The organism is Actinoplanes sp. NPDC021490 (assembly GCF_055562135.1).
Genome location: NZ_JBVHFW010000010.1, coordinates 265,731 through 323,401 on the forward strand (window position 1 = coordinate 265,731; position 57,671 = coordinate 323,401).

Annotated in this window: 47 protein-coding genes and 1 pseudogene (1 of these 48 only partly in view); 25 read left to right on the plus strand and 23 right to left on the minus strand. The window is 70.1% G+C overall.

Going from position 1 to position 57,671, the window contains the following annotated elements:
- Nucleotides 1-1,504: 1,504 nt before the first annotated feature.
- Nucleotides 1,505-2,086: a hypothetical protein gene (locus ACZ3I4_RS26220; protein ID WP_465384660.1), complete on the plus strand. Its 582-nt coding sequence runs from the start codon at nt 1,505-1,507 to the stop codon at nt 2,084-2,086.
- Between the two features lie 182 nt (nt 2,087-2,268).
- Nucleotides 2,269-3,006: a hypothetical protein gene (locus ACZ3I4_RS26225; RefSeq protein WP_465384661.1), complete on the plus strand. Its 738-nt coding sequence runs from the start codon at nt 2,269-2,271 to the stop codon at nt 3,004-3,006.
- Between the two features lie 6 nt (nt 3,007-3,012).
- Here ACZ3I4_RS26225 and ACZ3I4_RS26230 read toward each other — a convergent pair whose 3' ends face one another.
- The 6 genes from ACZ3I4_RS26230 to ACZ3I4_RS26255 all read right to left on the minus strand — a co-directional run bounded on the left by ACZ3I4_RS26230 (nt 3,013) and on the right by ACZ3I4_RS26255 (nt 8,937).
- Entirely contained in the window at nt 3,013-4,170 is a 1,158-nt protein-coding gene (locus ACZ3I4_RS26230; protein ID WP_465384745.1) for an ROK family protein, read from the minus strand.
- Between the two features lie 98 nt (nt 4,171-4,268).
- Nucleotides 4,269-5,765, minus strand: a complete 1,497-nt coding sequence (locus ACZ3I4_RS26235) for a glycoside hydrolase family 36 protein (protein ID WP_465384662.1) — start codon at nt 5,763-5,765, stop codon at nt 4,269-4,271.
- Nucleotides 5,766-5,796: 31 nt separating this feature from the next.
- A complete protein-coding gene (locus ACZ3I4_RS26240) occupies nt 5,797-6,459 on the minus strand; it encodes an extracellular solute-binding protein (protein ID WP_465384746.1) in 663 nt (220 codons plus the stop codon).
- A complete protein-coding gene (locus ACZ3I4_RS26245; RefSeq protein ID WP_465384663.1) occupies nt 6,351-7,148 on the minus strand; it encodes an ABC transporter substrate-binding protein in 798 nt (265 codons plus the stop codon). The genes ACZ3I4_RS26240 and ACZ3I4_RS26245 overlap by 109 nt, the downstream gene beginning before the upstream one ends.
- 284 nt (nt 7,149-7,432) lie before the next feature.
- Nucleotides 7,433-8,044: a carbohydrate ABC transporter permease gene (locus ACZ3I4_RS26250; RefSeq protein WP_465384664.1), complete on the minus strand. Its 612-nt coding sequence runs from the start codon at nt 8,042-8,044 to the stop codon at nt 7,433-7,435.
- An 11-nt stretch (nt 8,045-8,055) separates the two neighbouring features.
- Nucleotides 8,056-8,937, minus strand: a complete 882-nt coding sequence (locus tag ACZ3I4_RS26255; RefSeq protein ID WP_465384665.1) for a carbohydrate ABC transporter permease — start codon at nt 8,935-8,937, stop codon at nt 8,056-8,058.
- A gap of 143 nt (nt 8,938-9,080) precedes the next feature.
- Here ACZ3I4_RS26255 and ACZ3I4_RS26260 point away from each other — a divergent pair, with 143 nt between their 5' ends.
- The 5 genes from ACZ3I4_RS26260 to ACZ3I4_RS26280 all read left to right on the plus strand — a co-directional run bounded on the left by ACZ3I4_RS26260 (nt 9,081) and on the right by ACZ3I4_RS26280 (nt 15,059).
- Entirely contained in the window at nt 9,081-10,976 is a 1,896-nt protein-coding gene (locus ACZ3I4_RS26260; RefSeq protein WP_465384666.1) for a DUF4832 domain-containing protein, read from the plus strand.
- A gap of 4 nt (nt 10,977-10,980) precedes the next feature.
- The gene (locus ACZ3I4_RS26265; RefSeq protein ID WP_465384667.1) at nt 10,981-12,030 is read left to right on the plus strand and encodes an amidohydrolase family protein; all 1,050 of its coding nucleotides are present in this window, start codon (nt 10,981-10,983) and stop codon (nt 12,028-12,030) included.
- Between the two features lie 73 nt (nt 12,031-12,103).
- Nucleotides 12,104-13,042 carry a hypothetical protein gene (locus tag ACZ3I4_RS26270; protein WP_465384668.1) on the plus strand — a complete coding sequence of 313 codons (939 nt, stop codon included), beginning with the start codon at nt 12,104-12,106 and terminating at the stop codon, nt 13,040-13,042.
- A 128-nt stretch (nt 13,043-13,170) separates the two neighbouring features.
- Nucleotides 13,171-14,514: a ricin-type beta-trefoil lectin domain protein gene (locus tag ACZ3I4_RS26275; protein WP_465384669.1), complete on the plus strand. Its 1,344-nt coding sequence runs from the start codon at nt 13,171-13,173 to the stop codon at nt 14,512-14,514.
- Between the two features lie 92 nt (nt 14,515-14,606).
- Complete coding sequence (locus ACZ3I4_RS26280; RefSeq protein WP_465384670.1) at nt 14,607-15,059, plus strand: cupin domain-containing protein; 453 nt, start codon at nt 14,607-14,609, stop codon at nt 15,057-15,059.
- A 14-nt stretch (nt 15,060-15,073) separates the two neighbouring features.
- Here ACZ3I4_RS26280 and ACZ3I4_RS26285 read toward each other — a convergent pair whose 3' ends face one another.
- On the minus strand, nt 15,074-16,708 hold the full coding sequence (locus ACZ3I4_RS26285; RefSeq protein ID WP_465384671.1) for a methyl-accepting chemotaxis protein: 1,635 nt from the start codon (nt 16,706-16,708) through the stop codon (nt 15,074-15,076).
- Nucleotides 16,709-16,962: 254 nt separating this feature from the next.
- Between ACZ3I4_RS26285 and ACZ3I4_RS26290 the strand changes: the two genes are divergently transcribed.
- On the plus strand, nt 16,963-19,170 hold the full coding sequence (locus ACZ3I4_RS26290) for an MMPL family transporter (RefSeq protein WP_465384672.1): 2,208 nt from the start codon (nt 16,963-16,965) through the stop codon (nt 19,168-19,170).
- 78 nt (nt 19,171-19,248) lie between these two features.
- Here ACZ3I4_RS26290 and ACZ3I4_RS26295 read toward each other — a convergent pair whose 3' ends face one another.
- Complete coding sequence (locus ACZ3I4_RS26295) at nt 19,249-19,887, minus strand: TetR/AcrR family transcriptional regulator (protein ID WP_465384673.1); 639 nt, start codon at nt 19,885-19,887, stop codon at nt 19,249-19,251.
- Nucleotides 19,888-20,034: 147 nt separating this feature from the next.
- On the opposite strand from ACZ3I4_RS26295, the gene ACZ3I4_RS26300 reads away from it, so the two are divergent.
- On the plus strand, nt 20,035-22,359 hold the full coding sequence (locus tag ACZ3I4_RS26300) for a hypothetical protein (RefSeq protein ID WP_465384674.1): 2,325 nt from the start codon (nt 20,035-20,037) through the stop codon (nt 22,357-22,359).
- Here the strand turns inward: ACZ3I4_RS26300 and ACZ3I4_RS26305 are convergent.
- Both ACZ3I4_RS26305 and ACZ3I4_RS26310 read right to left on the minus strand, forming a co-directional pair.
- On the minus strand, nt 22,337-24,871 hold the full coding sequence (locus tag ACZ3I4_RS26305) for a tetratricopeptide repeat protein (protein ID WP_465384675.1): 2,535 nt from the start codon (nt 24,869-24,871) through the stop codon (nt 22,337-22,339). The two genes, ACZ3I4_RS26300 and ACZ3I4_RS26305, sit on opposite strands and share 23 nt — an antisense overlap.
- 97 nt (nt 24,872-24,968) lie before the next feature.
- Nucleotides 24,969-27,494, minus strand: a complete 2,526-nt coding sequence (locus ACZ3I4_RS26310; protein ID WP_465384676.1) for a tetratricopeptide repeat protein — start codon at nt 27,492-27,494, stop codon at nt 24,969-24,971.
- A gap of 263 nt (nt 27,495-27,757) precedes the next feature.
- Between ACZ3I4_RS26310 and ACZ3I4_RS26315 the strand changes: the two genes are divergently transcribed.
- Nucleotides 27,758-29,521 (plus strand): AfsR/SARP family transcriptional regulator, encoded by a 1,764-nt coding sequence (locus ACZ3I4_RS26315; RefSeq protein WP_465384677.1) that lies wholly within the window; start codon nt 27,758-27,760, stop codon nt 29,519-29,521.
- A 6-nt stretch (nt 29,522-29,527) separates the two neighbouring features.
- On the opposite strand, the gene ACZ3I4_RS26320 is transcribed toward ACZ3I4_RS26315, so the two are convergent.
- On the minus strand, nt 29,528-30,124 hold the full coding sequence (locus ACZ3I4_RS26320) for a TetR/AcrR family transcriptional regulator (protein ID WP_465384678.1): 597 nt from the start codon (nt 30,122-30,124) through the stop codon (nt 29,528-29,530).
- An 89-nt stretch (nt 30,125-30,213) separates the two neighbouring features.
- Between ACZ3I4_RS26320 and ACZ3I4_RS26325 the strand changes: the two genes are divergently transcribed.
- The 4 genes from ACZ3I4_RS26325 (at nt 30,214) to ACZ3I4_RS26340 (ending at nt 35,016) form a co-directional block, all read left to right on the plus strand.
- The gene (locus tag ACZ3I4_RS26325; protein ID WP_465384679.1) at nt 30,214-31,260 is read left to right on the plus strand and encodes an aldo/keto reductase; all 1,047 of its coding nucleotides are present in this window, start codon (nt 30,214-30,216) and stop codon (nt 31,258-31,260) included.
- A 184-nt stretch (nt 31,261-31,444) separates the two neighbouring features.
- Nucleotides 31,445-32,305 carry a phytanoyl-CoA dioxygenase family protein gene (locus ACZ3I4_RS26330; RefSeq protein ID WP_465384680.1) on the plus strand — a complete coding sequence of 287 codons (861 nt, stop codon included), beginning with the start codon at nt 31,445-31,447 and terminating at the stop codon, nt 32,303-32,305.
- Between the two features lie 169 nt (nt 32,306-32,474).
- Nucleotides 32,475-33,440: a carboxypeptidase-like regulatory domain-containing protein gene (locus ACZ3I4_RS26335; RefSeq protein ID WP_465384681.1), complete on the plus strand. Its 966-nt coding sequence runs from the start codon at nt 32,475-32,477 to the stop codon at nt 33,438-33,440.
- 187 nt (nt 33,441-33,627) lie between these two features.
- Nucleotides 33,628-35,016, plus strand: a complete 1,389-nt coding sequence (locus ACZ3I4_RS26340; RefSeq protein WP_465384682.1) for a carbohydrate-binding protein — start codon at nt 33,628-33,630, stop codon at nt 35,014-35,016.
- Between the two features lie 62 nt (nt 35,017-35,078).
- Here the strand turns inward: ACZ3I4_RS26340 and ACZ3I4_RS26345 are convergent, their stop codons facing one another.
- Complete coding sequence (locus ACZ3I4_RS26345; protein WP_465384747.1) at nt 35,079-37,442, minus strand: EAL domain-containing protein; 2,364 nt, start codon at nt 37,440-37,442, stop codon at nt 35,079-35,081.
- Nucleotides 37,443-37,478: 36 nt separating this feature from the next.
- A pseudogene (locus ACZ3I4_RS26350) lies at nt 37,479-37,736 on the minus strand (ribbon-helix-helix protein, CopG family); the annotation flags it as partial.
- A 53-nt stretch (nt 37,737-37,789) separates the two neighbouring features.
- On the opposite strand from ACZ3I4_RS26350, the gene ACZ3I4_RS26355 reads away from it, so the two are divergent.
- Nucleotides 37,790-37,978, plus strand: a complete 189-nt coding sequence (locus ACZ3I4_RS26355; protein ID WP_465384683.1) for a hypothetical protein — start codon at nt 37,790-37,792, stop codon at nt 37,976-37,978.
- A gap of 181 nt (nt 37,979-38,159) precedes the next feature.
- Here the strand turns inward: ACZ3I4_RS26355 and ACZ3I4_RS26360 are convergent, their stop codons facing one another.
- A complete protein-coding gene (locus ACZ3I4_RS26360; protein WP_465384684.1) occupies nt 38,160-38,459 on the minus strand; it encodes a hypothetical protein in 300 nt (99 codons plus the stop codon).
- Between the two features lie 124 nt (nt 38,460-38,583).
- Here ACZ3I4_RS26360 and ACZ3I4_RS26365 point away from each other — a divergent pair, with 124 nt between their 5' ends.
- Nucleotides 38,584-39,921 carry a tetratricopeptide repeat protein gene (locus ACZ3I4_RS26365; RefSeq protein WP_465384685.1) on the plus strand — a complete coding sequence of 446 codons (1,338 nt, stop codon included), beginning with the start codon at nt 38,584-38,586 and terminating at the stop codon, nt 39,919-39,921.
- 161 nt (nt 39,922-40,082) lie between these two features.
- Complete coding sequence (locus ACZ3I4_RS26370) at nt 40,083-41,483, plus strand: serine/threonine-protein kinase (protein WP_465384686.1); 1,401 nt, start codon at nt 40,083-40,085, stop codon at nt 41,481-41,483.
- 81 nt (nt 41,484-41,564) lie between these two features.
- Here the strand turns inward: ACZ3I4_RS26370 and ACZ3I4_RS26375 are convergent, their stop codons facing one another.
- Complete coding sequence (locus ACZ3I4_RS26375; RefSeq protein WP_465384687.1) at nt 41,565-42,629, minus strand: DUF1989 domain-containing protein; 1,065 nt, start codon at nt 42,627-42,629, stop codon at nt 41,565-41,567.
- A complete protein-coding gene (locus ACZ3I4_RS26380; protein WP_465384688.1) occupies nt 42,626-43,960 on the minus strand; it encodes a uracil-xanthine permease family protein in 1,335 nt (444 codons plus the stop codon). Before ACZ3I4_RS26380 ends, ACZ3I4_RS26375 begins: the two co-directional genes overlap by 4 nt.
- 48 nt (nt 43,961-44,008) lie before the next feature.
- On the opposite strand from ACZ3I4_RS26380, the gene ACZ3I4_RS26385 reads away from it, so the two are divergent.
- Entirely contained in the window at nt 44,009-44,428 is a 420-nt protein-coding gene (locus tag ACZ3I4_RS26385) for a hypothetical protein (RefSeq protein ID WP_465384689.1), read from the plus strand.
- 166 nt (nt 44,429-44,594) lie between these two features.
- On the opposite strand, the gene ACZ3I4_RS26390 is transcribed toward ACZ3I4_RS26385, so the two are convergent.
- On the minus strand, nt 44,595-44,996 hold the full coding sequence (locus ACZ3I4_RS26390) for a nuclear transport factor 2 family protein (RefSeq protein WP_465384690.1): 402 nt from the start codon (nt 44,994-44,996) through the stop codon (nt 44,595-44,597).
- Nucleotides 44,993-45,991, minus strand: coding sequence for an NADP-dependent oxidoreductase (locus tag ACZ3I4_RS26395; RefSeq protein WP_465384691.1), 999 nt, complete (start codon nt 45,989-45,991; stop codon nt 44,993-44,995). Before ACZ3I4_RS26395 ends, ACZ3I4_RS26390 begins: the two co-directional genes overlap by 4 nt.
- Before the next feature lie 121 nt (nt 45,992-46,112).
- On the opposite strand from ACZ3I4_RS26395, the gene ACZ3I4_RS26400 reads away from it, so the two are divergent.
- On the plus strand, nt 46,113-46,988 hold the full coding sequence (locus ACZ3I4_RS26400) for a LysR family transcriptional regulator (protein ID WP_465384692.1): 876 nt from the start codon (nt 46,113-46,115) through the stop codon (nt 46,986-46,988).
- Between the two features lie 168 nt (nt 46,989-47,156).
- On the opposite strand, the gene ACZ3I4_RS26405 is transcribed toward ACZ3I4_RS26400, so the two are convergent.
- The 3 genes from ACZ3I4_RS26405 to ACZ3I4_RS26415 form a co-directional block, all read right to left on the minus strand.
- Nucleotides 47,157-48,119, minus strand: coding sequence for an alpha/beta fold hydrolase (locus tag ACZ3I4_RS26405; protein ID WP_465384693.1), 963 nt, complete (start codon nt 48,117-48,119; stop codon nt 47,157-47,159).
- Nucleotides 48,120-48,576: 457 nt separating this feature from the next.
- Nucleotides 48,577-49,491 carry an IS3 family transposase gene (locus tag ACZ3I4_RS26410; RefSeq protein WP_465384694.1) on the minus strand — a complete coding sequence of 305 codons (915 nt, stop codon included), beginning with the start codon at nt 49,489-49,491 and terminating at the stop codon, nt 48,577-48,579.
- Nucleotides 49,488-49,799 carry a transposase gene (locus ACZ3I4_RS26415; protein WP_465384695.1) on the minus strand — a complete coding sequence of 104 codons (312 nt, stop codon included), beginning with the start codon at nt 49,797-49,799 and terminating at the stop codon, nt 49,488-49,490. Before ACZ3I4_RS26415 ends, ACZ3I4_RS26410 begins: the two co-directional genes overlap by 4 nt.
- 430 nt (nt 49,800-50,229) lie before the next feature.
- Here ACZ3I4_RS26415 and ACZ3I4_RS26420 point away from each other — a divergent pair, with 430 nt between their 5' ends.
- Together ACZ3I4_RS26420 and ACZ3I4_RS26425 are read left to right on the plus strand one after the other, a co-directional pair.
- Nucleotides 50,230-50,385, plus strand: coding sequence for a hypothetical protein (locus ACZ3I4_RS26420; protein ID WP_215788393.1), 156 nt, complete (start codon nt 50,230-50,232; stop codon nt 50,383-50,385).
- 580 nt (nt 50,386-50,965) lie between these two features.
- Nucleotides 50,966-52,006: an outer membrane protein assembly factor BamB family protein gene (locus ACZ3I4_RS26425; protein WP_465384696.1), complete on the plus strand. Its 1,041-nt coding sequence runs from the start codon at nt 50,966-50,968 to the stop codon at nt 52,004-52,006.
- A gap of 234 nt (nt 52,007-52,240) precedes the next feature.
- Here ACZ3I4_RS26425 and ACZ3I4_RS26430 read toward each other — a convergent pair whose 3' ends face one another.
- Nucleotides 52,241-52,618: a hypothetical protein gene (locus ACZ3I4_RS26430; RefSeq protein ID WP_465384697.1), complete on the minus strand. Its 378-nt coding sequence runs from the start codon at nt 52,616-52,618 to the stop codon at nt 52,241-52,243.
- Nucleotides 52,619-52,623: 5 nt separating this feature from the next.
- Nucleotides 52,624-53,772, minus strand: a complete 1,149-nt coding sequence (locus ACZ3I4_RS26435; RefSeq protein ID WP_465384698.1) for an ROK family protein — start codon at nt 53,770-53,772, stop codon at nt 52,624-52,626.
- A gap of 90 nt (nt 53,773-53,862) precedes the next feature.
- Here ACZ3I4_RS26435 and ACZ3I4_RS26440 point away from each other — a divergent pair, with 90 nt between their 5' ends.
- The 4 genes in view from ACZ3I4_RS26440 to ACZ3I4_RS26455 are tightly spaced (at most 1 nt apart) and all read left to right on the plus strand, a layout consistent with a single transcriptional unit that may run on beyond the window.
- Nucleotides 53,863-55,134, plus strand: coding sequence for an ABC transporter substrate-binding protein (locus ACZ3I4_RS26440; RefSeq protein WP_465384699.1), 1,272 nt, complete (start codon nt 53,863-53,865; stop codon nt 55,132-55,134).
- Nucleotides 55,131-56,060, plus strand: coding sequence for a carbohydrate ABC transporter permease (locus ACZ3I4_RS26445; protein ID WP_465384700.1), 930 nt, complete (start codon nt 55,131-55,133; stop codon nt 56,058-56,060). The genes ACZ3I4_RS26440 and ACZ3I4_RS26445 overlap by 4 nt, the downstream gene beginning before the upstream one ends.
- On the plus strand, nt 56,060-56,953 hold the full coding sequence (locus ACZ3I4_RS26450) for a carbohydrate ABC transporter permease (RefSeq protein ID WP_465384701.1): 894 nt from the start codon (nt 56,060-56,062) through the stop codon (nt 56,951-56,953). Before ACZ3I4_RS26445 ends, ACZ3I4_RS26450 begins: the two co-directional genes overlap by 1 nt.
- A gap of 1 nt (nt 56,954) precedes the next feature.
- Nucleotides 56,955-57,671: the 5' portion of an alpha-galactosidase gene (locus tag ACZ3I4_RS26455; protein WP_465384702.1), read on the plus strand. It continues 1,353 nt past the right edge of the window; 717 of the gene's 2,070 nt are visible here — the first part of the coding sequence; it begins with the start codon at nt 56,955-56,957; the stop codon falls past the right edge of the window.

The window sequence follows — 57,671 nt, forward strand, 5'->3', positions numbered from 1 at the left end:
TTTTTTTGGTGCCCGGCCGCTGCGGCCGGGGCGGGCGGCGGGGGTCCCACCCGGGTTGCGGACGCCGGCCCTTGCTCATTGACGAAGGCTCCGGCGCCTCAGGTCGATCTCCCGCCAGTTGTCGGGGATATGAGCGATGAACAGAGTCTGCACCGGGGAAAGGTGGCCGGCCGCCGCGAGCATTTTCTGCTCCCGGATCCATCGGCGCGTGTCCGTTCGCAGGCGTTGCACACGGGCTCGGGCTCGGGCGTCCTGGGGATCGTTGTACGGCTGATCGCTCTCGAGGAGTTCCAGGGCTGCCTTGTAGGCCGCTCGCCACCTCGCGGGCAGGGTCATGGTGTTCGTTCCCATCAGGTCGTTTCCTTGCTCTGTCAACGAAGATCGCGGTCCGGCCGCCCGAGTCGGGGGTCGAACTGGTAACCGCGGGCCGGATGGCCAAACCTGCATTCGCCCGGTTCCGCCGAAACTCAGTCCACGGTGGCTCTGTCTGTTTCGCGGCCGGAGATCTTCAGGCCCGGGACCGGCTTTCTCGCGACCGCCGGTCGAGAAATTTCGAACCGGTTTCGCGATATGGCGGCCGGGCGTGTTCCTCCGGCGCCGGTTTCGAGCAGGCGGCCATGTACATCCATTGCAGGTGTCATCGTGGATAACGTTCCGTTCGCCGCCGCAAGCCAACATGAATGATCAAGGCTGACGCACAAAGAGTCGGCCGGAAGGACTCTCCGGCATTCGGCCTGCCGATGATTTTGCCAGAAAGGTCTGACTGAACTTGCACGGACTGTTGCCGTGATGCAACCACCTGCTAACAGGGGAGCCGCCGCAGGGCAATAGGGCGCGGACCCCCCTCGGCAATCATTTCGAGGGAGGGGCGACGAAAACGGTCGCCCGGCGGCCAGGGACCTCTCGGTGTTCCGTCCGCCCGGCGTGGCCGGCCCGGCGTCCCGGGCGTCCGGAAGTTCTCCCCCGATCGCCAGATCGTGCGACCCCTAACGGGTGCCCGCGGTCGGACGGCCCGCGCCGCAGGGCTCGATCGCGCCGCCGGAGGTCGGCCTCTGACCCGATTTAGCGCGCGGGGAGCTCGGCCGGCGGCGCCGCGCCGCCGGTCCGGACTTCCGGCAGGCCGCGCGGCGCGGCGGACGGGGGTCAGCCGAAACTGGCCCGGTCGGCGTACGTCGCGCCTACCTGGACGGGGCTCGCTGCACCGCGCTCCCGGTGGGTCCGGCCGTTGCTGGATCGCGCCGGTTGAAGGGCCGGCCCGGCATTCCGCATGGAATGGCTGCTCAAGACCACGATCATCTCGAAACGAATGGATCCGCCCCGGGGCGGTCATCTATTTCCGGCTCGGACCGGAGCCGCGGAACCTTCGAGCGGGGTCCGCCGAACGGCCATTGGCGGCCCGTCATTCCGCCGCTCGACGGTATCCGCGCGTTCGACGTCCGACGTGGGCGATATGCCGTTTTCCATTCCGTAAGCCACCGCGCAAAACGGTACGAAAGGAAATGCGATGAACAAGCTCACCCGCGCCCTCACCATGGGAGGGTTCGGCGTCCTCGCCGCACTGGCCGTCGGAACCGCGCCGGCGCAGGCGACCACCACCGCCGGTGCCGCGGCGGAGAGCAAGACCACGGGCAGCCAGGTCACTCAGTGGCGCGACGGCACCCAGGTTGTCGGTTTCTACCGGACGCTGCGGGCCTGTGAGATGGCCGGCCAGTTCGGCGAGCGCCGCGGCGCCTGGGACGACCACGACTGTGACCGGGTGCAGCTCGGCGTCCGCCGGGGCACCTGGGCCCTCGAGGTCGCGGACGACGAGGACTGGGGCCGGTTCGGCTTCAACCGTCCGTTCACCGTCGTGCGGGGCTTCCCGGCCCAGTTCCGTCCGGGCTGGTTCGGCCAGGTCCGTCCGGGCAACCGGGGTCACTTCCGTCCCGGTCACCCGCGTCCGTGGTTCCGTCCGGGTAACCACGGCCCGATCGGCCGTCCCGGCCACGGCCACGGCCCGATCGTCCGCCCGGGTCACGGTCACGGCCACGGCCCCATCGTCGGCCACGGCCCGCGTCCCGGCCAGCACGGCCCGGGCCCCCGCTGAATCGGGGCAGCCTGACCGTCGGGGTTCCTCTGCCGGCATCTCATGGGTCACATGATCGGCAGAGGGACCACGACATCAACAACGGATCCTGAGGCTGACAACGCCTTGATCTACCTCCGGTGCCGCTGGGTAAACGCCTTTCCCCAGCGGCACCGGTCCCTATGAGAGCGACGGAGACATCCGTGAACGACAACCCGATCACCGGGCGCGTCCGGCTGTTGCTCGGCCGTGCCTCCGTCGACAGCGCAACCGCGGTCTACCCCGTCATCCCGCCGGCCGCGGTGCCCTCGTCGTCGCCCTCGGAGGACACGCAATCTCCCGCGCCACCGGTCCCGGCTCCGGCTCCGCAAGCCCCGGCCCCGGCGGCCCGGCCCGGCGAGGCGCTTCAGGTGCTGACCCTGGCCCAGCGGACGGCGGAGGAATATGTCGCCGCGGCCAACGAGAACGCGCGAGCGGTCCAGGCGGAAGCGGAGAAGAACGCCGAGCACTGCCGCCGGCAGGCCCGCGAATACGCCGAGCAGGTGCGGGCCGAGGCGGACAAGCTGCTGACCGCGGCCCGGTCCACCGCCGAGCTGACCCACCGGGAGGCGCACAGCCAGGCCGCCGACATCCGGCGCCAGGCCGAGCAATTGCTGGCCGATGCCCGCGCCGAGGCGGAGCGCATCGTCGCCGGCGGCAACGCGGCCGCCGAACAGCTGGAGCAGCAGGCGCAGCGGCGGTACGAGGACGCGGTCGGCGGGCTGGCGGTCAAGCGGAAGGCGTTGCAGGAACAGATCGAGACGCTGGAGGTCTTCGACGCCGATTACCGTCGCCGGCTCATGTCCTTCCTGCAGGGTCAGCTGCGCGCGCTGTGGGCCGACCGGCCGCAGCCCGTCGACGTTCCCGGGGTGGAGTTGCAGCTGCCCGGCGGGCCGGTCTGACCGGGCTCAGCGGCGCGGTGCCACCGGCGCGGACAGGCCGCCGCCGAACAGGCGCTGGTCCACCTCGTTGAGCGAGAGCTTCAGCGCGCCCAGCGCGACCGAGTCGGCCCCCAGCGTCGAGGCGCGCACCTCCGGTGTCCGCAGGCACAGCCGCTCCAGCTCGCGGCGCAGCGGCTCCAGGACGAGGTCGGCGGAGCGGGAGAAGCCGCCGCCGAAGACGACGACCTGCGGGTCGAGGGTGAGCACGAGCGCGGCCGCGCCGACGGCCAGATCCTTGACGTAACGGCCGACCGCGGCGCGGGCGGCCCGGTGCCCGTCGCGGGCGGCGTTGAACACCCAGGCCGCGGCGTCGTCGGGGCTGACCGTGCCGGGGACGCCGGGACAGTTCTGCAGGTGCCCCGGGGCGTTGAGCCAGCGGACCTGCTTGAGGGCGCCGATCTCGCCGGCCGCTCCGCCGAAGCCGCGGCGCAGCACGCCGTCGATGATCAGACCGGCTCCCATCCGCATGCCGGCCAGCAGATAGACGATGTCGTCGGCGTCGGTGGCCGCCCCCTTCCACCGCTCGCCCAGGGCGGCCAGCTTGCAGTCGTTCTCGACGACGATCGGGCAGGAGAACCGGGTGGCCAGGTGCCCGCTCAGGTCGACGCTCTTCCAGCCCGGCAGCGGGGTGAAGAAGCTGGTCCGCCCGGCCGAGTCGACCGCGCCGGTGACCGCGACGGTGACGGCCCAGATGTCGGCCGGCGTCTTGCCGGCCTCGGTGAGGCAGGCGTTGACCACCTCGTCCAGTTCGGCCAGGCGGTCGACCGGCCCGGCCTCGGCGTCGACCGAGTGGCGGACGCTGCGCACGATGTTGCCGTCGAGGTCGGCCAGCAGAGCCAGTATCTTGTGCACACCCACATCGATGCCGAGCACGTGCCCGGCCCCGGCCCGGAACTGATAGCGGCGGGCGGGCCGGCCGACCGCGCTGCCGGCGCCCGGCTCGAGGACGCTGGCCCAGCCGTCGGTGACGAGCCCCTGCGCGATCACGTCGACCGCGGGCCGCGACAGACCGGTGCGCCGCGACAGCTCGGTGACGGTGGAGGGCGGATGGTCGCGCAGCGCGCGCACGATGCTCAGCGAGTTGAGCTCGCGCAGGCGCGGCAGATCGGCGCCGGTCGTCGTCACCTCGGTCAAGTGGGTTCCTTCGCTACACGGCCGGGCCGCCTAATATGCTTCGAGCTTTACAAAATAGCCGGGTCATGGCAAGCCAGGACCCGGCTTGCTCACGAGATCGGGTACGCCTGGGCGGCGGGCGAGATGACCGGGGTGAAGTCGGCCTCCCGCCCGTCGACCGCGAACCGATAGCGGTCCAGCCGCTTGATCTCGGGCCGGGCCGCGAGATAGGTGGTCATGTCGTCCAGTTCGGTCGGGGTCAGCCAGCTCGGCGGGTCCGACACGGCCCGGAACCGGCAGATGTCGGCCAGGTCGCGCAGCCAGCCGAGCTGCTGGTCGGTGAGCAGGTTGAGGCGGCTGCGGAAATAGATGACGTCCGGGTCGACCTCGGTCAGCGGCTGGTGCCACAGCCGGTGCAGGGTGTTGACCACGGCGTTGCGGGCCATCGCGTCGGACGGGTCGTCGCTGGCGTAGTTCTGCCACATCGGCGCGACGTCCGGGCCGCTGCGCAGGCCGTCCAGGAGGCCGAGCGAGGGCAGCAGGATGGCCCCGCTGCCGAGCAGATAGACGTCGTCCCCGGCCGCCTCGCGGATGACGCCGAGCGCGTCACGATAGGTCTGCTCGCGTTCGGCGCCGCCCGCCCGGACCCCCGGCACGGCCCCGGCGTTGATGAAGTCGAGCTTCAGATAGCGGAAGCCCCACTCGTGGACGACCCGGTGGATGAGCTCGCGGATGTGCTCGAGGGCGGCCGGGCGTGACAGGTCGAGGGCGTAGTAGCCGGTTCCCCAGTTGTGCCCGGCGATCACCGGGGCGCCGTGCTCGTCGCGCAGCAGCAGTTCGGGGTGCTCCCGGGCGAACCGCGAGCCGGGCAGGGCGATGAACGGGGCCAGCCACAGACCGGCGATCAGGCCCGCGTCGCCGATGCGGTCGGCCAGGGCCTTCATCCCGTACGGGAACTTCTCGTTGGGATGCCAGTCGCCGACCATCTGTTCCCAGCCGTCGTCGATCTGCGCCACGTCGAACGGCAGCCCGCGCAGGTCCTTCAGGTCCTTGGTCAGCTGCTGGTCGTTGACGGTCTCGTAGTACGCGTACCAGGAGCACCAGACGTTGCCGGCCCGGCGGTCGCGGCGGCCGAACCGCTGCGCCAGGTGCCGGGTGTAGGCGGCGAACACCTCCTGTTCTCCTCCGTAGGCGGCGAACCAGGGCGCCGCGCCGTGCTCGTACCAGCCGGCCAGCGTGTCCCGGTCGGCCTGCAGGCGCGGTGAGCCCAGGCCGAGCGCGCCGAGCAGCAGCACGTTGCCGTCGCCCGCGTCGAGGGCGGCCACCGCGGAGGAGTGGTGACGGGCCGGATCGTCCCAGACGTCGTCGTCGGCGGTGACCCGCCGCTGCGGGTTGGCGATCCGCAGCGGCGGGCCGGATAGCCGGCGCCATCCGCACGGGCTCCAGGAGTTCTGCCCGTGGCGATAGAACAGGGCATCGCCCAGTCCGTGCAGCAGCGCGACGCGTCCCGGCGGCAGGATCAGGCCGCCGTCGGCTGCCTCGGGGCGGCCGGAGCCCTCGTGCTGAAGGGCGAAGGTGCGGCCGGCGAGCTCAATGAGCAATGCCATGGTTCTCCTTGGTTCAAGGCGCGGCGGGTGGTTACTTGAAGAGGGCGTTGACCTGGTCGTTGGCCTTCTTGAGCGCGCTTGCCGAGTCGCTGCGGCCCAGCACGGCCGACTGGATGGCGTCCTGCACGGTCTGGCTCACCTCGTTGCCGTGCTCGGTGATGGGCAGGAAGAAGGTGCCGTTCGCGGCCTGGGCCTCGTCGACGAAGACCTGCACGTCCCGCTTCTTGGCCTGGTGCGCGGCCAGGGCCTTCTCGCCGGCCTGCTTGATGGCCGGGAAGACGACGCCGTTGCCGCCGACGATGTTCTGGCAGTCGGGCGAGCCCAGGAACTTGACCCACTTCCAGGCCTCGTCCTTGTGCTCGGTGCCGGCCCAGATCGCGTCGGACAGCCCGTTGATCGCGGTCTTGCGGCCCTGCGGCCCGGCCGGCACCGGGGCGAACGCGAACTTGGCCTTGGCCGAGTCGCCGAGATAGGTGTTGATCGTCCAGGACCCGGCGTAGCTGATGGCGCCCTTGCCCGCGCCCATCAGGGTGTCCCGGCTCAGCGTCGAGTTCTTGTCGAGCGCCGGGCTGTAGCCCTTGGCGATCAGCGCCTTGAACCAGTCGATGGTCGCGGCCAGGGCCGGGTCGTCGTACTTGTACCGGGTTCCCCACGGGTTCTTGTCGAGATAGGTGAACCCGTTGCTGACGGCCAGGTTGCCCCAGCCGTTCTGCCCTGCGAGCCGTCGGCCCACTCGGGCAGATACCCGTACACCTTGACCTTGGTCTTGTCGAAGGCCGGATCGAGCCCGTTCTTGCCGTTGGCGTCCACGGTGGCCCGGGCGATGAGCTTCTCGAACGTGCCGCCGTCGGTGGGGTTCCAGCTCAGATTGGCCAGGTCGGCGGCCTTGATGCCCTGCTTGGTCAGGTGGTCCACGTTGTAGACCAGGGCCATCGTGTCCCAGTCCTTGGGCAGGCCGTACCGCTTGCCGTCCTTGGTGAACAGGTCGGCCAGCCCGGCCTGGTACTGGGTGAGGTCGACCTTGTCGGCCTTCACGTAGGGCTCGATGTCGAGGATCTGGCCCGAGGAGACGAACTGCGGATAGTACGAGCCCTGGTTGGTCCACACGTCCGGCGCTTCGCCCGAGGCGAGCTGGGTGGTCAGGTTCTGCCAGTACTGGTCCCACGCCGACTGGGTGATCTGGATTTTGATGTTCGGGTTGGCCGTGGTGAACGCGTCGGCGCAGGCCTGGTAGGACGCCTTCTGGTTGTCGTCCCAGAGCCAGTAGTCGAGGGTGACGGCGTCGCCGCCGCTGTCGCTGTCGCCGCCGGAGGAGCAGGCGGTCAGGCCGGTGAGGACGGCCAGCGACAGGAGGGCGGCCGCGGCCCGGGTTCTGCGGGTCATCTGACTCTCATCTCTTCGGTTGCGGGGGAGCGGTTATTTGCTGCCGGTGAAGTTGAGCGACTGGACAAGGCGCTTGCCGACGAAGATCAGCAGGATCGCGACGGGGACGACCGACAACGTCGAGGCCGCCATCAGGCCGGTCCAGTCCGGCTGGGTGTTGGGTGACTGCTGGAGGAAGACGCCGAGGGCGACGGTGACCAGGCGGTTGTCCTCACCCCGGCCGACCAGCAGCGGCCAGAGGAAGTCCTTCCACGCCCAGACGGTGGTGGTGATGCCGATGGTGATCAGCGGGCGCGGCTCATCGGCAGCGAGATCCGCCAGAAGATGCCCCAGGGGCCGTTGCCGTCGAGGATGGCGGCCTCCTCGACGTCGCGGGGCAGCGACAGGAAGAACTGGCGCAGGAAGAAGACCGCGAACGGGGTCATCAGCAGGCTCGGCGCCACCATGCCGGCCATCGTGTTGATCAGGCCCAGATCCTTGACCAGGACGAAGTTGGGCAGCAGCGTGAAGATCGGCGGAACCATCAGGGCACTGATGAGGATCGCGAAGACCAGGTCCCGGCCGGGGAACCGCAACCGGGCGAAGGCGTACCCGGCCATCGCGCAGAACAGGGTCTGGAACACCGCGATCAGCCCGCAGTAGATGGCGGAGTTGAGGATGTAGCGGGCGAAGTCGATGTGGGCGCCGGAACCACCGGCCGCGCGGGCCTCGGCCTCGCTGGTCAGGCCGAGCACCCGGGCGAAGTTGATCAGGGTGGGGTCGCGGGGCAGCAGGCCGGCGTTGTCGCTGAGCAGGTCGCCGGCCGGGGTGAGGGCCGTACGGATCATCCACCAGAACGGGAAGATGGTGGCCACGACGATCACGGCCATGACGGTCCAGCCGAGTAATTTGCGCATCGGTTCGGTCCTCACGCCAGGTCCGAGCGGGACGCCCGCAGAAGGCGCATCTGGATGGCGGTCAGCACGCCCAGGATCAGCGCCAGGAAGACCGCGGCGGCCGACGCGTAGCCCATCTGGAAGTACGAGAAGGCCTGCTGATAGATGAAGTAGTAGAGGACCCGGGTGGCGCCGGCCGGGTCGCCCTGGGTGGTCACGGCGATGGTGTCGAAGATCTGGAACGAGCCGATCAGCGAGACGACCAGAACCAGCGCCAGGACGGGTCGCAGCAGCGGCAGGGTGATGGACCGGAACATCCGCCACTCGCCGGCGCCGTCGATCGAGGCGCCCTCGTACAGGTATTGCGGTATCTGCAGCATCCCGGCGTAGAGCAGCAGCGCGGTGTAGCCGGTGTAGGCCCAGGTGTTGATGGCGGCGATCGACGGCATGGCCAGCGCCGCGTCGGTGAGGAAGCCGACCGGACCGACGCCCAGCGAGGTCAGCAGGTGGTTGACGAAGCCGAGGTTGGTGTCGAGCAGCCACATCCACAGCAGGCCGACCGTGACGTTCGGGACCAGCCAGGGCAGCAGCAGCGTCGCCCGCAGCACGACCGAGCGGGTCAGCCGGTGCATGAGCGCCGCCACGACCAGGGCCAGCACGGTCTGCGATCCGATGTTGAGGACGACGTACCAGACCGTGACCAGCAGGGAGTGCCAGAACTGGCTGTCGTGCACGAGCTTGTCGTAGTTGTCCGCGCCCACGAACTCGGGGGCGTTGAGCATGGAGTAGTCGGTGACCGAGTACCAGGCGCCGCGGATCGCCGGATAGCCGTAGAACACGGCGAACCCGGCCAGCACCGGCGCCAGGAACCACCACGCCGCGCGACGGTCGTCGCGCCGTTTCGTCGAGCTCATCCTCGCCTCTGCTCCGTCTTCGCCGTCGTATCGCCCGGGGCTCTTGCCAGCTGCCCCGATGTCGAATAATGATGTAGACCTTCGATACTTTGTCAATACCTCTTCGTAATCCCCGGGCAACACGATCCCCTCGGAGACCGACAATGAGAAGATCCCCCGCCGCCGCCGTCCTCGGCGCCCTGCTCGCCCTCATCCCCGGCGCCGCGGTTCAGGCCGCCCCGGCCGGGCCCCCGCCCCGCCCGCCGGCGCCGTCCGCCCCCGACCCCGCGCTGACCGCACACCCGCTGACCGCGGCGCCCGGCCCGGTGGACAACCCACTCAAGGGCTGGGCCAAGTTCTACTCACCCGGCAGCAACCAGAACGTCGGCTACCCGCACTCGCTGACCTGGGGATACTTCGGCCTCTCGGAGATCATGACCAGCGCGTCGAACTGCGGCATCTACAACTGGTCGATCATCGACAGCATGCTGGCCGAGACCGCCGCCAGCGGCAATCAGGCCGCGATCCGCGTCTACCTGACCTATCCCGGCGGCACCGGCACGCACCCGGCCAACGCCATCCCGCCCTGCTTCGCCGGCAACGTCGCGACCCGGGCCGACACCTACTGGAACGTCACCCACCCCGACTACGACAGCCCGTACGCGATGAACGCGCTGCGCAACTTCATCGCCGCGTTCGGCGCCCGCTACGACGGTGACCCCCGGCTCGGATTCGTCCACCTCGGACTGGTCGGGCTGTGGGGGGAGTGGCACACCTGGCCGTACGACACCGACACGGCCGACGGGCGCCCGAACTACATGCCCACCGACGCCAACGGCGCCCAGCTGATCGCCGCCTACGACGCCGCCTTCAGCCGGACCAAGCTCGAGATCCGCAACCCGGACGCGGCCGGGAACGCCGCCGGCAGCCGCGACATCGGCTACCACGACGACTCGTTCTGCTTCCGCGAGGGCTCACCGCTGCAGGGGGTCACCCTGCCGCAGTCGATGGGCGGCGCGTCCTACGCCCACCTGCAGCGCAACCTGGCCACCGGCACCGAGAACAAGTGGATCACCAACTCGATCGGCGGCGAGCTGCGCCCGGAGATCCAGTCGACGGCCTTCCAGAGCTGGCCCGACGGCTCCGGCGCGGTCGACAACCTCAAGGCCTGCATCGAGCTCGCCCACGCGACCTGGATGATCAACGAGCAAAGCGGCAACTACCCGGCCGGCGACGCCAACGTGGCCGCCGCCGTGCGCCTGATGGGCTACAACCTGACCGTCGACAACGCGTACTACCGCGACACCGCGAGCGGCAGCGTCAACGTCGGCGTGCGGATCGCCAACACCGGCGTGGCCCCTTTCTCCTACCCGTGGACGGTCACCCTCGGGCTGAAAAACACCAGCGGCACGGTCGTACGCACCTGGGACACCTCGTGGGACCTGCGCAAGGTGCAGCCGCTGACGATCCGGAACTTCCCGGACTGGAACGCCGGCGCCGGCTACCGCGACTTCGGCTACCGGCAGTACTTCCAGCACACCGCTGACCTGTCCGGGCTGGCCAACGGGTCGTACCAGTGGGTGCTCCGGGTCAAGAACCCGATCGAGGCGGTCAGCGCCAACGCCAAGAGGCTGCGCTTCGCCAACGCCACCCAGCAGGCCGACGGCTGGCTCGGGCTCGGGCCGGTCACCGTCGGCACCGGCTCCGGCGGCCCGGCCAGTCACGAAGCCGAGGCCGGGACGCGCACCGGCGGCGCCGCCGTGTCCGCCTGCGCGGCCTGCTCCGGCGGGCAGAAGGTCGGCTGGGTCGGCAATGGCGCCACCCTCACCTTCACCGGCGTGACCGGCGGCGGCGCCCGGACGGTCACCTTCCACTACCTGACCGCCGAGACCCGCACGGCCACCGTCAACGGGCAGAATGTCACCTTCGCCTCCACCGGCAGCTGGGACACGGTCGGCACCACCGCCGTCACGCTCACCCTGCCCGCCGGCTCCACCACGATCACCGTCGCCAACCCCGGCGGCTGGGCCCCCGACTTCGACCGCATCACCGTGAGCTGACGACATGAACCTCGACGACCTGCCGCTGCGCGACTATCGACCGGTCGCGTCGGTCCGGCTCCCGCGGACCCGCGTCGCCCGTGCGGCGGTACCGGCCGTCGACGTCCACAACCACCTCGGGCGATGGCTCGGCGACGGCGACTGGCTCATCCCCGACGTCGCCGGGCTGCTCGATCTCATGGACACCGCCGGCGTACGGGCGATCGTCAACCTCGACGGACGCTGGGACGCCGAGCTGGACGCGAACATCGCCCGCTACGACCGGGCGTACCCCGGCCGGTTCCTGACCTTCTGTCACCTCGACTGGACGGCGCTGCACCGCCCCGATCCGACCGGCGCGCTGATCGCCGCGTTGCACCGGGCCCGCGACGCCGGCGCGCAGGGAGTCAAGGTGTGGAAGGACCTCGGACTGGGGGTCACCGACGCCGGCGGCGCGCGGGTGCTGCCCGACGACCCCCGGCTGACCGACGTGTTCGCCGCCGCGGGCGAACTGGGCCTGCCCGTGCTCATCCACACCGCCGATCCGCTCGCCTTCTTCGCCCCGCTCGACGTGCGCAACGAGCGGCTGGAGGAGCTGGCCCAGAACCCGGACTGGTGGTTCGGCGGGCCCGGGCATCCCAGCTTCGACCGGCTGATGCGGGCCCTGGACACCGTGGTCGGCCGCGCGCCCGGCACGGTGTTCATCGGCGCCCACGCGGGCTGCGCCGCCGAGGACCTGGCGTGGGTGGACGGCATGCTGCGCCGGCACGCCAACTTCCACATCGACCTCGGCGGGCGGCTGGCCGAACTGGGCCGGCAGCCGCGCGCCATCCGCCGGTTGATCGTCGCGCACCCGGACCGGGTGCTGTTCGGCTCCGACGCCTTTCCGGCCACGCGGGAGGCGTACGAGACCTATTGGCGTTTCCTGGAGACCGAGGACGAATGCTTCCCGTACGCCCCGGGCGAGCCGGTGCCGCCACAGGGCCGCTGGGACATCTCGGCGATCGGCCTGCCGCCGGACGTGCTGACCAAGGTGTACGCCGCCAACGCCACCCGCCTGCTGCCCGGCCTCTGACGCCGACTTCGGTCGGTCGGGGATAGACCTGAGACGCTTATGCGCGACCGGACGGCGATGGTCTGCTGCAGTCATGAGACGGATCGCAAGACCGGCGCCGGTTGTCCTGCTGCTGGCGCCGTTTCTGGGGGAGACGCTGTCGACGGCGACACCACCGCTCGATCTGATCCTGCCGTGGCGGCTTCCCCTGATGGTCGCCCTGTACGGCTGCGGCGCGCTGATCTGCCGGGAGGTGGCGTACCGCTTCGGGCTCGGTCTGTCCGGTCTGTGCCTGCTGGGCGCAGCGTACGCCGTCTACGAGGAGGCGCTGGTCGACCGGTTCTGGTTCGACGCTCGTTACTGGGACAGCGTGGGTGTCGGCTCCTACAGCGAGGTGTGGCACACCAACCTGCTCCTCGCCTCGCACCTGACCGCCTTCCACACCGCGGTCAGCATCGGCTCGTCGGTGCTGCTCGTCGAGTGGCTCTTCCCGGCCTGGCGCCGGCGCCCGTGGGCTGGGCGTCGTGGTCTGACCCTGGCCGGGCTGGCGCTGGCCGCCGTCCTGCCGTTGACCTACGCCGACTTCGCGCGCGTGCCGGCCGGTCAGTTGCTGGCGGCCGCGGCCCTGTGCGTTTCGCTCGTCGGGTGCGCCTTCCTGGCGCCCCGCTTTCCCCGGCGGCCGATGGCGGTTCGGCCCCGGCCGCGGCCGGCCGGCCTGATCGCCTTCACCGGCACGGCCGCGCACTTCGTCCTCGTCTACGCCGTGGCGTCGACCGGCATCGGCTGGCCAGTCGGAACGGCTGTCGCGCTGGCGCCGATCGCGGTCGCGGGCGTGCCGGCCTACCGCTGGGCGAGAGGCGGTGGAGCGTACGGGCAAGGTGCTCTCTGGGTCGTGACCGGGATCCTCGCGTTCTTCCTCATGCTGGACGCCGTGGTCGGGCTGGGCGGCCGCTACGACCTCGCCCTCGGTGCGGCCGCCCTCGCCTGGGGCCTGTGGTGGCTCCACAGGCGAACGGGTACTCAGTCGCGGTAACAATTTTCATGCATGGACGGGCAAAGGTAAAAAGAATTTGCTCGTACGCATTGACGGGTATCGACAAGTGCGGCGATGCTGTGAACCCCGATCCCCCCGGAGTCCCTTCCCCAAGGAGTCCTCTCGCGATGACACATGCCCTGATACGCCGCACGGTGCACGCCGCCGCCGCGCTGGCGGTGGCCGTAGGCCTGACCGCAACCGGCCTTTCCGACGCTCAGCCCGCCCACGCCGCGGTGTCCTGCGGTGTCCTCTTCGACGATTTCTCGTACGCCTCCGCCGCCGACCCGGCCCTCGGCCAGCGCGGCTGGCATGTGCGCACCAACGCGGGCGGCCCGGGCGTGCCCGGCGCGAGCTGGACGGCCGGCAACATCTCGTTCCCCACCGTGGACGGTCAGAAGGTGGCCCGGCTGCAGGCCACCACCAACGGCACGGCCGGGGGCACCACGCACGCCGAGATGTCACTGTCGGACCGGCGGTTCTTCGAGGGCACCTACTTCGCCCGGATCAAGTTCGCCGACACCCCGGCCTCCGGACCCGGCGGCGACCTCGTGAACCAGACCTTCTACACGATCTCGCCGCTGCGGTACGCGTTCGACCCGATCTACAGCGAGCTCGACTTCTCCGAATACCTGCCCAACGGGGGCTGGGGCGAGAGCGGACCGACGAACTTCCAGACCAGCTGGTACACCTACCAGGCCGACCCGTGGGTGCAGGACCGGCAGTACAGCAAGCAGAACCGCAGCATCGCCGGCTGGCGTGACGTGATGGCGACTGTGGCCAACGGCGAGATCCGCTATTACATCGACGGCCAGCTCGTCGGCACCCACGGCGGCAAGTTCTATCCCCGGCAGAACATGTCGATCGACTTCAATCAGTGGTTCATCGACCTGACCGGGCACACCGCCGGTGGCACCAGCGTCTGGCACGAGAACATCGACTACGTCTTCCACGCCAAGAAGCAGGTGCTGACCCCGGCCGAGGCCACCGCGCGGGTCAACGCGTACCGGTCGGCCGGCACCACCCACACCGACAACGTGACCGCGGACAACGGCTGCACCGCGGGCACACCGGACACCCCGCCGACCGGCACGACGCGGATCGTCAGCAACTGGAACAACAAGTGCATCGACGTGCCGAACTGGAACTTCAACGACCGCCAGCGCGTGCACGTGTGGGACTGCACCGACGGCACCAACCAGAAGTGGCAGTTCGTCGACGGCACCGTGCGCACCGAGAACAACAAGTGCCTGGACGTGGCCGACGCCGCCACCAACGACGGCGCCGCCGTGCAGATCTACACCTGCAACGGAACCGCCGCCCAGCAGTTCGTTCTCAGCGGCGCCGGCGACCTGGTCAATCCTCAGGCCGACAAGTGCGTCGACATCGCGGAGTGGAAGCCCGACAACGGCGCCCTTCTGCACCTGTGGACCTGTGTCGGCGGCGCCAACCAGAAGTGGCGCCGCGGCTGACCCGAGGACGAGTCCGGCCGGTCTTTTTTGCTTGACGTCCCTCCGGCCGGACTCGACACTCCATGGACCACAAAGGTGCATGGGAGGACAGCATGGGCAGCCTCGGCGCCATCACGGTGGACTTCAAGCTCTGGGGAGCCGACACCGGCGGCGCCCTCGCGATCGTCGAGCACGAGTTCCCGCCCGGCGCTCTCGTGCCGCCACACCTCCACACCCGCGAGGACGAGTATTCGATCGTGACCGAGGGCCTCATCGGCTTCCGGTCGGGCGACCGGGAAGCCGTGCTCGGGGCGGGCGGCTGCATCGCCAAGCCGCGCGGCGAGGCCCACGCCATGTGGAACGCCGGGCCGGCGCCCGCCCGCATGATCGAGGTGATCAGCCCGGCCGGCTTCGAGCTGTTCTTCCGGGCGGTCGCCGACATGCTCGAGGCGGGGGAGGCCGACCCGGAACGCGGCGCGGCCCTCGCCGCCGAGCACGGGCTCGAGTTCGTGGAGACGCCGTGGCTGGCCGACGTCGTACGGCGTTTCGGGCTCAACGCCTCCTGAGCCACCGCGCCGGCTCAGAGCCGGAAGGTCGCCACCAGGCCGCTGAGCTCGTTCGACATGCGGGCCAGTTCGGCCGTGGCCTGCTGGGTCTCGGCGACACCCTGGCTGGTCATCCGGGCGGCCTCGGCGACGCCGGTGATGGTGCTGGCGATCTCTCCGGTGCCGCCGGCGGCTTCGGAGACGCTGCGGTTCATCTCGGCGGTGGTGGCGGTCTGTTCCTCGACGGCCGAGGCGATGGTGGTCTGGAAGTCGCTGATCCGCTGGATGACCTGGGAGATTTCTTCGATGGCCATGACTGCGCCGCTGGTGTCGGCCTGGATGGCTTCGACGCGGCGGGAGATGTCTTCGGTGGCTCGGGCGGTTTCCTGGGCCAGGTCTTTGACTTCGGAGGCGACCACGGCGAAGCCTTTGCCGGCGTCGCCGGCGCGGGCGGCTTCGATGGTGGCGTTGAGGGCGAGCAGGTTGGTTTGTTCGGCGATGGCGGTGATGGTTTTGATGACGTTGCCGATTTCGGCCGAGGAGTCGCCGAGTTTGCCCATGGTGGCTGAGGTGGCGGCGGTGACGGTGACGGCTTCGGAGGCGACGCGGGCGGCTTCGGCGGCGTTCTGGGAGATCTCGCGAATGGACGCGCCCATTTCCTCGCTGCCCGCGGAGACGGTTTCGACGCTGCGGGAGACCTGTTCGGCGGCGGCCGAGACGGCTTGGGCCTGCACCGAGGTCTGCTCGGCCGACGACGCGATCTGGGCCGCCGTGCCGGTCATCTGCTCGGAGGCGCCGGCCAGAGAGGCGGCCGAGCCCTCGATGGTGGTCACCGTGGTTCTCAGCCGGGCCATCGCGGTGTCCAGCGCGCGGGCCATCCGGCCGGGTTCGTCGCGGGTGTCGAGGCCGGTGTGGCGGGTGAGATCGCCGTCGGCGAGACCGTCGCAGACGTACGTGACCTTGCCCAGCGACTGAACGATCTTGCGGGCCACCACGATGCCCATGCCCAGGGCGACCAGGATGCCGATGGTCAGCGTGGCGATCGACGTGGTGCGGCTGGACTCGAAGCCCGACTTCGCCGACGCGGCGTTGTGGGACGCGGCCGCGCTCTCCGACTCCTCCAGGCCGGCCAACTGGTCGTACAGGGTGTTGAGGACCGGCAGGGTCTCGTTCTTGCGGACCCTCACCCAGGTTGCGATGTCTTTGCGGGTGCCGGCCGGGAGCAGTTTGTTCCGCACCAGGCCCATGTACGTTGCCACGCCGGACTCGGTGGCGTTGATCAGCGTCGGGTCGGCGGACGTCCCGGTCTCGCGGTAAGCCTTGAGCGCCGCGTCCAGGGCCGTGAAGTCGGCCGCGACGTCATCGGTGAACTGCTGCGTCGTCTGCGGGGTGAGCGACACTGCCTGGTTGGCGACGTCGGACCGGGCTTTGGTCAGGAGGAACTTGACCTGTCCGATGGCCCTGATGCCGGAGACGTTGTCTTTGTAGATCAGCTGGGCCGAGTCGCTGGCGCTGCTCAGCGAGACGAGCCCGATCACACCCACGATCAGGGCGACGAGCGCGGCCAGGGCGACCGCGGTCAGCACCTTGATGTTGACGCTGAGGTCGGCGAAGAAGGCGCGGCGGCGCGGGTGCGCCGGGCCCATGTCGGCAACGGCCATCGCACTCATGGGGATACCTCTTCTGGATGAGCGGCGGAGCTGGACGGCCGGGGCATCGGCTGTCGCCCTTACTATGCGTGCGGCTCGCGAGGCTCGTGGCTCGATTTGCGAAAAACCCGCACCGGTGAAGTCCCGGCCGACCGCCCAAAACTCCTTGGCTTTCTTGACATTGCTTCCGCCTGCCGTCAGAGTAACGCTCGTTAGCTAACGCATGTTAGTTCACGCACGATACTTCACTATGTGTGAGTGACCGGGGAGATAGCATGTTCGAGTCGTTGGGCCGGGCGATGTACCGCCGCCGCCGATGGGTGGTGGCGGTCTTTCTCGCCTTTCTGGTCTTCGCCGGGTTGTGGGGAACCGGCGTGTTCGGTGCGATGTCCGACGGCGGGTTCGACGACCCGGGCAGCGAGAGTTCCCGTGCGGTCGCGGTCGCCGAAAAGGCGCTCGGCCGCGATGCCGCCGACGTCCTGGTCCTGTGGTCGAGCCCGTCGATGACGGTCGACGATCCCGCGTACGAGCGGGCGGTGAACGACACGGTGGCGGCGTTGCCCGCCGACGCGGTCACCCGGGCGGTGACGTTCTTCGAGACCGGGGCGCCCGCGCTGGTCAGTAACGACCGGCGGGCCACGTACGCCGTCCTCACGCTGGCCGGCGACGCCGAGCAGCGCACCGCGAACCTCGAGCGGATCGAGGGGCGGCTGGCCGCCCCCGGCCTCGAGGTGGAGATCGGTGGCGGCGAGACGGTCAACCGGGACATCAGCGAGCAGACGAGCGAGGACATCGCACGGGCCGAGATGATCTCCCTGCCGGTCCTGGCCGTCCTGCTCCTGCTGATCTTCGGCAGCCTCGCGGCCGCCGGTCTGCCCCTGGCCATCGGCGGTGTGGCGATCCTCGGCGCGTTCACCGCCCTGCGCGGCTTCGCGCAGGTCACCGACGTGTCGGTCTTCGCCGTCAACGTCGTGACGATCCTCGGGCTTGGCCTGGCCATCGACTACGGGCTTTTCATGGTGAGCCGGTTCCGTGAGGAGATCCGCCGGCAGCCGACCATCGAGGAGGCGGTGGTGCGCACGATGGCCACCGCCGGCCGTACGGTCGCGGTCTCCGGGATCACGGTGGCGCTGTCGCTCGCCGGCCTGCTGATCTTCCCGCAGGTGTTCCTGCGGTCGATGGGCTTCGGCGGCATGAGCGCCGTCCTGATCGCGATGATCGCCGCTCTGACGCTGCTTCCGGCGCTGCTGGCGATGCTCGGCACCAAGGTCGACGCGTTTTCCGTACGCCCGCTGTTGCGCCGGCTCCGTGGCAAGCGTTCGGCCACCACGGTCACCGCCGCGGCCGGCACCGGAATCTGGGCCCGCATCGCGCACGGCGTCATGCGCCGTCCCGTCCTGACCGTCGTGCTCGTGGTCGGTGTGCTGGCCGGGCTGGCGCTGCCGTTCAGCCAGATCCAGTTCGGCGGCGTCGACGAGCGGGCCCTGCCGGCCGGCGTGCCCAGCCGGGTGGTTTCCGAGACGATCCGCGCGGACTTCCCGGCCTCGCCCACCCCGCCGATCGAAGCGGTGGTCGCCCTGCCCGCCGACGTGACCTCTCCCGCGGGCAAGACCGCGTTGGACGCGTACGTCGGCCGGCTGTCCGCGGTGTCCGGCGTGGACTCGGCCGCCGTGGCCAACTCCGCCGGCGCGACGGCCCGCGTCGCCGTCGGATATCGGGGCGACCCGCTGTCGGCCGATGCCCGCGAGGTGCTGGCCGGCGTCCGTGCCGTGCCGGTGCCCGACGGCGGCTCGGTTCTCGTCGGTGGCCCCACCGCGGTCCTGGCCGACCTGCTGGCCGGCCTCGGCTCGCTGCTGCCGTGGATGGCGTTGCTGGTGGTGGCGATGACCTTCGTCCTGCTGTTCCTCGCCTTCGGCTCGGTGGTCATGCCGATCAAGGCGGTGGTGATGAACATGCTGTCGCTGGGCGCCTCGTTCGGCGCGCTGGTCTGGATCTTCCAGGACGGCAACCTGTCCGGCCTGCTCGGCTTCACCTCGACCGGCACGATCGAGGCCACCCAGCCCATCCTGATCCTGGCGCTCGTCTTCGGGCTCTCGATGGACTACGAGGTCTTCCTGATGTCCCGGGTTCGCGAGCAGTACGACCTGACCGGTGACAACACCACCGCGGTGGCGACCGGCCTGCAGCGCACCGGCGGCATCATCACCAGCGCCGCCCTGCTGCTGCTGGTGGTGATCGGCGCCTTCTCGCTGTCCGGGATCATCTTCATCAAGATGCTCGGCGTCGCGATGGTGATCGCCATCGTCATCGACGCCACGATCGTCCGGATCCTGCTCGTCCCGGCCACCATGCGGCTGCTGGGCAACGCCAGCTGGTGGGCGCCGCCGCCGCTGCGCCGCTTCTACGACCGGTACGGCATCCGGGAGTCCGACGGCGACGAGATGCCCGAGACGGAGAGGCCCGTCGTCACGGCGGCCCGCTGACAAATGCTCCTCCGGGGCGCCGGCTCGAGCCGGCGCCCCGGATCGTCGTGTTCGGGGGGCGGCCCCCGCGGCCTGGCCTCACCCGGTCAGGCGGGCCAGCACGGTGATCATGCGGTCCTCGATGTCCGGCGGCGTGGGCAGGCGGTAGCTGACGGCGCGCTGGTGGGCCAGCCCGTGCAGGCCGAGCCAGACGGCCACCGCGTCGCCCACCGGGTCGGCGCTGTCCGAGACCCCGGCCGCGACGCACTCGGTCAGCGTCTCGGCGACCAGCCGCAGGCTGTCATGGCCCAGAGTGGTCATGTCTTCGGCCGTCACCGAGCTTTCGCCCGGCGTCGGGATCCACATCCCGCCGAACATCGTGCGGTAGCGCTGCGGGCGCGCCTGCGCGAAATCCAGATAGGCGTGGCAGAGGGCCCGCAGGCGCTGACCCGGAGACTCCCCGGCGCCGGCCAGCGCAGCGAGCAGCGCGTGATGCATCTCGTCGAGCGCGTCACGCACCACCGCCAGCATGATGGCCGGCTGATCGGGAAAGTGGCGATAGATCGACGGCGCGGCGATGCCGGCCCGCCGGGCGATCGACCGCAGGGTCAGGGCGCGTTCGTCACCCGTCTCGTCGAGCAGTTCCACCGCGGCTTCGACGATCTCGTCGCGCAGCCGGGCACCCTCGCCGCGCCGGTTACGCGCGCGGCTGGTCACGACGACATCCTCGGTACTCATACCGGCAGCGTACAGGCCGAAACTACCGACCGTAAGCTTTCGCCTGTTAGTCGAGTGGCTCTTTTGCCCACCGGATCATTCGATCGCATCCCTGACTGACCTTGTGGCCGGTGCCGTGATAGACCGAGCCGTCGGCAGGAGATGGCTATGGCCGGGTACGTGCGTGAAGACAGCGCCGAATGGACCGAGCTGCGGGTGCACGGGGTCTCCGGCACACCACCGCAGAGGCTGCTCGAGCAGTCGGAGGTGCGTCGCGTCTCGGGTGACGCGTCGAGCGGTTTCTACCGCCGGGTGTGGCCCGAGAGGTCGGTCGCGGCCGACGACAACCGGACCGCCCTCGAGGCGTACTCGTGGGGCGCTCTGACCTCGGGCGCCAAACTGCGGGCGCTGTGGCTGTTGCTGATCCCCTTCCTGCTGGTCAACGTGGCCTTCTACGCCCGTCCGGCGGACCGGCGCGGGCGGCTGAAGGCGTTCGGCGAGCTGGTCCAGCGCCTGTTCGCCCTGACCATCACGGCCACCCTGGTGATGGCCCTGGTCAACGTCTCGATGGACTTCGGCGGCTGGCAGTGCGGGGACTCCTGTCACACCAGGTGGCTGGGCTTCCTGTCCTGGGGCTGGCTGGACGGGCCCGACCGGCGGATCGCCCTGCTGGCCCTGTTCCCGCTGGCCGTGGTGGCCCTGTTGTGGCGGCTGGCCCAGCGCACGTGGTGCGACAACGAGGCCACCCCGGTTCCGGAGGCCCGGCCGGACGGCCAGGTGTCGCTGCTGGAGAACCGGCACATGTGGAACAGCGCCCGGCCCGTCCGCCGGCTGCGGGCGGTGCACGTCAGCGCGGCCCTCAGCCTGATCGGCATGTTCGTGCTGGCCCCGTTCGCCCGCGACTGGCCGTCGTTGCACGCCGGCGCCGCCGTGTCCGGGGCGAAGCTCGGCGCGGAGATCCTGCTGGCCCTGACGCTGCTGCTGGGTCTGCTCAGCCTGGTGCTGGCCACCCTGCCCAGCATGTCCGACCGGCCGGGCTCGGAGGATGCCACGGCCGGCCCGGCGACAGTGGCCGACTCGGCGGCCGACAAGCGTCGTAGCCGGCTCATCGGCGCGCTGCCCTGGGCCGTGCTCGTCGTCGTCCTCACCGCCATGGCCTGGGTCTTCTTCGCCCGCCCGGCGGTCACCGGCAGCCCGGGGCACCCCCGGACCGTGCTGCCCTGGCTGTCGTTCGCGATCAACGTCAGCGTCGTCGCCCAGGCCGTTCTGCTCGCCGTGATGGCCGGGGTCCTGGTGGCCATGCGCCCGAAGCGGCCGGACGCCACGCCGCCGGCCTGGGGCGGATTCGCCACCGTGGTGCTGATGCTCTTCGGATCGGCGCTCAGCGGCACGTACGCGGCCTCGCTGGTGCTCGCGGTGGCGCATCTGATCGGCAAGCCGCAGCCCCGCCAGCAGGGCATCGACCCGCTGGTCACGTCGTTGCCGTACTTCTGGGCCGCGGCCCTCGCCATCCCGGTCGCCCTCGCCGCCCTGGTGCTCGGCGGGATCGCGTATTGGCGCCTGCGCCGCTCGGCCGAAAAGGAGATGCGGCCCGAGGTCGAGAGGACCTACAAAGTCGACCTGCCCGGTCCGGAGGCGCCCGGCCAGGTCCGCGAGGCCGCGGGCGCCCGGGTCACGGCCATCTCCCGCATCTGGGCCACGGCGAGCCTCGACGCCACCGTCCGCACGTTCACCGGCTGGTTCGTCGCCGTCACGGTCGTCCTCATCATCGGGGCGTTCGCCGGGTTCCTGATCGACCGGACCGCGATCACCGACAGCGAGTTCCCCCGGGCCCTGGCCAACCTCGGCGACACCCTGGTCGGGCTGTTCGCCGCCGGCCTGGTCTATCTGGGCCGGCAGACCTATCAGGACGCCAACACCCGGCGGCTCATCGGCGTGATCTGGGACCTCGGCACCTTCTGGCCGCGGGCGGCGCATCCGCTGGCCCCGCCCTGCTACGCCGAGCGCGCGGTGCCCGAGCTGATCAACCGGGTCGGCCACCTCACCGGCACCGGCCGGGTCCTGCTGTCCTGCCATTCGCAGGGCGCTGTCATCGGCGCGGCCGTGGTCAACCAGCTGACCTACGCCCAGAGCGCCCGCGTCGCCTTCCTCACCTACGGCGCCCCGCTGCGCCGGCTCTACGCACGGTTCTTCCCCGCCTACTTCGGCCCGGCCGTGCTCGACCGCACGGCCGAGCTGCTGCTCTGCGGCCGCCCCGATCCCGGCCACCAGCTCACGCCGTGGCGCAACCTGTTCCGCCGCAGCGACCCCATCGGCGGCGCGGTGTTCGGTTCCGGCGACGCCGATCCGGTTGATCAACTGCTGGTCGACCCGGCCTTCGCCAAACCGCCGGGCGACATCGCCTACCCGGCCACGGCCGGGCACTCGGGCTACCCGGAGGATCCGGCCTGGGCGGCCGCCGTGAAGGAGGTCAAGAGCCTGCGGGAGTCATAGCCGCGAGCAGGGCCCGGATCTCGTCGGCCTCCGGTATGCCGATGGCGGTGTAGAGCGCGAGGGCCTGCTGGTAGTGCCCGGCCGCGGCGGCGTGGTCACCGAGCGCCCGGCGGGCGTGGCCGATTCCGGCGTGGGCGAACGCCTGCTCATCGGGCATGTCGACCTCGACCGCGGTGTTCAGGGCCTCCTCGTGGTAGGCGAGGGCGTCGGCGAATCGCCCGGCGGCGGTGGCGGCCGCGCCCAGACCGTTGAGCGCCCCGAGCTCACCACCCCTGTTGCCGAGCTCGCGAAAGATGGTCAGCGCCGACTCGAAGTAGCCGATGGCCTCCTCGGACCGGCCGAGATGGTTGTGCAGGATGCCGAGGCTGTCGAAGGCGCCGGCCTCGTTGTTGCGGTTGCCGAGCTGCCGGAACAGGATCAGAGCCTGGTGCAGATGGCCGGCCGCGGCCTCGGGCCGGTCGGCGCGCGCCTCGATGTCGCCGAGGATGTTCAGCGCCTGCGCCTCGCCGTGCCGGTTGCCGATCTCCCGGTCCAGCACGAGGGCCTGCTCGCAGTAGTCGATGCCCTCGGCGAACCGGCCCTCCCGCTCCAGCACGAGGGCGATGCCGCTGAGCATGTTGGCCTCGCCGATCCGGTCGCCGATCTGCCGATACAGCGCGAGAGCCTGCTCCTTGCAGACGAGGGCGTCCGGATAGCGGCCCACCCACTGCATGACCGTGGCCAGGTCGTACAGGGCGGCCGCCTGCCCGGCGGCGTCCCCGGCGCGGCGGAACAGCTCCAGCGACTCCTCCAGATCGCTGGTCGCCTGCTTCGGCGAACCCAGCCGCCGGTGGGCGACGCCCAGGCCGTTGAGGGCGTGCGCCTGGCCCACGAGATCACCGGCGTCGCGGGCGGCCCGCAGGGCGTGGCCGTGCACGGTCAGGGCGTCGCCGTGGTGCCCGCCCTTGAGATATCGCGACAGGGTGCGGGCCAGCCGGACGGCATGCGCCGGGGTGTGCACCACGACGGCGACCAGGGTCGGGCGTTCGGTGTCCAGCCAGGCCAGGGCGGCGCCGGGGTCGGTGAGGTCGGGAAGGGGAGTGGTCACCGGGGGCAGCGGCGGCCGCTCGTGCGCCTCGCCCGGGTGCAGGGTGTTCATGGCCGCCCCGGCGGTGGCCAGATAGTAGTCGGCCAGGCGGGTCAGCGCGGCGCGGTGGGCGGCCGGCGGGTCCTCGTCGTGGGCGCGGTCGGTGGCGTAGGCGCGGACCAGGTCGTGGAACGTGTACCGCCCGGCGGTGGCCTCCTGCAGCAGGTGATCGTGCAGCAGGTGGCCGAGCCCGGCGGCCGCGGCGGCCGGATCGGCGCCGAGCAGCGCGCCCGCGGCGTACGCGTCGAAATCCTGACCGGGATGCAGCGCGGCCAGCCGCAGCAGCCGTTGCCGGTCGCCCGGAAGGTCCTGATACGACAGGTCGAGGGCCAGTTCGACACCGGACTCGAGGCGACGGACCCGGTGGCGCTCGTCGAGCCGGTCGGCGTGATCGGACAGCGTCCAGCCGGGGAAGCCGCGGATGTGCCCGGCGACCAGGCTCAGGGCCAGCGGCAGATAGCCGCAGCGCGCGGCGATCCGGGCCAGCGCTCCCGGGTCGTCGTGCGGGACCACCCCGCTCAGGAAGGCCATGGCCTCACCGGGGGTGAACACGTCGACGGAGACCGACGGCAGGCCGGTCAGGGTGCGCCGGCTGGTGATCAGCGCGAGGCAGTCGGCGGTGTCCGGCAGCAACGGGCGGACCTGTTCGACGGTGGCCGCGTTGTCCAGCACGATCAGCGTACGGGTGCCGGTCAGCCGATCGCGGTAGGCCGACGCGCGGTCGTTCAGGGTGCGAGGTATCTGGTTGCCGGACACGCCGAGCAGTCGCAGGAAGCCGTCGAGCACCGCCGCCGGGTCGGCCGGAGGCTGCGCCGGATCGGGATGGAAGCCGCGGAGGTTGACGAACAGCACCCGGTCGAACAGGCCGTCGCGGATCAGCAGGTGACCGGCGTGCACGGCGAGCTGGGTCTTGCCGACGCCGGCCATGCCCGCGATGGCCGAGATGACCACCGCGCCGCCGTCCTGATGGGCCTCGCGGAGCGCGAGCCGCAGCCGGTCCAGTTCCTCGGTGCGGCCGGTGAATCCGGGCAGGTCCTGCGGCAGGCTGTCTTGAACGCGGACCTGCGACACGGCCTCGATCCCGGCGGCCACCGTCCGCAGCGCCTGCCGCCACCGGTCCACATAGGCCGCGTCCGGATGCAGTGCCTCGACGATCGCCACGACCAGGTTGACGTTGAGCCGCCGCCGGCCGGACCGGAAGCAGTCGGCGACGGTGGACCGGCGGGCCGGCTCGCTGCGGGCCGCGTTGACCCGCTCGGTGATGGTGTCGTACGACGGATCGCCGGCCCACACCTTCAACCGGCGCAACTGGTCGGCCACCTCGTCCAGGCTGCCGGCCCGAGCCGGATCGGGCAGCCCCGCGGTCGCCCCCTCCGAATCGGTCACCGGTCTCCCATCGCATCGACGTGCCGGGATCGACACTAGCGCTCCCGGCCGAGCTCCCGGCCGATCCGGCCACACCCTCCGGGCGGAGGACTCACGATCATCCCGACCGCGTCGTGAGGAGGGCGCGGATCTCGTCGGCTTCGGGCACGCCGAGCGCGGTGTAGAGGGTCAGGGCCTGCTGGTAGTGCTCGTCGGCGCGGACGTGATCGCCGAGGGCGCGGTAGGCGTGGCCCAGACCGGCCTCGGCGATGGCCTGGTCGTCGGGCATGGCGGCGCCGAGGGCCAGGGCGAGGGCCTCGGTGTGGTGCTCGATCGCTTCGGCGGATCGTCCGGCGGCGTTGACCGCCTCGCCGAGGACGTTGAGGGCACCGATCTCACCGCCCCGGTTGCCGAGCTCGCGGAAGATGGCCAGCGCCTGCTGAAGGAAGCCGATCGCCTGGTCCGGCTGACCGAGATGGTTGTGCAGCCAGCCCAGGCTGTCGAGCGCCCCGGCCTCGCTGTTGCGGTTGCCGACCTGCCGGAACAGCGCCAGCGCCTGGTGCAGGTGCCCGGCGGCCAGTTCGTATCGGCCCGCCCGTGTCTCGATGTCGCCGAGAATGTTGAGCGCCTGGGCCTCGCCATGCCGGTTGCCGATCTCGCGGTCCAGCGCCAGCGCCTGTTCGCAGTGGTCGATCGCCTCCGGAAAGCGGCCGGCCCGTTCCAGGGTGAGACCGAGGCCGCTGAGCGTGTTGGCCTCGCCGATGCGGTCACCGGCCCGCCGGTAGAGCTCCAGCGCCTGCCGCTTGCGGTCGACCGCCTCCGGATAGCGGCCGGTCCATTGCATGACGGTGGCCAGGTCGTGCAGGGCGGCCGCCTGCCCCGCGGGGTCGTCGATCCGGCGGAACAGTTCCAGGGCCCGCTCGAGACTGTCGACTGCCTGCCCGGGCGCGCCCAGACGCCGGTGGGCCGAGCCGAGGTCGTTGAGGGCGTGCGCCTGGCCGACCAGATCACCGGCGTCGCGGGCGGCCCGCAGGGCGTGGCTGTGCACGGTCATGGCGTCGCCGTGGTGACCGCCCCGGAAGTATCGCGACAGGGTGCGGGCCAGGCGGACGGCGTGCGCCGGCGAGTGGACCGCGACGGCGACCAGGTTGGGACGCTCGATGTCCAGCCAGGACACCGCAGCTTCGGGATCGCTGAGATCCGGACCGTCGGCGGGCGACGGTTCGAGCGGTGGCCGCTCGTGGGTCTCGGCCGGGTGCAGGGTGTTCATGGCCGTGCCGGCGGTGTGCAGGTAGTAGTCGTTCAACCGGGCCAGGGCGGCGCGGCGCGCGGCCGGCGCGTCCTGGTCGTGGGCCCGGTCGGCGGCGTAGGCGCGGACCAGGTCGTGGAACGTGTACCGGCCGGGGGTGACCTCCTGCAGCAGATGCTCCCCGAGCAGGTGACCGAGCTGGGTGGCCGCGGTGGCCGGGCCGGCGCCGGTCAGCGCGCCCGCGGCGTGCACGTCGAAATCCTGGCCCGGATGCAGCGCCGCCAGCCGCAGCAGCCGCTGCCGGTCCGGCGGCAGATGCTGGTACGACAGGTCGAGGGCCAGGGCGACACCGGACTCGAGGCGGCGGTTCCGGTGGCGTTCGTCGAGCCGGTCGGCGTGATCGGAGAGCGTCCAGCCGGGGAAGCCGCGAATGTGCCCGGCGACCAGGCTCAACGCCAGCGGCAGGTGACCGCAGCGCTCGGCTATCCGGGCCAGCGCCGCCGGGTCCGGGCCGGCCTGTGGGACGACCGCTTGCAGGAACGCCGTGGCCTCGCCGGGCGTGAACACGTCGACCGTGACGGAGGGCAGACCGGTCAGGGTGCGCCGGCTGGTGATCAGCGCGAGACATCCCGGAGTGTCCGGCAGCAGCGGCCGCAGCTGGTCCACGGTGGCCGCGTTGTCCAGCACGATCAGTGTTCGGGTCCCGGCCAGCCGGCCGCGGTAGGCCGAAGCCCGGGCCTCCAGCGTGTGCGGAACCTGATTGCCGGACACCCCGAGCAGTCGCAGGAACCCGTCGAGCACCGCCGCCGGGTCGGCCGGGGGCTGCGCCGGATCGGGATGAAAGCCGCGGAGGTTGACGAACAGCACCCGGTCGAACAGCCCGTCGCGGATCAGCAGATGACCGGCGTGCACGGCCAGCTCGGTCTTGCCCACCCCGGCCATGCCCGCCATGGCCGAGATGACCACCGCGCCGCCGTCCTGGTCGGCGTCGCGGAGCGCGAGCCGCAGCCGGTCCAGTTCCTCGGTGCGGCCGGTGAACCCGGGCCGGTCCTGCGGCAGGCTGTCTTGGACGCGGACCTGCAGGACCGCCTGGATCTCTCCGCTGACCGTCCGCAGGGCCTGCCGCCATCGATCCACATAGTCCGGATCCGGATGCAGTGCCTCGACGATCGCCACGACCAGGTTGGCGTTGAGCCGCCGCCGCCCGGACCGGAAACAGTCGGCGACGGTCGACCGTCGGGCCGGCTCGTCCCAGGCCGCGTTGACCCGGTCGGTGATGGTGTCGTACGACGGATCCCCGGCCCACACCTTCAGCCGGCGCAACTGTTCGGCCACCTCGTCCAGGGTGCCGGCCTGAGCGGGATCGGGCGGTGCGGCGATCGCGGGCATCGGCATCGACCCATCCTAGGGTCCGGGCCCCACTGCCGGACGCGTCTCCCGGCGCACCTCGGGGGCTCGCTCCACGCGGCGGGTGTCCACCTTCGAGGCGCGGGAATTCGGGCCCGTCCGCGAGGCCGCGGGGTAGCGGGGCCGGGCTGAGGTGTCTACGGTCTGGGCAGGTCTCACGTCCGGCGAGACGTTGGGCGGTGACTCTGCGGCGTTTATGCCCGGTTCGATCCCCATATGGGGGCGAGGGACGCCGCACGGGGGAGGTGTGCATGCGGTATCAGATCCTCGGTCCGCTGCTGGTGGAGCACGATCAGCAGGTGCGGCCGGTGACCGGCGGCAAGGTTCGCACGATGCTGGCCGCCCTCTTGTTGCACGCCAACCAGCAGCTCTCGGTGGCCCAGCTGGCCCAGCGCATGTGGGCCGGCGACGCCCCGCACTCGCTGCGCCGCGTGGTGCAGACCAACATCGTGCGGCTGCGCCACGAACTGCCCTGGCCGGGCTCGATCGTCACCGGTCCGGCCGGCTATTCGCTGCTCGTCGCGCCGGGCGAACTGGACATGCACGAATTCGACCGGTTGACCGGCGAGGCCGCGTCGGCGCCCCGGCTCGGCGACCAGGCCCGCCTGCTGCGCGCGGCGCTGGGCCTGTGGCGCGGGCCCGCGTGCGCCGACGTCGCGTCGCCGTGGCTGCACGAGATGGACCTGCCGTCGCTCAACGAGCGCCGCCTGGTGGCGCTGGAACGGCGCATCGAGGTCGATCTGCTGCTGCACCGCACCGACGGCATCGTTCCCGAGCTGCGGCGGCTGACCGTCGAACACCCGTTCCGGGAAAGGTTCTGGGTGCAGCTGATGGCCGCCCTCTACCGGCAGGGCCGGCAGGCCGAGGCGCTCAGCGCCTACCAGGCGGTGTCGCACCGGTTCATCGACGAGCTGGGGGTCGAACCCGGCGCGGAGCTGCGCGAGGTGCATCAGCAGATTCTGCGCGGCTCCGGCCCGCACCCGCTGCTGTCCGAGGCGGTGGCGGACGGCCCGGTTCAGGTGACCCCGGCGCCGGCCGTGGTGCCGCATACCCTCCCGGCCGGCACCCCGCACTTCGTCGGGCGGGCCGAGGAGTTCGCCACCCTCGACTGGCATCGCGACGAAGAGGCCGCCGTGATCGTGCTGGACGGTCCGGCCGGCATCGGCAAGTCGGCCCTGGCCGTGCGGTGGCTGCACGACAACGCCGGCGACCATCCCGACGGCACGCTGCATGTGGACCTGCGGGGCTACGCCGACGAGCCACCGCTCGAGGCGTCCGAGGCCCTGGCCGTCCTGCTCGAGGATCTGGGCGTGGCCGAGCCGCCGTGCGGGCTCGCGGCCCGGGCCCAGCTGTTCCGCACGCTCACGGCCGGCCGCCGGCTGGCCGTCCTGCTCGACAACGCGCTCGACGCCGACCAGGTGCGCCCGCTGCTGCCCGGCGCCGGCACGACCACGGTGGTGACCAGCCGAAATCAGCTGCGCGGCCTGGTGGTGCACGACGGCGCGGTGCGGGTGACCGTGCCCCGCCTGGAACCGGCCGAGGCGTCGGCTCTGCTCGGCCTCAACCCGCGCACCGAGGAGGCAGCCCGGCTCACGCAGCTGTGCGACCGCACGCCGCTCGCGTTGCGCATTCTGGCCGAGCGGATGGCCCGGATGCCCTACGTCTCACCGGCGTCGTGGATCGCCGAGCTGCTCGACGAGGAGAACCGGCTGGCCGCGCTCGACGCGGGCGACGGCGCGTCCGGTGATCTGCCGCGCTCGCTGTCCTGGTCGTACCGGCGGCTCGACCCCGACGCGGGCGAGCTGATCCGCCGGCTGGCCGTGCACACCAGCAAGGCGTTCACGACCGGGCAGGCGGCCGAGGTCGCCATGCTGCCCGCCGCGGCCGTACGCCAGCAGCTGGACCGTCTCGTCGGCGTGCATCTGGTCGAGCAGCTCAACCACGACCTGTACCGGGTCAGCCTGCTGGCCGGACTGTACGGCCGGCACTGCGCCCTGCTGGATCGAGCCTGCTGACCCGGCTCATCGGGTGAAGACTCCGGCTCGCGCGGCGGCGGCCGCGGCCTCGGCCGCCCGGTCGGCCGCGTCCGGGCCGAAGGGCTCCTTGCTGATCATCAGGCGGTAATAGAGCGGCGCCGACACCGCCCGGACGACCTCCCGCGCGTCGGTGCCGGCCGGCAGCTCGCCCCGCCGGACGGCGTCGTCCACGCACGGCGCCCACTCGGCGAGGCGTACGGCGTAGAAGTGGTGCAACGCCTCGGCCGCGCGGGCATCGCCGGCCGCGGCGACGATCACGGCCCGGAACAGCGCACCCTGCCGGGCGTCGGTCAGCGTGCGCTGCACGAGGCGGGCGTTGGCCCGCAGATCCTCGATCAACGACCCGGAGTCCGTACGGGGGGAGGACTGCTCGGCCATGTCGTCGAGCAGGTCGGCGACGAGCCCGGCCGTCGTGCCCCAGCGGCGGTAGACCGTCGTCTTGCCGACCCCGGCCCGGCGCGCCACGTCGGCCAGGTCGAGGCGGTCGAAGCCGGTCTCGACGAGCGCTTCCCCGGCCGCCCGCAGAACCGCCGCCCGTACGCGGGCCGTGCGTCCCCCGGGCCGGATTGTGCCGACCGTCATAACGGGTCTCCAGTCTCGTTAAGGCTCGTTCGCTGCTATCGTAGCCTCACCTTAAGGGAACTGCGGTTCCGTTAGACGAGGAGTGAGTCATGGAGTATCGACGGCTGGGGCAATCGGGCCTGACGGTGCCCGCCCTGAGTTTCGGCGCCGGCACCTTCGGCGGCTCCGGCCCGCTGTTCGCCGCCTGGGGCAGCACGGACGCGCACGAGGCGCGACGCCTGGTCGACATCTGCCTGGACGCCGGGATCACCATGTTCGACACCGCGGACGTGTACTCCGGCGGCGCCTCCGAGGAGGTGCTCGGTCAGGCGATCAAGGGCCGGCGCGACGCCGTGCTGCTGTCGACCAAGGCGGGTCTGCCGACCGGCGACGGCCCGTACGAGCTGGGCACCTCACGGACGCGGCTGATCCGCTCGGTCGAGGCCGCGCTGCGCCGGTTGGGCACCGACTATCTCGATCTGTTCCAGCTGCACGCGTTCGACGCCGGAACCCCGGTCGAGGAGGTGCTGTCGGCGCTGGACGATCTGGTGCGGGCCGGCAAGATCCGCTATCTCGGCGCCTCGAACTTCTCGGGGTGGCAGCTCATGAAGTCGCTGGCCGCGGCCGACCGTGACCACCGCAGCCGGTATGTCGCTCATCAGGTCTACTACTCGCTGATCGGCCGCGACTACGAGTGGGAGCTCATGCCGCTCGCCCTCGACCAGGGTGTCGGGGCGATGGTGTGGAGCCCGCTGGGCTGGGGCCGGTTGACCGGCAAGATCCGTCGTGGGGCCCCGCTTCCGCAGGCCAGCCGGTTGCACGCGACGGCCGCCTTCGGCCCGCCGGTCGACGACGAGGACCTGTTCCGGGTCGTTGACGTGCTGGACGAGCTGTCGCGCGAGACCGGCCGGGCGGTGCCGCAGATCGCGGTGAACTGGCTGCTGCGCCGGCCGTCGGTGGCCACCGTCATCATCGGCGCCCGCAACGAGGAGCAACTGCGGCAGAACATCGGCGCCGTCGGCTGGTCGCTCACCGAAGATCAGGTGGCCCGGCTCGACGCGGCGAGCGCCCGCACGGCCCCTTACCCCCATTTCCCGTACGAGCGTCAGGAAGGATTCGCGAGACTCAATCCCTCGCCGGTGGCGCGCGCGGCTTGATCGCCGGAGAGGTGGCTTCATTTCGGCTTCAATGCGGTTTCACGAAGCCGGGAACGCCAGAATTCCCCGAACCGGCCGTTGTGTACCGGGTCCCGGCCGCCGAAGCTTCACTGCGTGCAACGGGGGAGCCGAATCCGGCTTCGTTGCCTGGGCGAAACACGACGAGCAATCGGATGAGGGACCAATGGCCAACGAGTACACCGTCGACGTGAACGCGTTCTGGGAAAACGGATACCAGATTATCCGCAATGCCTACTCGCGCGACGAGATCAGCCGTATGCGCGAGGCGGCCATGGCGTCGCGCGGCCGTGGTCCCGGCGATCTGCTCTCCAACCCCAAGATGCGCAACGTGCTGACGGACGGCCGTTTCGTCGGGGTCGCCAAGCAGCTCCTCGGCAGCGACGACATCTGGTACTCGGGCGACAGCTCGTTCACGATCAATTCGAGTCAGCGCGGCTTCCACAAGGACAACGTGGACCGCAAGGACCCCAAGGGGCCGGACTGGAAGGGTCGTTACACGCTTCTGCGGTTCGGCATCTACCTGCAGGACCACTACTCGCACACGGGCGGATTGAACCTGCGCGCGAAATCGCACAATACGACCGATCATGCGTACGGGAAGAATGTGTATGTCCGGACGCGCCCGGGTGATCTCGCCGTGTGGAGCATGCGCACCACGCACAGCGGCAACGGTGCTCTCTACAAATTCCCCAAGTGGGTGCACCCGGAGCCCAAGGACATTCCGAACATCCCGAAGTGGCGCGTCGCCAAGGCCGACGGCGACCGGGTCGCGGTGTTCGCCGCGCTCGGGCTCGACGACGCGCACCACCACCGCTACGTCGAATACATGAAGACCCGCACCTACATGGTCAACTCCTTCCGGGCCTCGAACTACGACGAGGAGACCCTGCAGGAGGCCAAGAACGCCGGCCTGAACGTGTGGGACGTGGCCGCCGAGCTCGAGGGCGACGACACGGTCGGCAAGAACGCCGCCTGGGAGCCGATTCCGTACGAGATCGGCGCCGAGAAGCGCGTCCGCTCCTAGGCGCAGTCATCGAGGCCCCGAGCCGGACAATGTCCGGCCCGGGGCCTTCTTGCATCACCACTTGTGATCGTGGCACTACTGGCTTCGTGCCACATCCCGATCTCGTCCACTGTGGCGGAACCGGCCTTGAATAGCGTCTCCCGTACCTCAACAAGGAACGGGGAACCAAGTGCAGTCGAATCAAATTCGTCGCCGGTCGGTCCTGGCCGCAGCCGTGGCCGGAGTGGTGGCCGCGACCACCGTGGCCGGACCGGCGCTCGCCGCCGACCCGACCGGCAGCCTCGCCGGTGTCGTCCGTGACACCCGCGGAGCCGTCGTGCCGGACGCCGTCATCGGGGTCTTCCTCGATCCCTCCAGCGACGCCGTGCAGGAACTGCAGGCCGACAGCCGGGGCCGGTTCACGATCTCGGGCCTGGAGACCGGCGCCTACAAGGTGCGGATCGGTCTGGGCGGCTGGTCGGAGTGGGCCCCGGGCCGGATCAGCAACCCCGATCAGGCCCGGACCTATCAGGTGCGGGCGAACCGCACCACCAACGCCGGCAGCGTCGTCACCGCGGCCGGATTCATCGCCGGCCGGTTCTTCGCCCCGGACGGCGAGCCGGCCGCCGGCGCGGCGGTCAACGTGACCAACGCGGACAACGCCTCCGAGCACGGCGGCGTCACCGCGGCCGACGGCACGTTCCGGATCCGGGTCCGGCCCGACCAGACCTTCATCGTCAGCTACGCGGTCGGCCCGATCGGCCAGTACGTGCCGCACACGTTCGACTCGGCCCAGGCCACCCGGTTCTTCGTGCGGTCGGGGCAGACCGTCCGCGTGACCGACCGGGCCGCCGCCGCGGCCGGCATCTCGGGCCGCCTGACCGACGCCGCGGGGGCGCCGGCCGGGGGAGTGAACGTCAGCTTCATCAACGTCGACACCATCAACCAGTCCGACACCACCACGTCGGCCGACGGAACGTACGACTTCAGCGGCCTGCTGGAGCCGGGCCGCTACAAGGTGCGCTTCCGCACCCAGGACGGCTCCCAGTACGCGCACCAGAAGCCGGACTACGACTCGGCCGACATCATCACCGTGGCCTCGGGGGAGACGGCCGTCGTCGACGACCAGCTCCTGTGGGTGCCGACCCAGCAGTAAATCGGAAAACGGCGAGCCGCCCCGGGCTTCAGGGGGCCGGGGCGGCTCCGCCGGAACGGTCGTGCTGCCCGAACGGGCATCGACCGGCGTTCATGTTTGACACCGCTGCGTAACGGGCTCGAAACTCTGTGAGAGCGCTCCATCCCCCGCTCACCAGCGTGCGAAGCCCGAACAGAAGGGCGTGTCCATGACTGTCCGCACCCGCCTCCTGATCGCCGCGGCCGCGACCGCCGCTCTCACCGCCCCCCTCGCGCTGGCCGTCTCGGCCGGCGCCGCCCTCCCGCCGCCGCCGAGCGGCTGGACCCAGGTCTGGGCCGACGACTTCACCGGCGCGGCCGGCACCCTGCCCAACGGCGCCAACTGGATCATCGACACCGGCACCAGCTACCCCGGCGGCCCGCCGCAGTGGGGCACCGGCGAGATCCAGACCTACACGAACAGCACCAGCAATCTCTCCCACGACGGCGCGGGCAACCTGCGCATCACGCCGCTGCGCAACGGCTCCGGGCAGTGGACGTCGGCGCGGATCGAGACCCAGCGCACCGACTTCAAGGCGCCCGCCGGCGGTGTGCTGCGCATGGAGGGCCGCATCCAGATGCCCAACGTCACCGGCAACGCGGCGCTCGGCTACTGGCCCGCGTTCTGGGCGCTCGGCGCGCCCTACCGGGCCGACCGGTACAGCTGGCCGGCCATCGGCGAGTTCGACATCATGGAGAACGTCAACGGCATCAACTCCGTCTGGGGCGTCCTGCACTGCGGCGTCAACCCGGGCGGGCCGTGCAACGAGACCAACGGCATCGGCGCCAGCCGGGCCTGCCCCGGTTCGGCCTGCCAGGGCAACTTCCACACGTACGCCTTCGAATGGGACCGCAGCGTCACGCCCAATCAGCTGCGGTGGTACGTGGACGGCCAGCAGTTCCACTCGGTCAGCCAGAGCCAGGTCGGCGAGCCGCACTGGACCAACATGACCAGCCACGCCGGCTACCACATCCTGCTCAACGTGGCGATGGGCGGCGGCTTCCCCAACGGGGTGGCCGGCTTCGGCACGCCGACCGCGGCCACCGTGCCCGGCTACCCCATGGTGGTCGACTACGTCGCCGTCTACACCCGCGGGGGCGGCGGCACCACGCCGCCGACCACGCCGCCGACCACGCCGCCGCCCGGGGGCGTCCGGGACGCGTACGCGCAAATTCAGGCCGAGTCGTTCAACGCCCAGTCCGGCGTGATCGTCGAGACGTCGAGCGAGGGCGGCCAGAACATCGGCGCCATCCGCAGCGGCGACTGGGTGCAGTTCAACAACGTCGAGTTCGGCTCGGGCGGCGTCCGCGACTTCGTCGCCCGGGTGGCCTCGGGCGCCGCGGCCGGCATCAGCGGCCTGGTCGAGGTCCGCATCGACAGCCGCGGCAACGCGCCGATCGGCAGTTTCGCCCTCGGCAACACCGGAGGCTGGCAGAGCTGGCGCTCGGTGCCGGGCAACGTCTCCGGGGTGTCCGGCCGGCACACCGTCTTCCTGACCTTCACCAGCGGCCAGCCCAACGACTTCGTCAACGTCAACTGGTTCCAGTTCCGCCGCTGACCGCTGCGATGGCCGGACGCCGTCGGCGCGTCCGGCCCTCGTAGGCCGGCCCGGTCGGGACGTCAGGCACTCTTCGGCAGCGTCAGTTCCTCGTTGCGCACGCGGGCCGCGATGTCCTGGCGGACCTTGTCGGGGAGCTGCCGCAGCACCGGCTCGGCACGATCGCCGGTGATCTGACCCTGTACGTGCCGAATGCCGCGCCGGTAGATCTGCGCCAGCGGCGAGTCGCGCCCCACACCCTCGACCACCACGTTTCGGCGGCGTCGCTTGTCCGCGACGGTGGCGATGACCTCCAGCTTGTTGAGGGCCTGCGGGTGGAACATCATCGTGCGAGCCAGCTTGACCTGCGACCACGGCGTCTCGGCGACCCGGTCGAGGACCCGGCCGGCCTCGACCCCGTTGACCGCGAACTGGACACCGATGTCACGTGCGAAGTGCCTCAGCCGCTTCCGGAGGACCGTACGGGGTTTCGACGACCGCTCCTCGCCGGACGGGTCGAGCGGATCGTTGTCCGAGATCTCCAAAGTGACGGAGGAAGGATCGAGATGGGCCTTGGCGATCGCGTCTCGGAGGGTGTCGAAGTAGGAGTCATCCAGCAGCGAGCACATTGAAACTCTCACTGCCACCGGCTTCGGAGTCTTCCACGGGCCGGCGGCGTGCGCGTCGGCGTAGGCCGCCAGTGCCTTGCCGAGGATGATCCGATCGCGCTCGACGACGAACCGGTCGCCCCAGGTGTCGGCCACGGCCAGGATGCCCGCCGACCTGGCCGGGTCGCCGGACTCGCGCCGGGCCAGCGCCTCGTAGCTGTGCACGGTCACCTGGGCCGGCGTAGGGCCGATGGTGATCAGCGGCTGGAACGCGATGGACAGCGACCTCAACGCCTCGGCATACAACTGCAGGGAACGATCGACCAGCTCATCCGGCAGGCTGCCGTATCTGGCGAGCAGTGCGGTCAGAACCTGAAGTTCTGTCTCACCCGGAGACGCTGTGAAGTCGTTTCGCCACACGGTCTCCAGCACCGTCGACCCGGCTTCTCCGAGTCCCAGCAACCAGGACGGCGGATTCATCACGACTAGAGCCGTATGTGAGTCCTCGTTGTAGTCGAGAGGGGAGGACAGGAGCCACCGTTGGCTGTCGTTGGCCGCCGGTCGATTCATGTCGTCCAAACGGAAGTGTGCCGTGGCGTCGATCAGATGGACCTGATCCGCGACATAGCTGACCAGCGCCACCGCCTCGGCGCCGAGGGCCGAGCGGAGGTGTCCCACCCTGGTGGTGGGGAAGGCCGAACCGCGAGCGAAAGGCGCCGGTGCCGGAGAGTACGACGCACGGGCGCCGCCGGACAGCCGGCCGATCAGGTCGGCGATCTCGAAGCTGTGCCCCACGAGGCCGAGTGCCAGGGTCTGCCGGTTCCGCCACGCTCTCGTGTCCGCGCCCCGGGGCCTCGTTAGGACGAGATCGGCCTGAGGGTGGAGCATCACGCCGGGCCGGGGCTCCAGTCCCTGCTTCAGGACATAATCACCGACGTCCGCCAGTGTCACCGCTCCGTCGTCGTTCCCGGCCAGTCCCTGCAATGCGCGCAACAAGTGTCCGGTGAAGACGCCGTGCCGGCTTTCCGTGTCCTCTCGCGCTGCCGCGTCCGTCGTGCAGGCGGCCAGCACCGAATAGGAACGGTCTCGTCGATGCTGGATGTTCATCGCGGTCGCCGCCCGGCCACTGAAACAACAGTCCAAGATCACTACCTTGGGGCCCGCGAAGGATCCCGCGACGTTTCGATCCAAGAGGTCGACGCAGGGATCCGCGTCGGAGCCTCCGTGGTCGTATGTCAACACGCGATCCTGGGCCGACGGCGCGCCGTGTCCGGCGAAATAGAGCAGCAGCTGATCCGACCGGCTGGAGCCCGCCGCGAAGCGCCGCACCGCCGCTGTCACGTCGGCGATGCTGGTGTGAGACCCGGCAAAGAACGCGACGTCGTCGGGATCGAAGGCTCCGATCTCGGGGTCGCACAACAGATCGCGCATCGCCCGAGCGTCTCGTTCGGCGTAACGGACGCCCCCGCCGTCGACGCCGACGAGGACCGCGAAGCGCCTTTCCACCGACGCCGACACGGCGCCCCACGAGGCGGTGCGGCTCAGCTCGCCGCCGACCAAGCTGACCGCGGAGCCCCGGCCGCCCGGAAGCTGTTCCCAGCGCTCGCGCCAATCCGCCGGATCCTCGCCCAGGGCGGCCACGATCTCCCGCAGTACTGCCCATGTCGGCCGCGTTCGACCGGACAGGGCTGAGTAGACCGTGGAGGCGGATCGGCCGATCGAATCGCTGAGCCCGCGCACGGTCATGCCGCGCGCCTCCCGAAGGCGGGTCAGATCACGGCCGAGCCCGGCGAGTTCGTCGTCGGCAACGTCCGCGCCGGCGGCCGGCGGCGTGGTCACCGGATCTTCCGGCGCCTCGCCGTAGGCCAGATAGGCACGAAGCGCCTGACGGGTCAGCTCGCTGGGCGACACACCGGCCCGGCGGGCCGCCTCGGTCACCGCCTCGTGCAGTTCAGGCTCGAGCCTGACCTGGAAGACGGCCGCCGCGGCCGCGCCCATGGGCGGCCGTCCCCGACGCGGCCGCGGCCGGAACTCGGCGGGGTCGTGACCTCGCTCGGCTTCTTCCGCAAGGCGTTCGATGAGTTCGTCGGTGAGTTCCACTCCACCCGAGGTCGGCCGGTCCGGTGACTTCATGATCGCCTCCTTCCAAGGAACAACTTGACGTATTCCGGGCGTGCCCTCATCGCGTGGAAGGCCATCTCGTCGCCGTCGTCGAGCTCGACCGTGAAGATCTCGAGAAGGTTGCCGGCCTGGTCGGGACCCAGATACAGCAATTGGTAGGGCGGATCTTCGCCACGCTGCAGTGGCTCCGCCACGCGAAATTCCACGGCATGCGCGATAGCGGCGTCTGTGACGCCGTGCTTCCTCGCCGTTGAGTGGATCCGCACGGCACCATCTTATCGTACTACGAAATTCGGAGTGGGCGGCGTCACACCCACTCCATCGGGTTCCGCACTTGCAGGTCAGAGGTGGTGACTCAGGCCCGAGGGCACGCAGTGTGCTGGAAAGGACACGCAACGCCAACTCTGTCTGAGGACCTGGCTTGAATTCCGACGGTCATCGGAGGCCAGCGCGACCGGGCCGTGAGCGTTGGCGGTGCTGGGTCAGGGCGGCCATCGTGAGCCGCAGATCCTGCTCCTGCCGCCGTACGGCCGGTAAGGCCTCGCCGGTGAGCCAGCCGGCCGTCTCGACCAGGGCGGCGCCGTAGTGGGACGCCCGGAGCCGGTGCCGGAGCCGCAGGACCTGGTCGTGAGGGTCGTAGCGGGCGAGGACGTCGTCGTCGATCTCGGCCAGGATGGCGCCGACCTGGCCGGGGGTGAGATCGGCGAGGATCTCGATGTCCGCTTGCCACTGCATGAACCGAGTCTCGGCAGGCCGGGCCGGGGAAACGGGAAGTCCGGATGATTCCAGAGGACGACAGATGGTGCGAAGAGTCCGCTGACCGACAGGACGACGCGGGGGGATCGATAGGCTCGGATTCATGGCGGGTCCCCCTGATCCGGCCCGGGCGGGCGGTGTCGACGGTCGATACACCTTCCACGACCTGGTGCGGGCGTACGCGATCGGCCGGGGCCGGGACGAGGACCGGCCGGCCGAGCGCCGGGCCGCCCTCGATCGGCTCTCCGACCATTACGTGACGACGTCGGCGGCCACGGTGACGACCCTGTACGGGGATGTCACGCGCTACCTCCACGGCCGGCCGGTCCCGCCCGCCACTGCCCCCGCCCTGGATCTGACCGGCCCGGAAGCCGCTCGCGAATGGCTGGACACCGAACGGCCCGCCCTGATCGCGGTGGCCGCGCTGGAGTCACCGGCGCACGCCGTCACCCTCGCGCGCGTTCTCTTCCTCTATCTCAGCGGCGGCCACCACACCGACGCCGTGGCGGTGCACGGACATGCCCACCGCGCGGCCGTGCGCGCCGGTGACCTCACGGGGCAGGGGCACGCCCTGACGGACATCGGTGTCGCCTACTTCTGGCTGAGCCGGCACGCCGAGGCCGTCGCGTACCACCGGCGCGCGCGGGTCCTGTTCCGGCGGAACGGTGATCGAGCGGGCGAGGCGCGCGCCCTGGACTGCCTGGGCATGGCCTCGATCCAGGCCGGCCGGTACGACGAGGCGGCCGACTGTCTCCAGCGGTCGCTGACGCTGTACGAGCTGGTCGGTGACCGGGAGGGCCGAGGGGGCTCGCTGTGCGGCCTGGGCCTCGTCTCGCTCCGCAAGGGCGACCTCGCGGAGGCCATCGATTTCTTCACCGCGTCGGCGGACCAGGCGCGGCGGCTCGGCATCCGGTCGAACGAGGCGTACGCCCTGCACGGCCTGGGCGACACGGAAATGCGGATGGGCCGGTACGAGGCGGCCGGCGACCACCTGCGCGAGGCACTGGAGATCCTGCGGCGGACCGGGCATCGCGACGCCGAAGGCGATGTCCTCGCCACCCTCGGCGATCTGCACACCCGGCTCGGCCGGCCGGACGAGGGAGCGGACCATCACCGGCGCGCCCTGGAGCTGGCCCGTGGCACCGGCGACCGGGTCGGCCAGGCCTACTCCCTGAACGGCTTGGGTGACGCGGCCCTGGCCGCCTGCCACCCGGACGACGCGCTGGAGTTCCATTCCGCCGCCCTGACCAGCGCCCTCGGGAGTGACACCCGCGCCGAAGCGGCCCGCGCCCACGCCGGACTCGGCCAGGCCCGGTGTGCCCTGGACGACGAGGCCGGGGCCCGCGGTCATTTCGAGGAATCCCTGGCGCTGTACACGAGTCTCGGACTGGCCGAGGCCGGTCCGCTGCGGGATCGGCTGGCGAGCCTGGACGCGTTCTGAACCGCTCGGCCCCGGCCTTTCGGTACGCCTCGTCACAGCAGGGTTTTCTGTCGTACGGGCCGGGTATGCTGCCCGCACGATCATGGTCATCGTGGCGGTTCTCCGCCACGGGTAGTTGCTACGGCGCGTGCGACACCGGACGACCATCGGGGGAGGTCGCTGTGCACAAGCTCGCGGGTCGCTATCGGGTTGGGGAAGTCCTCGGCCAAGGTGGCAGCGCCGTCGTCCGATACGGGTTCGACAGTGTTCTGAAGCGTCCGGTGGCCATCAAGATGTTCGATGCGTCCGCGGCCGAGGTGCTGCGCGAGGCCCGTACGGCGGCCGGTCTCAGCCATCCGAACATCGCGCAGGTCTACGACTACGGCGAGATCGTCGACGGCGACGAACGCACCCCCTATCTGGTGATGGAGTTCGTCGGCGGCGAGACCCTGGCCGACCGGATCGCCCGCGAGGGCGCCCTGCGGTGGCGCCGGGCGGCCGAGATCGGCGCCGAGACGGCGGGCGCTCTGGCCGTCGCGCACGCGCAGGGCCTGGTGCACCGCGATGTGAACCCGCGCAACGTCATGCTGACCCCGGAAGGCGTGAAGGTCCTCGATTTCGGGATCGCCGTCACGGCCGGGCAGGGCGGCATCGACGCCGACGGCGGGCTGTGGGGCAGCCCGGCCTATCTGGCCCCCGAGCAGCTGCTCGGCGAGCCGAGCTTTCCGGCCGGCGACGTCTACGCGCTGGGCCTGCTGCTGTTCGAGAGCCTCACCGGCTCGCGGGCCTGGCCGGGCGAGACCATCGGCGCGCTGCTGGCCACCCGGCACGGTCGCCCGGCCCCGCGCCTGCCCCGCATCGCCGGTCTTCCGCGAGACCTGATCCGCCTGTACGAGTCCTGCACGGCCGACGACCCGCAGGGGCGGCCCGCGGCGGCCGACGTCGCCGCGGCCCTCCGGCGCCTGGGCTATTCGGCCCCCTCGGCCCGGCCGGTGCGGCCGGTCGTGCACCTCCGGACCGGTCTCGAGCCCGCCTCCGGCACCACCCCGGCGAAGCCGCACCGGTCCCGCCGCCGGGTCGCGGCCGTGGGATCGGCCGCGGTCGTCGCGGTGATCCTGAGCATCGTCGGGGTGCAGCTGGCCAACGGCACGGCCACCCCGGGCGGCCGGGAGGCCGAGGCCGCCGTGGAAGCCCCCGACCCGACGACGACCGCGCCGCGCACGAGCAGCCCGGCCGCGTCGACGTCCCCGTCGGCCCGGGTTCGCCACGACACCGGCACGACCACGGTGAACGACCGCAAGAGGGGCGGGACGCCCCGCACCGATCGGGCGACCAGGCCGGCGGGCACACCCGCGCCGACCACCCCGCCGGCCGCGCCGAGCAAGCCTCCGGTGAGCTCTCCGAAGCCGGACAAGCCGACGCCGCCGGCGCCCACGCGGACGCCCGCCCCGGACGGCACGACTCCGGTTCCGCCCGGCCCGACCGTCGAGCCGCCCGGCCCCGATCCGACCACGCCTCCGCAGACCACACCGCCCGTCACCACCGAGCCCGAGACGCCGGGCGCCGACGGCCCCGAAGTCTGAGTGTCCTGCTCGCCTGGCGCCGGTCCGACGCCGGCAACGGCCTCCGATCTCCGCCGGTTCGCCGTCGGCAACGGCCCCCGTCTATTCGTTGCCGGCGAAGGCGCCCAGCCGTTCGATCGCCCACGACAGGGTGAGGTCGCGCAGGGCCGCGTCGTCGTCATCGCCGTACAGGTCGATGTTGCGGGCCTCGGCGAATCGGGCCGTGAGCGTTTCCCCGAGGTCGACGGGCACGTCGGCCGGTCGCAGGGGCAGGTGCGGGAAGTCCGCCACGTAACCGGGATCGCGGCTCAGCGGCAACGCGCCGGGCACCTCGCGCGGGGAAGGCAAACCCAGAATGACGGCGCGATCCCGGGCGGACCGGGCCTGCTCGGCGTCCTCGGGGCGGCCCTCCTCGATCGTCACCCGTACGGGCCGCAGGTTGAAGTTGCTGCAGTTGGAGAGGTCGTCGCCGCAGACGTTGGGCACGACCAGCAGATCGATCAGGGCGACGAACTCGATGTAGTCGCCCGGCCGGGCGCGGTTGCGGCCGATGACCGGCTCGCCGCCGGGGCCGGTGCCGGTGTGCATGAACAGGTTGAGCGACTCGTGGATCTCCCACGGGCCCAGGCCGTACTCGCGCTGCGCCTCGTTCTGGATCTCCTGGCAGTTGGTCCGGTCATGCATGCCGAAGAAGGCGCTGTAGATCAGGCGGCTGCAGAACGGGAACTGGGTGTCGGTCGTGGCCGTGCCGGCGGCGATCACCATGATCGGGCGTTCCCACGGGGCGTTGGACCACAGCACGTCCCCGGGACCCGGGCGCAGGCCCTGCAGCCCGCGGGTGCGGCCGACGTGCAACCGCTCCCGACGGTCGGCCAGGGCGAACACATTCATGTCCACGCACTGATGACCCTCGACCTGCGAGATCCGGATCACCCGGCCCGCGGCCACCTCGAACGCCTTTCCGGTGCCGGGCTCGAGAATGTGGCCGGCCACGACCGTACGGGGGGAAGGGTCTGGGCCCGGTGGGGTGGCCCGGGAGGGAATGTGGGCCGGAGCGTCGCGGAGGGCCGCGCGCACGAGATCGCTGAGGTCGCCGAGCTGCGCGTCCCGGTCGGCCACCGCCTGCAGGAAGTCCCGTTGCTGGTGGTTGAGCCGCAGCGTGATCACCGGCGGGCCAGCATCGGGCGCAGGCCGTAGTTGACGGCGGCGTTGAGCACGATCAGCAGCACCGCGCCGAACATCATCGGGGTGGTGACCAGCGCCCGCGCCCACCCCGGCATGGTGGCGACCATCGCCTCCGGCAGCCACTGACCACCGAGCGCGAGGATGAACGCGGTGCCGGCGACCGTGATGTTGAGGTCGTCCCACTCGACCGCGCCCAGGATCTGCACGCCGCTCATCGCGATGATGCCGAACAGGACCGTGGACGCGGCGGCCAGCACCGCGCCCGGCAGGCCCGCGACGAAGGCGCTGAACACCGGCAGGAACGCCAGCGCGATCGCCACGAACCCGGCGGTCATCGTGACGAACCGGCTGCCGATGCGGGTCACCCGGACGATGCCGGCGTTCTCCGGGTACGAGGCGGTGCCGATCCCGCCGAACAGGGCGCCGGCCACCGAACCCGCGTACTCGGTGAACAGGCCGCGGGTGATGCGCTCGCGGGTCAGCTCCGTGCCACCCCAGCGCGACACCAGGGTGTACATGCCGACCGCCTCGGCGCTCGACTCGAGGAAGGCGAGCAGCATCAGCAGGACCGCGGGCCATGCCACGGCGAAACCGAACGGCAGCAACGAGGGCGGGCCGACGAACGACACCCCCGACATGTCCGGCATGCTCCACAGCCCGGTCGCCGCGGCCAGCACCGATCCGACCAGCATGCCGATGATGACGGCCGCCCGCCGGACCAGCGTCGTGCCGCCCAGCAGCAGGCAGGCGACCACGGTGAGCAGCGTGACCAGGCCGATCCAGAACAGATCCCAGCCGTACCCGGGTTGCCCCTCGGCGCCGAACCAGCCCGGCAGCCCGAGCGTCGCCAGCTGCGCGCCGATGATCACACACATCGTGCCGTAGACCAGGGGATCGGTGGCGAACCGAAGAACATGCATCAGCACCCCGAAACGCCGGACCGGGATGGTCAGCACCATGAAGATCAGCCCAGCCACGATCATCGAGCCGAAGGCCGCATCGAGCCCGTACGCCGCCCCGGCCGCGAGCAGGGCGGCGAAGAACGCGGCGGTCGGCCCCTGCACGATCGGCAGCCGCACGATGCGGCTCGACTGCAGCACCGTGACCACGCCGGCCAGCAGGAACGAGGCCTGGATCATGTGGGTGACGTCGCCGGTGGCCAGCCCGAGCGTGATGCCGATGAGCACCGGGAAGACCCAGATGGCCGACAGCGTCAGCAGATGCTGAACGGCGAAGAGCACGAGTTTGGGCGGCGGGACGCGGTCATCGAACCCGACGTCCAGCACAGGCCGGCGATCCGCTTCTATATCCACAATGATGGATGTTAGAGGTCGGGGCGGGCTCGGCAATACTCTGACGGGATGGCTCGCTACGTGATCGACGCACCCACCCTGCTGCATCTGACCGACAACACGTTCGCCGTCGACGGCCGCCACCAGCTGGTCGCACCGAACGGCATCCGGTCGGAGGCGTTGCAACTGCTGCTGCGCGAGGTCGGCCGGGGCGAGCGCACCGAGCCGGCCGCGCTGAAGCTGCACGAGCGGATGACCGAGGTCAAGATGCGCCTTCTCGGCGACCGGATGTCCCGGGCTACGGCGTGGCGGATCGCCCGTCAGAACGGCTGGGACACCCTGCGCGACGCCGAGTATCTGGCCGTGACGCGGTTGCAGGCTGACGCTCTGGTCACCGTCGATCCGCAGTTGGCGGCCCGAGCGGAAGGAATCGTCCCGGTGGCTCCGCTCCGGGACCTCTTGGGTTCCGACGGTCTTCGCAACGCCTGACCTTCCGGCGTTGTCGGCCGAGTCTGCTGCTGTGCTTCAGTCCGCGCGGCTCGCAGCACCTCGGACTGGGAGCCGGCGAAGCCGTTGAACTCGACGACCAGCACGGCGCCGGCGTCCAGTTCGCCGGGCGGGACCGCGGTGTTCAGCGGCCGCGCCCGGCGCTTGCCTATAAGGCGTTGTCCAGCGCCAAGGTGAGCTCGGCGATCCGCCATCCGAAATCGGACCGGCGAAGCCCGAACGTGTAGACGCCGGTCGAGATCACCTGCACGTTCTCGCCGGTGTTGCTCGTCTGCATCAGATAGGCCCGCACTTCAGCGCGGTTGTCGTCCGCCGTCTTGACCACGACATTGCTCAGGTGGTGCCGCACCCTTCCGGTCTGGGCCGCGTGCCCGTCACGGACGAAGTCGAGCACCGCCGTGCGTCCGGCGACAGGGCCGAGCACTCCCTGTCCGGGCACCGTGAAGGTCCAGGTGGTGTCCTCGGTCAGAATCGCTTCCAGCGCGGGCACGTTCAGCTCGTCCAGGGCGTGAGCGTAGTTCGCCACCGTGTGCTGCAGTTCGGCGATCACGAGACCACCGTCAGCACGATCTTGCCCTGGATGTGGCCCTGCGCGGCTCGCGTGTGTGCGTTGCCGGCTTCGGACAGCGGATACGTGCTGTCCACCCCCACCTGGAGCTTGCCCTCGTCGAACAGGCGCCCGATTTCGGCGAGCTGGGGGCCGTTGGAACGCACCTGGATGTTGGAGACCGAGATGCCCAGACGCGCCGTCTCTTGCGGGTCGTACTGGGCGAAGAACACCGGAAGCATGGTGCCGCCACGCTTGAGCACGGTCAGGAAGCGTGAGCTGTTCGGGCCACCGACCGTGTCGATCACGAGGTCGATATCGCTGACTACCTCCGCGGCCGATGTCCGGGTGTAGTCGATGAACTCGTCGGCGCCGAGCTTGCGCAGGAACTGCTCGTGGCGGCCCGAGGCCACCGCGACCACCCGCGCCCCCTTCCACTTCGCCAGCTGCACCGCGAAGTGGCCCACTCCGCCGGCGGCTCCGTTGACCAGCACGGTCATCCCCGGCGTGATCGGCACCGGCTGATGTACCTGACCGGTAAACGGAGACGGCACGTCGTGGCCGAGATCAATCAGGTACTGCCAGGCCGTGAGCACGGCCATCGGAGCCCCGGCCGCCTGTACGTGGTCGATACCGGCCGGCTTGCGGGCCAGGTCCGACGCCTGCGCGGCCACATACTCGGCGTACGTCCGGCCGTCGAACCCGGGGAACCTCAGCATGCCGAAGACCTCGTCACCGACGGCGAACTCCGCCACGTCCGCAGCGACCGCCTGGACCACACCCGACATATCCGTTCCGGGAGTCAACGGGAACTCCAGCGGCGGCCGCATCTCGGCCGGCATGACCTTCAGGCCCTCCCGCAGGTACCAATCCGGCGGGTTGATGCCCGCCGCGTACACGCGGACAAGGACCTCGCCCGGTCCGATCTCGGGTACCGGCACCTCGTCGTACTGCAGAACTTCCGGCCCGCCGGCCTCGTGGAACTGAATCGCCTTCATCACGCCTGTGCCTTCTCGGGGGAACATTGCCCTCTCAGTCAAGGCCGGAAACGGCCTGGGCGTCCAAGACCGGTTCGGCAACCGATCATTCCGAAAAGACATGACGCGTACGCTTAGCCGGGTGAACGATCTCGGACAGGACCTCGAACTGAGGCTGGTGCGCTACTTCACCACGGTCGCGGCGCACCAGCACTTCGGCCGGGCCGCCGCCGAACTGCACGTCGCCCAGCCGGCGCTGAGCCGCCAGATCCAACGGCTCGAGAAACGCCTCGGCGCACGACTGCTGGACCGCGTCCCTCAGGGCACCCGGCTCACTCCGGCCGGCCAGGCGTTCCTTCCCCGCGCCCAAGCCCTGCTGCAAGCTGCCCGGCAAGCTGAGCTGGCCGTACGCGACCAGGCCAAGACCGAACGGATCACCATCGGCTACGTCGAAGACCTCGTGATCACAGCCGCGGTCCGGGAACTGCGCCACCGCCACCCGCACGCCGAGATCACCACCCGGCACCTGACCTGCCGCGACGTAGGGGCGCTGTCCGACAAACGCGTCGATGCCCTGATTGGGCGGGCCCCGCTGCCGCTGGCCGCCGACGAGGTGCTCACCACCCCGCTGTACGAGGAACCCCGGATGCTGGTGGTACCGCGCGGCCACCCCTTGGCTGACCGCGCGTCGGTCACCTTGGAGGAACTGGCCGGCGAAAAAGCCGCACCCTGTGTCTTCGAGACCACAGACTGGACCTCCTACCAGCTCCTCGGCACCGGTGTGCCACCGATGGAGAACTACGAGGACAAGCTCGAACTGGTCGCGAGCGGCCGGGCCATCGCCGTGCTACCAGTAGGCGATCTGCGCAGCTCACTGCGTCCTGACCTGGTCACCGTCCCGATCAAAGACGCTCCCCCCAGCCGTGTCGTCGTGGTCAGCCACAAGGACAACCCGAATCCGATGATCAGGAGTTTCCGGCTGGCGGCCAAGGCCGTCCTGACCGCCCCAGCAGCCTGACCGGGTTGGCCCTGAGCTGCATCCGCATGCCGAGATGAGGACGCTCCATCATGCCTGTTAAGCGATTTGCACAGTTTCGGATCGGGCTATTGGCGGTGCCGTACTCATACCGGCAAATCTGCGGATACCCCTGATCCGGAGCCCGGCTGATATCGGAGTTGGGACGCTTCAGCTGCGAGCGGCGACCATCTTTTCGATCTCGTCGACGACGAACTGGGGCTTGTCCTGCGGGACCTCGTGTGAGCTTCCCTTGGCGGTGATCAGTGTGCGCCCGGGCCCGGCCGCGACGAACGCGGCTGCCGCGTCGCGCCAGTGCTGGGCGTCCTGCGGGGATCCGTCGAACGGCGTCTTCTCCGATGCGATGTAGGTGACCGGGACGCTGTCTGGCCAGGAGGCCTTGTGGTAGGCCCGATGGGTGGGACCGAAGTTCTCGGACGTGGCGATGAGCTGCCGATTCGCCTTCGTCGACGGCTGCTTCTTGAGCGCTTCGATTTGTGGCGTGGTGACCGCGACGAGGCGCTGGATTTCCTTGTCGGTGAAGAAATGCGGCACGTTGGCGTCGACGAGCACAGCCCCGGACAGCACGCCCAGGTTGGCGCGGGCGAAGTAGGTGGCAACCTCCCCCGCCTGCGAGTGGGACACGAGGATGACATTGCGGGTGACGCCGAGCTCGCGCAGACCGGCGCGCAGGTCAGAGGCGGCGGCCCGGCCGTCCCACGGGCCCTTCACCTCGTCACTGTTGCCTAGCCCCGCCCGGTCGTAGGTGATGATCTGCGACCCGGTCGCCTTCGACAGCTGAGGGACGATGTCTTTCCACTGGGTGTGATCCTCGCCGCCACCGGAGTCCAACACGATCGCCGGTGAGTGCCCGGGAGTGACGTAGAACGCGAGGCGGCGCCCGTTGTTGGTGATCATGCGCTGGCCGGCCGCAGGGGCCGAGTTTGCCGGCCCGGGCGCGTTGGCCGAGGCAGCGGGAGTCGGAGCTGATGGGCCGGTCGCGTGCGCGGTTTCCGGCGCCGCCGAATCACTGCACCCGGAGACCGCGCCGACTACGGCGACGGGCAGGACAAGGACGAGGGCGACTCGGCGGAACCGAGACAATTTCCTAGTGGCGCTGAGATCGTTCGCCATAATCATGGAGATCATTTTTCGCGGTTTCTCGACCGCGTTCGATCCTGTTGACACCCCGCTCGGGTGGGGGGCCTGCCCTACTCTTGCCACAGGCGGATCACAAACCGACCCAGGGCCGCTTGGCAAGGATGGTATGAGTCGCCTCGACCGCGTGGCATCCGGATCTGCCGCTGAGCATGCGCCCTGGCCGTTGGTTCGCGCTCACTCCGCCGTCGGCGGCTGGTCTGGCATGCTGCGACCGTGAAGGATCGACGGGGATCGACGAGGGCCGGTGCGCGATGCCGTTAATTCTGCCGGCCGGTACTGATTTCGGTGTTTGCCAGATCAGCTTCGAGGCGTTGCTCGACTCGATGGTTGTCAAGGCCTAGCTGGCCGGACCCGACATCATCGCCGTAGTGCGAGTGCTCTCATCTGGCCGACCGCGAGGTGAGTTCCCCCCGTTTCGACGGAGCGGTGGTTACCTGCTTCCGGTCGGGGCAGGGGTGAGGTTAGCTGGCTCGATCTGGGCGTGCCAGGCGGTCTCGTATTCGTCGGGGCTGAGGTAGCCGAGTTCTTTCTGGATGCGGCGGGTGTTGTACCAGCCGTCGATGTAAGTGAAGATTGCGTTCTCGGCTTCGTCGCGGGTCCGCCAGCTCGTGCGATACACGAGTTCGATCTTCAGAGTGGACCAGAAGTTCTCCATCAGGGCGTTGTCGTACGAGTCGCCGACTGAGCCCATCGACGGCCGGATTCCGTTGTCCTGCAACCGTTGTGAGAAGCGGAAGCTCGTATAGTTCGAGCCCCTGTCCGAGTGGTGGATCAACTGGCCGTCGCGGACGTCACGCGACCAGATGCCGTACTCGAGCGCGGCCAGGATCAGATCGGTGTCGCACCGGTCCGAGGTCTTCCACCCGACGATCCGGCGGGAGAACACGTCGCGGACGGCGGCCAGCCAGAACACGCCTTCCCCGCATGGGATGCGGGTAGCGTCGGCGACCCAGAGCCGGTTCGGGCCGACCGCGGTGAAGTTGCGGTTGACCAAGTCCGGCGCCGGCGTGTGCCGCGGATCCTGCCGGGTTGAGCCGCTGCGCCAGCCACGCCGCAGGAACGCGCCCTGCCAGCCCTGGTCGGCCATCAGCCGTTCGACACGCTTGCGGCCGACCCGGATGCCGTCACGGCGCAGCCGCCGGTGGACCCGGTCGGCGCCATAGGTGAAGCCGGACGCTTCCCAGATCTCATAGATGTTGGAGATCAGCCCGAGGTCGACCAGGTCGCGGTCACCGGGCTGCTCAGCTGCGCGCACCCACTGGTAGTAGGTCGACTCGGCGACGTTCAAGACCCGTAGCAGGAGCGCGACCGCGAAGCGGTCACGGTGTTCGTGAACGAACGTCATGACCGTCGCCGGGTCGGGCCGAGCTCCGACGCGAAATAGCTGCTGGCGGCACGCAGGATCTCATTCACCCGGCGCAGCTCAGCGACCTCTTCACGCAGCCGGCGGTTCTCCTCGGCCATCTCGCTGGTCGGCCGGTCGTGACGCTCGCCCGCATCGGCCTCGGCCTGGCGGATCCAGTTGCGCAGCGCTTCGTGATGCACGTTCAGCTGCTCGGCCAGACGCCGGATCGTCGGCTTCGGGTCCGACTCGCGATACAAACGCACAGCACGCGCTCGTAGATCGTCGGGGTATTTCTTCGGTGCGGCCACGGATACTTCCTCCCCATGATCAGTCGATCATGCTTGAGAAGCTCCACCAAACCGGGGGGGGGAACTCACCGGTCTGCTCCGCAGGATCGAAGGCCTCCATCGAGGACGGCGATCACCAACGGCAGTTCTGGCCCGGAGTCCTCGACCGGTGGCTCTTCTGAGCCCGCCCAACACTCTTCCGCTTTGCCGCGATGCTTGCGGACGTCACGCCGGCGACCGGGGCCGCGGGCTCAACCGAGTCCGACGGGAGGCAGTGGTACGCCGAGGCTTGAACAGAGTCTCGACAGCACCATTGTGACAGCCCTGACTGCAGTCGGGCCCGAAGGACCGCAGCGGTGGCACGGGTCAGCCATCGATCGGGATTGAGTTTTTGATCTGCTGGGTACCTAGCGGTCGGCGGGAGACGCCCGCCGACGAAACGGAGCAAGTCATGCTGGTTTTGGGGCTCATCCTTCTGCTTTTGGGCATCTTCCTGAGCGTGCCGATTCTCTACACGATCGGCATCATTCTCCTGGTAGTGGGTGCCGCCCTCTGGATCCTCGGCGCCATCGGACGCCCGGTCGGCGGTCGAAAAGTCTGGTTCTAAGCTTCCCGCCAGGCCACGCTGAAAAGGGCGTCCCACCTTCGAGTGGGCGCCCTTTCGCATGCCCGAAGGCGCTCCTGATCTGAAGATCGAAGTCGTCAAGGAATGACCCGGTCGCACGCGGACAGGTCGATGAGCGGTCGCCGGCCGTCTGCCTGGCCAAATCAGTACGGCGCCCGCGCCTCACTGGCCAGCTATGGTCGTCTGCTCTACCTGGACAGTTACGACTGTTGATGGTGACGGGGTGCGTCGGACCGCGGTGGGGTCCGGCTCGGGCTGTTTCCGCAGCCTCGCGGCGCGGCGGAACGACAAGCGGGCGACGAGCCGGCCCATGCTGAGGTCGCGCTCGCGTTGCTGAAATCCGGTCTGCGGGGTGGTCAGCTCCAGGCTGGAAAGGTACGGCATCATGTCGGTTGCTCCTGGTCGTCGGATGCCCCACCCGGGGCGCTGTCACCGGGACGTCGAGGCAGGTTCCGCGTTTCTCGACACCGTCCGCAATCACTTTCGAGGCGGCGCGGGCAGATGAGCACTCGCCGCACGACCAGCGGCGACCCGGCGTCCAGCTCGCGTGCATGATGTACGGGTGTCGGAGCAACCGGTGGAGGTGGCCTGGTCACGGCGGTTGCATCTACGGTCATCCTCCGAGACGCTCGCAGCCACCGCGGACGCCTTGGTGGTGGCGGAGCGGCACTCTCGTCTGGTCTGTCTGGACCCGAAGAGCGGGGCATTGCTGTGGGACCAACACGTCGATGACTGCTGGGGCGTCACCGTCATCGCCGGTCGCCGCTGTCTGTATCTGAGCCAGTCAGGAGTCCTGTACTGCTTCGACCTTCGCAGCGGTGAACGACTGTGGTCCACGCCGGGCCTCTCATTGCGCCATGACGTGAGTGTCAGCGGCTCGGTCGTCCTGACGGGTGGGTGGCGTAGTTACCGTCCGCTTCTTCGACTGTCTCTGTCCGACGGCAAACCCCTGCCGCCGGCCGAGGGCATGGCGCCGGCCCCCGATGATGGGACGGCCCGGTCGGACTTGCGCCAAGTGACACCCCAGCGAGACCTCACCGGCCATGCAACGCTCATCGCCGGCACCGATCGAGCCAGCCTGATGCACTTGGACCCGCGAACCGGTGTCATCGTCGAGGAATGGCCCCTGCCCGCTCCGGTCTACTTCTTTGAAGGCGAACCCGGCGGCACGGTCGGCGCCGATGGCCATATCGCTTTCCTCAGCGGCCGCCGGACGGTCATGTTCTTTCACCCGGACACAGGCGTGCACATACTGTGGGAACACGAGAAGGACCTGCTGCGACCGCCCTCGCTCGACGGCAAAACGCTCTGGCTGGTCGACGCAACCGGCGTCAGCGTCGTCGACCTGACCCGCAGCGAAGTCACCACAGTGAAGGCGACTTCGAATGGCGTTCCGTCGGCCGTAGCTGTGGTGATGGGCGGCGCCCTGGTCCTCTACACCGACGGTTCCACCGTTACCGTCGATCGTGCCGGCAAGGTTCGCGCCCGTCAGCGACTACCCACGCGGTCTGGCCGACTTCTGCCCGCGGCCGGCGGCCTCGTGCATGCCATCGGCAAGGGGCACCTCGTTACCCTCCGGATGCCCAGCACAGCGGTGGCATGAACGCTTTCTTGCACCAAGAAGCGGGGCGCCTATCGCACCGGGACAGAGGTGGTGCCGGCCCCGGCAGGGAAGGACCAAACGACCACGGGGAGATCCGATGCGGCGGCACACCGGCAAGATAGTCACGGCACTGCTGGGGGCCGGTGGGCTCGTTGCCCTCGTGGCGGTGGCGACACCGGCGCAGGCCGCGACCAACGGGCTCGCCACCGTGGTCGGCACGGGCATCGTGCAGTATCAGGCCGGGAAGGGTCGCACGAACGGCGTTGTGCTGACCCGTTCCGGCACGACGGTGACGATCGACGGCCGGACGACGATCACCCCCGGCAAGGGATGCAAGGCCGTGGACGCGACGACCGTACGGTGCACGGCCTCGAAACTGTCCTTCAAGGTGACCGCGGTTCCGGCGCCATCTGGGGTCTCGGCTGCGACGACCAGATCGATGCGAGCTACGACAACGATCGGGTGTCCGTCGGGGACGGCCACGACAAGATCGACGACGGCAACGACGAACTCACCGGGCACACGGGCAACGACACGTACAACGGCGGCCCGGGCAACGACTCGTTCAGCCCCTTCCAAGTTCACCAGCAGGCCCGCCCCGGGGCCGGCCACCGCGGTCAGGCCGCGCCCAGCACGGATTGGATGCCCGTCACCGCCGCGCCGTGGGCCCAGTCGCTGAAGGTCAGCGGGGCGACGGTGATGTCGAGTTCGCACCGCTGGGTCTCGTCCGGTCCCGGGCGCAGCCGGTCGGCGACCGCGGCGGCCATGGCGGGGGATCCGGCGATGGCCGCGATGTTCTCGCCGGCCAGCACGATGCGGGTGGTCTGGAGCGCGCCGGCGAAGGTCGCGGCCAGATGACCTAAAGCCTGGGCCGCGTCGGAGATCAAGGAGCCGGGGAGATCGTCGAAGGTGACGGGCCGGCCGGCGCGGGCGGAGGCGTGCCGCTCCAGGTCGTCGCGGTTGAGATAGGCGGCCACGCAGCCCCGATGGCCCAGGCTGCAGCGCGGGCCGCGCCGGTCGATGGGGGCGTGCGCGAGCAGGTGACCGTTGTCGATCAGCTGGTCGACGACGACGCCCTCGCGGACGACCGCGAAGCCGAGACCGGCGCCGACGGTGATGACGCCGAAGGTGCTGTGGGTGCGGCCGGCGCCGAACCACAACTGCTCGCGAGCCAGCGCGGTCACGTCGTTGGTGACGACGACCGGAAGGCCGGTCCGCCGGCGCAGGGGAGTGGCGAGGTCAACGTCGCGCCATCCGAGAAAAGTTCCTTCCCGTACGACGGATTGCTCGTCGACGACCCCGCCGAGCGAGACGCCGATGCCGTCGAGCGAGACGCCGATGTCGTCGAGCGAGGGCACCTTGCGACCCAGCCGGGCGGCCAGCTGGGCCAGGACCCGCACCGTGGCCGCGACCGGCACCTCGCCGCCCTCCGAACGGGCGGGCAGCGCCGCGGTCGCGGTGGCCAGGACGTCGCCGAGCACGTCGCACACCACGCCGTACGCCTTCGTGCCGGTGAGCTTGAAACCGGCGACATGGCGGGCCCCGGGCACGACGGACAGGATCTGGCGGGGCCGCCCGACGCCGGGCACGGGTTCGGCGTTCTCGGCGACGATGCCCACCCGGACGAGCGAGCGGGCCAGCCGGGACATCGAGGCCGCCGACATCTGCAGGCGGTCGCCGAGGTCGCCGCGGGTGGCCGGCCCGTGCACGAGCAGGTGGCGGGTCACCGCGAGGGCGCCGGTGGAGAGGCGGATGTCGGCGGTCACGGCCCCAGGTTACGGAACGACTCTTGTGTCTGGACCGGAGTGTGAATTAGTTTCTATCTGATTGAAATTAATTGATGTTGGGGGGTCATCGTGCCACCACGTCTACCCACTCCCGCACGCTTCATGCTGCTGCCGGTCATCACTCTGCTGGCCGGCGCCGTCCTCGCCGCCTGTTCGGGGGACAACCGCACCACCATCACGTTCTTCCAGTTCAAGGCCGAGGCGCAGTCCTACTTCCAGGATCTGGCGGCCCAGTTCGAGCGGGCCAACCCCGGCATCCGGGTGGTCGTCGACAACCCGGCCGACCCCGAGACCGCCCTGCGCACCCGGCTGGTCAAGGACGACGTCCCGGACGTCATGACGCTCAACGCCAACGGCACGTTCGGCGAGTTCGCCAGCGCGAAGATCTTCCGCGACTTCCGCGACGATCAGGTGCTCGCCGACGTCAACCCGGCCTACCTGTCGGTGATCGGCAACCTCGGCGCCGGCTCGAAGGGCGAGACCAACGGGGTGCCGTTCGCGGCCAACGCCAGCGGCCTGCTTTACAACGAGGAACTGTTCGAGCAGAACGGTGTCGAGGTCCCGACCACGTTCGACGGGCTCATCGCCGCGGCCGAGAAGTTCAAGGCGGCCGGGATCACCCCGTTCTACGGCATGCTGGCCGACGCCTGGACCGCGCAGTCCCCGCTCGCCCCGCTGTCGGCCCAGCTGCAACCGGCCGACTTCTTCCAGCAGCGCTTCCAGGACCGGACGACGTTCGCCGCCGGGTGGCGCGAGACGGCCGAGAAACTCGCCCAGCTGTACCGGTACACGCAGCCGGATCCGCTGTCCAAGGGCTACGAGGACGGTACGGCCGCGTTCGCCCGCGGTGAGTCGGCCATGCTGCTGCTGGGCAGCTACGCCGTACCGCAGATCCGCAACGGCAAGCCCGATTTCACCATCGGCAGCATGGCGTTGCCGGCCACCAACGACCCGGCCAAGACCACTCTGGTCTCCGGGGTCGACGTGGTCATCACCGCCTCCCGCGAGGGGGCGCACCCGGCCGAGTCGAGCAAGTTCATCGACTTCCTCATGGGCGAGAAGGTGATGCAGGACTACTGCAAGGCGCAGGTGGCCATCCCGGCCCGCAAGGGGCTCAGCAACGACGACCCGGCGCTGTCCGGGGTGCAGAGCTACATCGAGTCGGGCCGCATCGTCGGCTTCAGCGACCACCAGTTCATCCAGGCCATCCCGCTCGGCCCGCTGCTGCAGGAGTTCCTCATCGGCGGCGGCGAGGACAACTTCCTGCGCAAACTCGACGACGACTGGGACAAGGTGGCCCAACGGCGCACCTGGGGCCTCGGGGCGGTGATCGGATCATGACCACACAGACACCCACCCGGCCGGAAACCCGGGCCGGTCAGGGCGAAGCACAGCACAAGCGGGGCGTACGCCTGGCCGGCGCCTTCTACATCATGGTGCTGCCCGCCTTCCTGCTGTTCTTCGTCTTCCACACCATCCCGGTCATCCAGGGCGTCTACTACAGCTTCACCGACTCACCCGGATACGGGCCGGCCGACTTCGTCGGGCTCCGCAACTACGTCGCGCTGTTCACCGATCCGCGGGTGCTGCACGCGTACTGGTTCACGTTTCTGATCGCCGCGGTGGCCACCGTGCTGGTCAACATCGTGTCGCTGGCCATCGCGATCGGGCTCAACAGCCGGATCAAGTTCAAGAACGGCCTGCGCGCCATCTATTTCATTCCGAACGTGCTGGCCATCCTGGTCGTCGGCTACATCTTCAACTACCTGTTCTCCAACTCGCTGCCCGCGCTGGGCGAGAAGCTCGGCATCGACGCCCTGTCGACGTCGCTGCTGACCAAGGCGAGCACGGCCTGGATCGCCATCGTCATCCTGGCGGTGTGGCAGTCGGCCGCCTTCAACATCATCATCTATCTGGCCGGGCTGCAGACCGTGCCGGCCGAGATGTACGAGGCGGCCGACCTCGACGGCGCGTCGGCCTGGCGGCAGTTCCGCAGCATCACGTTCCCGCTGATCGCCGGCTTCTTCACCATCAACATGGTGCTGTCGCTCAAGGGCTTCCTGCAGATCTTCGACCACATCGTCGCGCTGACCGGCGGCGGCCCGGGCACGGACACCGAATCGGTGGCCCTGCTCATCTACAAGGGCGGCTTCCAGGGCGGCGAGTACGGCTACCAGAGCGCCAACTCGGTCATCTTCTTCATCGTCATCGTCGGGTTCTCCATCGTTCAGCTGCGCGTGCTGCGGCGCCGGGAGGTAGAGGTCTGATGTCCACCTCAGCCAGCGAGACCGGAACGCTAGCCGGACGCACCCCGGAGCGCCCCCCGCCCCGCCCCCGCCGCAAGGGCCCGGGCGTCAACTGGTGGCTCACCGCGTTGCTGATCGTGCTCGCGCTGACCATCGCGATCCCGCTCTACTTCGCCGTCGTCACCGCGCTCAAGACCACCGACCAGCTCGGCGGCACCGGCTTCGGCCTGCCGACCGAGGTCCGCTGGAGCAACTTCGCCGACGCCTGGCGGCTGACCGACTTCCCGTCCACCGCCCTCAACAGCGCGATCATCACGGTCGGGGCGGTCGTGCTGACCCTGCTGACCAACTCGATGGTCGCGTACGCGATCGCCCGCAATATGAACCGGCGCCTGTTCAAGGGGCTGTACTTCTACTTCGTCTCGGCGCTGTTCGTCCCGTTCCCGATCATCATGCTGCCGGTGGCCAAGGAGACGGCCATCCTGCACCTCGACAACCGGGTCGGCCTGATCCTGCTGTACGTGGTGTACGGGCTGGCCTTCAACATCTTCATCTTCACCGCGTACATCAACAGCATCCCGCGGGCGCTGGAGGAGGCGGCGGCGATCGACGGCGCGTCCACCTGGGCCATCTTCTGGCGGGTCATCTTCCCGCTGCTGGCCCCGATGAACGCCACCGTCGGCATCCTGACCTGCCTGTGGGCCTGGAACGACTTCCTGCTGCCGCTGGTCATCCTGTCCGATCCCGGCTCGGCCACCCTGCCGCTGGTGCAGTACGTGTTCCAGAGCCAGTTCCAGACCAACTATCCGGCCGCGTTCGCGAGCTATCTGATGGCGATGGCGCCGCTGCTCATCGTCTACGTCTTCGCGCAACGGTGGGTCATTTCCGGAGTGACTCGAGGCGCGGTGAAATAGCATGACGGCCTTTCTGATCGGGCGGCCGGGCGACACCGGTCTGGTGCTCGTCGAGCACGACGACCGGTTGCCGACCGTCGCGTGGTGCGGGGTGGCCGGCCCGGCGACGACCGCCGCCGACCACGCCGCCCTGGAACCGGTGGGCCTGCCGTTGGTGCCCGAGGGCTCGCACCTCTGGTACGGCCGGCCCGGCCTGATCGGTCACCGCGGCCTGGGCGAACCGGGCGCCTGGTCGACCCGGTTCGCGCCGGTGCCGATCCACGCCACCCCGTCCGGCGTGACGATCGAGGCCACCGACGAACAAGCCGGACTGGGCCTCCGTACGCTGGTCGAAACGGTTCCCGGTGGTCTGGTCCGGCTGCGGCACACCCTGACCAACACCGGCGCCACCGGCTATCGGCTGGACGCGCTCGACGTCGCCGTGCCCGTGCCCGACCGGGCCGCCGAATCGCTCGACTTCACCGGCCGGTGGACCCGCGAACGCGTCCCGCAACGCCGCCCGATCACCGACGGTCTGTGGCTGCGTGAGAACCGCCGCGGCAAGACCGGCTTCGACGCGGCCACCGTCCTCGTCGCGGGCACACCGGGTTTCGGGTTCGGGCACGGCGAGGTGTGGGGCGTGCACGTGGCCTGGAGCGGCAACCACCGGCACCGCCTCGAACGCGTGCCTTCGGGCCGGACCTCACTCGGCGGGGGAGAGCTGCTGCTGCCCGGGGAG

Excerpts from the sequence above, each read along its gene's own strand:
- ACZ3I4_RS26245 (WP_465384663.1), bottom strand. The coding sequence starts at position 7,148 with ATGACCCGCAGAACCCGGGCCGCGGCCGCCCTCCTGTCGCTGGCCGTC.
- ACZ3I4_RS26450 (WP_465384701.1), top strand. The coding sequence starts at position 56,060 with ATGTCCACCTCAGCCAGCGAGACCGGAACGCTAGCCGGACGCACCCCG.
- ACZ3I4_RS26445 (WP_465384700.1), top strand. The coding sequence starts at position 55,131 with ATGACCACACAGACACCCACCCGGCCGGAAACCCGGGCCGGTCAGGGC.
- ACZ3I4_RS26300 (WP_465384674.1), top strand. The coding sequence starts at position 20,035 with ATGGCCGGGTACGTGCGTGAAGACAGCGCCGAATGGACCGAGCTGCGG.
- ACZ3I4_RS26385 (WP_465384689.1), top strand. The coding sequence starts at position 44,009 with ATGGCTCGCTACGTGATCGACGCACCCACCCTGCTGCATCTGACCGAC.
- ACZ3I4_RS26285 (WP_465384671.1), bottom strand. The coding sequence starts at position 16,708 with ATGAGTGCGATGGCCGTTGCCGACATGGGCCCGGCGCACCCGCGCCGC.
- ACZ3I4_RS26340 (WP_465384682.1), top strand. The coding sequence starts at position 33,628 with ATGACTGTCCGCACCCGCCTCCTGATCGCCGCGGCCGCGACCGCCGCT.
- ACZ3I4_RS26360 (WP_465384684.1), bottom strand. The coding sequence starts at position 38,459 with ATGCAGTGGCAAGCGGACATCGAGATCCTCGCCGATCTCACCCCCGGC.
- ACZ3I4_RS26330 (WP_465384680.1), top strand. The coding sequence starts at position 31,445 with ATGGCCAACGAGTACACCGTCGACGTGAACGCGTTCTGGGAAAACGGA.
- ACZ3I4_RS26395 (WP_465384691.1), bottom strand. The coding sequence starts at position 45,991 with ATGAAGGCGATTCAGTTCCACGAGGCCGGCGGGCCGGAAGTTCTGCAG.
- ACZ3I4_RS26280 (WP_465384670.1), top strand. The coding sequence starts at position 14,607 with ATGGGCAGCCTCGGCGCCATCACGGTGGACTTCAAGCTCTGGGGAGCC.
- ACZ3I4_RS26250 (WP_465384664.1), bottom strand. The coding sequence starts at position 8,044 with ATGCGCAAATTACTCGGCTGGACCGTCATGGCCGTGATCGTCGTGGCC.
- ACZ3I4_RS26295 (WP_465384673.1), bottom strand. The coding sequence starts at position 19,887 with ATGAGTACCGAGGATGTCGTCGTGACCAGCCGCGCGCGTAACCGGCGC.
- ACZ3I4_RS26405 (WP_465384693.1), bottom strand. The coding sequence starts at position 48,119 with ATGGCGAACGATCTCAGCGCCACTAGGAAATTGTCTCGGTTCCGCCGA.
- ACZ3I4_RS26290 (WP_465384672.1), top strand. The coding sequence starts at position 16,963 with ATGTTCGAGTCGTTGGGCCGGGCGATGTACCGCCGCCGCCGATGGGTG.
- ACZ3I4_RS26235 (WP_465384662.1), bottom strand. The coding sequence starts at position 5,765 with ATGGCATTGCTCATTGAGCTCGCCGGCCGCACCTTCGCCCTTCAGCAC.
- ACZ3I4_RS26275 (WP_465384669.1), top strand. The coding sequence starts at position 13,171 with ATGACACATGCCCTGATACGCCGCACGGTGCACGCCGCCGCCGCGCTG.
- ACZ3I4_RS26410 (WP_465384694.1), bottom strand. The coding sequence starts at position 49,491 with ATGACGTTCGTTCACGAACACCGTGACCGCTTCGCGGTCGCGCTCCTG.
- ACZ3I4_RS26420 (WP_215788393.1), top strand. The coding sequence starts at position 50,230 with ATGCTGGTTTTGGGGCTCATCCTTCTGCTTTTGGGCATCTTCCTGAGC.
- ACZ3I4_RS26260 (WP_465384666.1), top strand. The coding sequence starts at position 9,081 with ATGAGAAGATCCCCCGCCGCCGCCGTCCTCGGCGCCCTGCTCGCCCTC.
- ACZ3I4_RS26255 (WP_465384665.1), bottom strand. The coding sequence starts at position 8,937 with ATGAGCTCGACGAAACGGCGCGACGACCGTCGCGCGGCGTGGTGGTTC.
- ACZ3I4_RS26220 (WP_465384660.1), top strand. The coding sequence starts at position 1,505 with ATGAACAAGCTCACCCGCGCCCTCACCATGGGAGGGTTCGGCGTCCTC.
- ACZ3I4_RS26270 (WP_465384668.1), top strand. The coding sequence starts at position 12,104 with ATGAGACGGATCGCAAGACCGGCGCCGGTTGTCCTGCTGCTGGCGCCG.
- ACZ3I4_RS26310 (WP_465384676.1), bottom strand. The coding sequence starts at position 27,494 with ATGCCGATGCCCGCGATCGCCGCACCGCCCGATCCCGCTCAGGCCGGC.
- ACZ3I4_RS26315 (WP_465384677.1), top strand. The coding sequence starts at position 27,758 with ATGCGGTATCAGATCCTCGGTCCGCTGCTGGTGGAGCACGATCAGCAG.
- ACZ3I4_RS26320 (WP_465384678.1), bottom strand. The coding sequence starts at position 30,124 with ATGACGGTCGGCACAATCCGGCCCGGGGGACGCACGGCCCGCGTACGG.
- ACZ3I4_RS26265 (WP_465384667.1), top strand. The coding sequence starts at position 10,981 with ATGAACCTCGACGACCTGCCGCTGCGCGACTATCGACCGGTCGCGTCG.
- ACZ3I4_RS26325 (WP_465384679.1), top strand. The coding sequence starts at position 30,214 with ATGGAGTATCGACGGCTGGGGCAATCGGGCCTGACGGTGCCCGCCCTG.
- ACZ3I4_RS26365 (WP_465384685.1), top strand. The coding sequence starts at position 38,584 with ATGGCGGGTCCCCCTGATCCGGCCCGGGCGGGCGGTGTCGACGGTCGA.